The 57,274-nt window shown below is 69.9% G+C and carries 54 protein-coding genes (1 of these 54 cut by a window edge); 50 read left to right on the plus strand and 4 right to left on the minus strand.

The window, feature by feature from the left end; all coding sequences use genetic code 11:
* The 25 genes from RH864_RS13455 to RH864_RS13575 form a co-directional block, all read left to right on the plus strand.
* A partial coding sequence (locus tag RH864_RS13455) for a metallophosphoesterase family protein (RefSeq protein ID WP_310518072.1) occupies window positions 1-299 on the plus strand: 299 nt, incomplete at its 5' end.
* A 162-nt stretch (window positions 300-461) separates the two neighbouring features.
* Entirely contained in the window at window positions 462-1,340 is an 879-nt protein-coding gene (locus tag RH864_RS13460; RefSeq protein ID WP_310518073.1) for an IclR family transcriptional regulator, read from the plus strand.
* Window positions 1,337-2,080 (plus strand): SDR family NAD(P)-dependent oxidoreductase, encoded by a 744-nt coding sequence (locus RH864_RS13465; RefSeq protein ID WP_310518074.1) that lies wholly within the window; start codon window positions 1,337-1,339, stop codon window positions 2,078-2,080. Before RH864_RS13460 ends, RH864_RS13465 begins: the two co-directional genes overlap by 4 nt.
* 40 nt (window positions 2,081-2,120) lie before the next feature.
* Window positions 2,121-2,954 (plus strand): amidohydrolase family protein, encoded by an 834-nt coding sequence (locus RH864_RS13470; RefSeq protein ID WP_310518075.1) that lies wholly within the window; start codon window positions 2,121-2,123, stop codon window positions 2,952-2,954.
* Window positions 2,951-3,736, plus strand: coding sequence for an amidohydrolase family protein (locus tag RH864_RS13475; RefSeq protein ID WP_310518076.1), 786 nt, complete (start codon window positions 2,951-2,953; stop codon window positions 3,734-3,736). The genes RH864_RS13470 and RH864_RS13475 overlap by 4 nt, the downstream gene beginning before the upstream one ends.
* Window positions 3,733-4,692: a nickel transporter permease gene (gene nikC / locus RH864_RS13480; protein ID WP_310518077.1), complete on the plus strand. Its 960-nt coding sequence runs from the start codon at window positions 3,733-3,735 to the stop codon at window positions 4,690-4,692. Before RH864_RS13475 ends, nikC begins: the two co-directional genes overlap by 4 nt.
* On the plus strand, window positions 4,670-6,244 hold the full coding sequence (locus RH864_RS13485) for an ABC transporter substrate-binding protein (RefSeq protein ID WP_310518078.1): 1,575 nt from the start codon (window positions 4,670-4,672) through the stop codon (window positions 6,242-6,244). Before nikC ends, RH864_RS13485 begins: the two co-directional genes overlap by 23 nt.
* Before the next feature lie 60 nt (window positions 6,245-6,304).
* A complete protein-coding gene (locus tag RH864_RS13490) occupies window positions 6,305-7,312 on the plus strand; it encodes an ABC transporter permease (protein ID WP_310518079.1) in 1,008 nt (335 codons plus the stop codon).
* Window positions 7,313-7,342: 30 nt separating this feature from the next.
* Window positions 7,343-8,080, plus strand: a complete 738-nt coding sequence (locus RH864_RS13495; RefSeq protein ID WP_310518080.1) for a PIG-L deacetylase family protein — start codon at window positions 7,343-7,345, stop codon at window positions 8,078-8,080.
* The gene (locus tag RH864_RS13500; protein ID WP_310518081.1) at window positions 8,077-8,916 is read left to right on the plus strand and encodes a sugar phosphate isomerase/epimerase family protein; all 840 of its coding nucleotides are present in this window, start codon (window positions 8,077-8,079) and stop codon (window positions 8,914-8,916) included. Before RH864_RS13495 ends, RH864_RS13500 begins: the two co-directional genes overlap by 4 nt.
* Window positions 8,916-9,563, plus strand: a complete 648-nt coding sequence (locus RH864_RS13505; protein WP_310518082.1) for a PIG-L deacetylase family protein — start codon at window positions 8,916-8,918, stop codon at window positions 9,561-9,563. The genes RH864_RS13500 and RH864_RS13505 overlap by 1 nt, the downstream gene beginning before the upstream one ends.
* Before the next feature lie 65 nt (window positions 9,564-9,628).
* Window positions 9,629-10,855, plus strand: a complete 1,227-nt coding sequence (locus RH864_RS13510) for a DegT/DnrJ/EryC1/StrS family aminotransferase (RefSeq protein ID WP_310518083.1) — start codon at window positions 9,629-9,631, stop codon at window positions 10,853-10,855.
* 6 nt (window positions 10,856-10,861) lie between these two features.
* Window positions 10,862-11,725, plus strand: coding sequence for a sugar phosphate isomerase/epimerase family protein (locus RH864_RS13515; protein ID WP_310518084.1), 864 nt, complete (start codon window positions 10,862-10,864; stop codon window positions 11,723-11,725).
* Window positions 11,712-13,415, plus strand: a complete 1,704-nt coding sequence (locus RH864_RS13520; protein WP_310518085.1) for a thiamine pyrophosphate-binding protein — start codon at window positions 11,712-11,714, stop codon at window positions 13,413-13,415. Before RH864_RS13515 ends, RH864_RS13520 begins: the two co-directional genes overlap by 14 nt.
* Window positions 13,412-15,157, plus strand: a complete 1,746-nt coding sequence (locus RH864_RS13525; protein ID WP_310518086.1) for a thiamine pyrophosphate-binding protein — start codon at window positions 13,412-13,414, stop codon at window positions 15,155-15,157. Before RH864_RS13520 ends, RH864_RS13525 begins: the two co-directional genes overlap by 4 nt.
* A complete protein-coding gene (locus RH864_RS13530; protein ID WP_310518087.1) occupies window positions 15,154-15,975 on the plus strand; it encodes an ABC transporter ATP-binding protein in 822 nt (273 codons plus the stop codon). Before RH864_RS13525 ends, RH864_RS13530 begins: the two co-directional genes overlap by 4 nt.
* On the plus strand, window positions 15,972-16,979 hold the full coding sequence (locus RH864_RS13535) for an ABC transporter ATP-binding protein (protein WP_310518088.1): 1,008 nt from the start codon (window positions 15,972-15,974) through the stop codon (window positions 16,977-16,979). The genes RH864_RS13530 and RH864_RS13535 overlap by 4 nt, the downstream gene beginning before the upstream one ends.
* Window positions 16,976-17,527 carry a carboxymuconolactone decarboxylase family protein gene (locus RH864_RS13540; protein ID WP_310518089.1) on the plus strand — a complete coding sequence of 184 codons (552 nt, stop codon included), beginning with the start codon at window positions 16,976-16,978 and terminating at the stop codon, window positions 17,525-17,527. Before RH864_RS13535 ends, RH864_RS13540 begins: the two co-directional genes overlap by 4 nt.
* A gap of 259 nt (window positions 17,528-17,786) precedes the next feature.
* Window positions 17,787-20,129, plus strand: coding sequence for a choice-of-anchor M domain-containing protein (locus tag RH864_RS13545; RefSeq protein WP_310518090.1), 2,343 nt, complete (start codon window positions 17,787-17,789; stop codon window positions 20,127-20,129).
* A 67-nt stretch (window positions 20,130-20,196) separates the two neighbouring features.
* Window positions 20,197-21,786: an anchored repeat ABC transporter, substrate-binding protein gene (locus tag RH864_RS13550; protein ID WP_310518091.1), complete on the plus strand. Its 1,590-nt coding sequence runs from the start codon at window positions 20,197-20,199 to the stop codon at window positions 21,784-21,786.
* Window positions 21,783-22,763: a choice-of-anchor M domain-containing protein gene (locus RH864_RS13555; protein WP_310518092.1), complete on the plus strand. Its 981-nt coding sequence runs from the start codon at window positions 21,783-21,785 to the stop codon at window positions 22,761-22,763. The genes RH864_RS13550 and RH864_RS13555 overlap by 4 nt, the downstream gene beginning before the upstream one ends.
* Entirely contained in the window at window positions 22,760-23,506 is a 747-nt protein-coding gene (locus RH864_RS13560) for an anchored repeat-type ABC transporter ATP-binding subunit (RefSeq protein WP_310518093.1), read from the plus strand. Before RH864_RS13555 ends, RH864_RS13560 begins: the two co-directional genes overlap by 4 nt.
* Entirely contained in the window at window positions 23,506-24,384 is an 879-nt protein-coding gene (locus tag RH864_RS13565; RefSeq protein ID WP_310518094.1) for an anchored repeat-type ABC transporter permease subunit, read from the plus strand. The genes RH864_RS13560 and RH864_RS13565 overlap by 1 nt, the downstream gene beginning before the upstream one ends.
* Window positions 24,381-26,726: a choice-of-anchor M domain-containing protein gene (locus RH864_RS13570; protein WP_310518095.1), complete on the plus strand. Its 2,346-nt coding sequence runs from the start codon at window positions 24,381-24,383 to the stop codon at window positions 26,724-26,726. Before RH864_RS13565 ends, RH864_RS13570 begins: the two co-directional genes overlap by 4 nt.
* Entirely contained in the window at window positions 26,723-27,562 is an 840-nt protein-coding gene (locus tag RH864_RS13575; RefSeq protein ID WP_310518096.1) for a lytic murein transglycosylase, read from the plus strand. The genes RH864_RS13570 and RH864_RS13575 overlap by 4 nt, the downstream gene beginning before the upstream one ends.
* A 10-nt stretch (window positions 27,563-27,572) precedes the next feature.
* Here the strand turns inward: RH864_RS13575 and RH864_RS13580 are convergent, their stop codons facing one another.
* A complete protein-coding gene (locus tag RH864_RS13580; RefSeq protein ID WP_310518097.1) occupies window positions 27,573-28,061 on the minus strand; it encodes an Lrp/AsnC family transcriptional regulator in 489 nt (162 codons plus the stop codon).
* A gap of 161 nt (window positions 28,062-28,222) precedes the next feature.
* Between RH864_RS13580 and RH864_RS13585 the strand changes: the two genes are divergently transcribed.
* From RH864_RS13585 to RH864_RS13605, 5 genes are all read left to right on the plus strand, one after another.
* Window positions 28,223-29,413 (plus strand): acyl-CoA dehydrogenase family protein, encoded by a 1,191-nt coding sequence (locus RH864_RS13585; protein ID WP_449224134.1) that lies wholly within the window; start codon window positions 28,223-28,225, stop codon window positions 29,411-29,413.
* A 93-nt stretch (window positions 29,414-29,506) separates the two neighbouring features.
* Window positions 29,507-30,493, plus strand: a complete 987-nt coding sequence (locus RH864_RS13590) for a siderophore ABC transporter substrate-binding protein (RefSeq protein ID WP_310518098.1) — start codon at window positions 29,507-29,509, stop codon at window positions 30,491-30,493.
* A 4-nt stretch (window positions 30,494-30,497) separates the two neighbouring features.
* Complete coding sequence (locus tag RH864_RS13595) at window positions 30,498-31,496, plus strand: ABC transporter permease (protein ID WP_396129978.1); 999 nt, start codon at window positions 30,498-30,500, stop codon at window positions 31,494-31,496.
* On the plus strand, window positions 31,489-32,598 hold the full coding sequence (locus RH864_RS13600; protein WP_310518099.1) for an iron chelate uptake ABC transporter family permease subunit: 1,110 nt from the start codon (window positions 31,489-31,491) through the stop codon (window positions 32,596-32,598). Before RH864_RS13595 ends, RH864_RS13600 begins: the two co-directional genes overlap by 8 nt.
* Window positions 32,595-33,356 carry an iron ABC transporter ATP-binding protein gene (locus RH864_RS13605; RefSeq protein WP_310518100.1) on the plus strand — a complete coding sequence of 254 codons (762 nt, stop codon included), beginning with the start codon at window positions 32,595-32,597 and terminating at the stop codon, window positions 33,354-33,356. The genes RH864_RS13600 and RH864_RS13605 overlap by 4 nt, the downstream gene beginning before the upstream one ends.
* A gap of 13 nt (window positions 33,357-33,369) precedes the next feature.
* On the opposite strand, the gene RH864_RS13610 is transcribed toward RH864_RS13605, so the two are convergent.
* Both RH864_RS13610 and RH864_RS13615 read right to left on the minus strand, forming a co-directional pair.
* The gene (locus tag RH864_RS13610) at window positions 33,370-34,611 is read right to left on the minus strand and encodes a CocE/NonD family hydrolase (protein ID WP_310518101.1); all 1,242 of its coding nucleotides are present in this window, start codon (window positions 34,609-34,611) and stop codon (window positions 33,370-33,372) included.
* Complete coding sequence (locus tag RH864_RS13615; protein ID WP_310518102.1) at window positions 34,580-34,837, minus strand: CocE/NonD family hydrolase; 258 nt, start codon at window positions 34,835-34,837, stop codon at window positions 34,580-34,582. The genes RH864_RS13610 and RH864_RS13615 overlap by 32 nt, the downstream gene beginning before the upstream one ends.
* A 196-nt stretch (window positions 34,838-35,033) precedes the next feature.
* Between RH864_RS13615 and RH864_RS13620 the strand changes: the two genes are divergently transcribed.
* From RH864_RS13620 to RH864_RS13700, 17 genes are all read left to right on the plus strand, one after another.
* Window positions 35,034-36,413, plus strand: a complete 1,380-nt coding sequence (locus RH864_RS13620; protein WP_310518103.1) for a hypothetical protein — start codon at window positions 35,034-35,036, stop codon at window positions 36,411-36,413.
* A gap of 121 nt (window positions 36,414-36,534) precedes the next feature.
* Window positions 36,535-37,620: an autoinducer 2 ABC transporter substrate-binding protein gene (locus RH864_RS13625; RefSeq protein WP_310518104.1), complete on the plus strand. Its 1,086-nt coding sequence runs from the start codon at window positions 36,535-36,537 to the stop codon at window positions 37,618-37,620.
* A 52-nt stretch (window positions 37,621-37,672) separates the two neighbouring features.
* On the plus strand, window positions 37,673-39,169 hold the full coding sequence (locus tag RH864_RS13630; protein ID WP_310518105.1) for a sugar ABC transporter ATP-binding protein: 1,497 nt from the start codon (window positions 37,673-37,675) through the stop codon (window positions 39,167-39,169).
* Entirely contained in the window at window positions 39,166-40,176 is a 1,011-nt protein-coding gene (locus RH864_RS13635) for an ABC transporter permease (RefSeq protein WP_310518106.1), read from the plus strand. The genes RH864_RS13630 and RH864_RS13635 overlap by 4 nt, the downstream gene beginning before the upstream one ends.
* On the plus strand, window positions 40,173-41,192 hold the full coding sequence (locus tag RH864_RS13640) for an ABC transporter permease (protein WP_310518107.1): 1,020 nt from the start codon (window positions 40,173-40,175) through the stop codon (window positions 41,190-41,192). The genes RH864_RS13635 and RH864_RS13640 overlap by 4 nt, the downstream gene beginning before the upstream one ends.
* Complete coding sequence (locus RH864_RS13645; RefSeq protein ID WP_310518108.1) at window positions 41,182-42,150, plus strand: carbohydrate kinase family protein; 969 nt, start codon at window positions 41,182-41,184, stop codon at window positions 42,148-42,150. The genes RH864_RS13640 and RH864_RS13645 overlap by 11 nt, the downstream gene beginning before the upstream one ends.
* Entirely contained in the window at window positions 42,137-43,165 is a 1,029-nt protein-coding gene (locus RH864_RS13650) for an ADP-ribosylglycohydrolase family protein (protein WP_310518109.1), read from the plus strand. The genes RH864_RS13645 and RH864_RS13650 overlap by 14 nt, the downstream gene beginning before the upstream one ends.
* Window positions 43,166-43,327: 162 nt before the next feature.
* Complete coding sequence (locus RH864_RS13655; protein ID WP_310518110.1) at window positions 43,328-44,320, plus strand: LacI family DNA-binding transcriptional regulator; 993 nt, start codon at window positions 43,328-43,330, stop codon at window positions 44,318-44,320.
* Window positions 44,321-44,347: 27 nt separating this feature from the next.
* Window positions 44,348-44,812 (plus strand): urease accessory protein UreE, encoded by a 465-nt coding sequence (locus RH864_RS13660; RefSeq protein ID WP_310518111.1) that lies wholly within the window; start codon window positions 44,348-44,350, stop codon window positions 44,810-44,812.
* 6 nt (window positions 44,813-44,818) lie between these two features.
* Window positions 44,819-45,481: an urease accessory protein UreF gene (locus RH864_RS13665; protein ID WP_310518112.1), complete on the plus strand. Its 663-nt coding sequence runs from the start codon at window positions 44,819-44,821 to the stop codon at window positions 45,479-45,481.
* An 8-nt stretch (window positions 45,482-45,489) separates the two neighbouring features.
* Complete coding sequence (ureB, locus tag RH864_RS13670) at window positions 45,490-46,200, plus strand: urease subunit beta (protein ID WP_310518113.1); 711 nt, start codon at window positions 45,490-45,492, stop codon at window positions 46,198-46,200.
* Window positions 46,187-47,893, plus strand: coding sequence for an urease subunit alpha (ureC, locus tag RH864_RS13675; protein ID WP_310518114.1), 1,707 nt, complete (start codon window positions 46,187-46,189; stop codon window positions 47,891-47,893). The genes ureB and ureC overlap by 14 nt, the downstream gene beginning before the upstream one ends.
* Window positions 47,894-47,903: 10 nt before the next feature.
* The gene (gene ureG / locus RH864_RS13680; RefSeq protein ID WP_310518115.1) at window positions 47,904-48,518 is read left to right on the plus strand and encodes an urease accessory protein UreG; all 615 of its coding nucleotides are present in this window, start codon (window positions 47,904-47,906) and stop codon (window positions 48,516-48,518) included.
* Between the two features lies 1 nt (window position 48,519).
* On the plus strand, window positions 48,520-49,284 hold the full coding sequence (locus RH864_RS13685) for an urease accessory protein UreD (protein WP_310518116.1): 765 nt from the start codon (window positions 48,520-48,522) through the stop codon (window positions 49,282-49,284).
* A 133-nt stretch (window positions 49,285-49,417) separates the two neighbouring features.
* A complete protein-coding gene (locus RH864_RS13690) occupies window positions 49,418-50,581 on the plus strand; it encodes an acyl-CoA dehydrogenase family protein (protein ID WP_310518117.1) in 1,164 nt (387 codons plus the stop codon).
* 116 nt (window positions 50,582-50,697) lie between these two features.
* On the plus strand, window positions 50,698-52,041 hold the full coding sequence (locus RH864_RS13695; protein WP_310518118.1) for an FGGY-family carbohydrate kinase: 1,344 nt from the start codon (window positions 50,698-50,700) through the stop codon (window positions 52,039-52,041).
* Window positions 52,038-52,841 carry a DeoR/GlpR family DNA-binding transcription regulator gene (locus RH864_RS13700; RefSeq protein ID WP_310518119.1) on the plus strand — a complete coding sequence of 268 codons (804 nt, stop codon included), beginning with the start codon at window positions 52,038-52,040 and terminating at the stop codon, window positions 52,839-52,841. Before RH864_RS13695 ends, RH864_RS13700 begins: the two co-directional genes overlap by 4 nt.
* 10 nt (window positions 52,842-52,851) lie before the next feature.
* Here the strand turns inward: RH864_RS13700 and RH864_RS13705 are convergent, their stop codons facing one another.
* Complete coding sequence (locus RH864_RS13705; protein WP_310518120.1) at window positions 52,852-53,784, minus strand: 1-phosphofructokinase family hexose kinase; 933 nt, start codon at window positions 53,782-53,784, stop codon at window positions 52,852-52,854.
* Window positions 53,785-53,856: 72 nt separating this feature from the next.
* Here RH864_RS13705 and RH864_RS13710 point away from each other — a divergent pair, with 72 nt between their 5' ends.
* From RH864_RS13710 to RH864_RS13720, 3 genes are all read left to right on the plus strand, one after another.
* The gene (locus tag RH864_RS13710) at window positions 53,857-54,714 is read left to right on the plus strand and encodes a class II fructose-bisphosphate aldolase (RefSeq protein WP_310518121.1); all 858 of its coding nucleotides are present in this window, start codon (window positions 53,857-53,859) and stop codon (window positions 54,712-54,714) included.
* Window positions 54,715-54,881: 167 nt separating this feature from the next.
* Complete coding sequence (locus tag RH864_RS13715) at window positions 54,882-55,916, plus strand: LacI family DNA-binding transcriptional regulator (RefSeq protein ID WP_310518122.1); 1,035 nt, start codon at window positions 54,882-54,884, stop codon at window positions 55,914-55,916.
* A 323-nt stretch (window positions 55,917-56,239) separates the two neighbouring features.
* Window positions 56,240-57,274, plus strand: partial view of an extracellular solute-binding protein gene (locus tag RH864_RS13720; RefSeq protein WP_310518123.1) — the 5' portion only. Its footprint extends 246 nt past the window's final position; 1,035 of the gene's 1,281 nt are visible here — the first part of the coding sequence; its start codon is at window positions 56,240-56,242; its stop codon lies off the right edge, out of view.

The raw sequence follows: 57,274 nt of genomic DNA on the forward strand, positions 1-57,274 counted from the left end.
CGAGCGGTGGGCTCGGCCCGGTTCCGCAGCGGATCCAGGACGAGGTCGTCGCGCCCAACCCGAACGTGAAGATGGTGCTGTCGGGTCACCACCACGACGCGGCCACGCGCCGACACGTTCGAAGACGACGGGGACGGGTCGCCGACCGCAAGGTGTACTCGATGCTGTTCGACTACCAGGGTCTCCCGGAGGGCGGCCAGGGCGCGGGGCCGCCCGAGGACCCGTACGCGGACCAGGAGTTCGAGATCTCGTACGCCCGGCTCGGCATTCGCGGCGACGAGACGCAGCCGGTCGCGTAACCGGAACGCACGACGGAAGGCCGTCGCGGGGTGGCTCAGGCCCGCCCCGCGGCGGCCTTCGTGGTGCCCGGAAACGGGGTCTTTCGAACTTTTCCTGGCTTAATCCTTCGCGCTGCCATAGCCTCTCTTTCATACACAGCAAGTGACTTTCAAGGAGTGAAAGTGCCGGAACGTCGTTACGCGAACCAGTCGGTCACGCGGGCCTTCGACGTCTTACGTTGCTTCGACCAGGCCCGGAAGCCGCTCACCGTCACCGCGATCGCGGAGATGACCGGCTTTCCCCTGCCCACGGCGTTCCGGTTCGTCCGGGCGTTGGAGTCGGAGGGGATTCTCGACCGGCTCGACTCGGGCGCATACCGCCCAAGCCTCGCGCTGCTGCGTCTGGGTTTCGCGACGCTCGATTCGATGGATCTCGTCCGGTTCGCTGACCCGCGGTTGCGGGCGCTCGCCGACGCGACGATGGAGACCGTGAACCTGGGCGTGCTCGATCGCGCCGATGTCCGCTACCTCATCCGGGTCCGGAACGCGGACCTCGTCACGGCCGACATCCGCGTCGGGTCGTTGCTCCCCTCCGCCAGCACCTCGATGGGCAAGCTGCTGCTCGCCTACCTCGATGAGTCGGACCTCCAGGATCGGCTCGCGCGGCTGGACTTCGAGACCGCGCGCGGACGGAAGGCGATCCGAAGCGGCGCCGACCTGCTGGTCGAACTCCAACGGATCCGCGAGCGCGGCTGGGCGTATCAGGATGAGGAGCTCGAGTACGGCCTCCGATCCATCGCCGCGCCCGTCCTGAACCACCACGGCAAGGTGATCGCGGCCATCAACGTCGCGGTGCCGGCGGCCCGCTGGACGATCGACGAGCTCGCCGAGCGCTTCCTCTCGAGGCTGCTCGAGTGCGGCGCTCAGATATCCCGCGACGTCGGCTACAACGGCCCCATCGACCACGACACGCTGCTTCGCAGCCGCGTGGGCGGGCAGCACACCACGGAAGAGAAGGGCGACACGCACGTGCGAGACGGCATCGGGGGTACCGGCGAATGAACGACTGGTTGCGATTGAGCGGAAAGCGAGTACTGGTCGCGGGCGGTGGCGGGCTGGGGGCGGCGATCTCCGCGGGCTTCGTCGACGTCGGAGCGCAGGTGTTCGTCGTCGACAAGGCGAGCGCCGTGGTCGAGCAGGCGCTGGCGACCGCGGGAGGGTCGTGCGAAGGCTCCATCGCGGATGTCTCGACTCGCGAGGGTTCTGAGCGCGCCGTCGAGGCCGCGCTCGACCACCTCGGTGGCATCGACGTGCTGGTTCACGCCGTGGGCATCAACCGGCGGGAGGCGATCGTCGACATCTCAGAGGAGAGCTGGCAGCTCACGCAGGACGTCAACACGGCAAGTCTGCTCTGGCTCGCGCAGGCGGCCAAACCGCACCTTCCGGAGGGCAGCCGGATCGTCGTCCTGTCCTCGGTGTCCGGATCTCTCGCACATCCCCATCACGGCTCCTACGCCGCAGGCAAGGGAGCGATCAATCAGCTCGTGCGCGTCATGGCGGTCGAATGGGCGAGCGAGCGGATCGCCGTCAACGCGGTGGCCCCCGCCTATACGGTCACCCCGCTGACGGCGCAGTACGTCTCGGTGCCCGGCCGAATGGAGGAGCTCGTCCGTGCCGTGCCGATGGGGCGCCTCGGCACCCCTGAGGACATCGTGGGGCCGGTGCTGCTCCTGGCCTCGGAACGTGCCGGATATGTCACCGGCCAGGTGTTGTACGTCGACGGCGGACGCACCCTCGACTGAGCCGCCGCCGGCCCCATAGGAACGCAGGAAGGAGTCCGCCATGACGTACGAACGCACTCGGCTTCATGAACGCGCCCTCGCGGGTGAGCCCATGGACTGTCTGGTCATCGACGCGCACGCACATCTCATGACCGCCTCGTCGGCGAACGCATACGTTCCCGCCGCCGACGCCGAAGGCATGCTCGACTCGATGGACGCGCTCGGCATCGACGTCGCGTGCCTGAGCATCCTGGGCGCGGGCGACCAGAACGGTCTCATGCTCGACGTGGTCGAGGAGCACCCCGAGCGGTTCGCGGGCTTCGTCCTCATCAACCCTCGGTACCCGGGTGACATGGTCGACGTGCTGGAGACGTGCTTCCGGCATCCGGCGGTTCGCGGAATCGGCGAGGTGCATCCGACCTCCTACAGCCACGACTATCCCGTGACCGGGCCGAACTATGTGCCGGCGTGGGAGTTCGCGGAACAACGCCGGCTGCCGGTGCTCATCCACGCCGGGCCGACGAGCGAGCTCGACCGCTGCAGGCCGGCCGATCTCGGCAAGGTTGCGGCCGCTCATCCCGGCATGAACGTGCTCATCGGGCACGCCGGCGGGTACGACTCGTGGGACATGCTCGAGGAGGCGATCGACACGGCCAGGCGCCATGACAACGTCTTCCTCGAACTCTGCGCCATGGGACGATACCCGGGCATCGTCGAGTACATCGTCGACCGACTCGATGACGAGAAGGTCGTCTTCGGAACCGACGCGCCTTTCCACGACTGGACCGCCGAGATCGCGCACGTCGCGTTCGCCCGGCTGCCCGACTCGTCGAAGGAGCGGATCTTCGGCGGCACCATGCAGTCGCTCATGAACGAATCGCGGGTGCCGGCATGACCGACCTCGAATTCTTCGACGCGAACGTCGTCGTGGGGCGGGTCAGCCGTCCGTCGCCGACGATGCGGTGCGAGCCGGAGGAGATCGTGAGCGAGCTGGCTCGACACGACATCACCGAGGCTCTCGTCACGCATGCGCACGCACTCGAACGCTCGCACGAGGACAACGTTGAGGTGCTCGACCTCGTCCGCGCTCACCCCGGGCTTCGGCCGGCGTGGGTCGTCCCCGAGCACAGCACGCTCGACTTCCCCGACCCGGATGCAGCGATCTCGCAGATGCTCGCCGACGACGTCGGCGCGGTGCGGGTACCGGCCTCACGCTACAACGGCTACACGGTCGACCCGTGGGCCCTCGGGCCGATCTGGAGCCGATTCGACGCCGTGCGCATGCCGGTCCTGCTCGCGGGATCCGATCTCGGACGCTACCCGGACGGCCCAGCTCTCGGGTTCAGCGCGCGCAACATCTTCGACATGGCGACCTCCTTCCCCGGCATCCCGCTGATCATCCTGCGGGTGAACTTCTCGGCGCTGCGGGTGCTCGTCCCACTCATGCGTGCGTGTCCGAACGTGTTCGCCGAGCTCTCCTTCTTCACCGCGCACCACGGGGTCGAGACACTCGTCCGGGAGCTCGGGGCCGACCGGCTCCTCTTCGGGAGCGGACTCCCGTGGGGCCCACCTGGGCCGTCCCTGGTCGCGACCCGGTACGCCCGCGTCGCCGACGCCGACAAGCGCCTGATCGCCGGGGACAATCTGCGTCGGCTTCTGGGGGACATCCGCTCATGAGCCGGGTGGACGTGGGCGGCTTCGATGAGCCGCGGGTAGGCGATACGCAGGAGGACATCCGTGCGAGGACGTCCCGGTTCGCACTCTCCGCGTTCTTCGGCCCGATCGCGAAGCTGCCCGGGGCGGGCATCGCGAGCTTCATCGTGGTCGGCCTGTTGTTGCTGCTCGCCGCCATCGGACCACTGATCGCGCCATACGATCCGATCGCCCAGAACTTCTCCGTGCTGCTGGCGCCACCCTCGCTCGAGCACCTGTTCGGCACGGACCAACTCGGCCGGGACGTGTTCTCGCGGGTGCTCGCGGGAGCGCGCATCTCATTGTTCATCGGGTTGGCCGCCGTGATCATCGCCGTCGCTCTGGGCACCCTGCTCGGGCTGCTCGCCGGCTTCCTCGGCGGTTGGGTGGACACGACGATCATGCGGATCACCGACCTCTTCCTCGCATTTCCGGCGCTCATCCTCGCCATGGCGGTCTCGGCGGCGCTCGGGCCCAGCCTGATGAACGTGCTGATCGCGGTCAGCGTGACGTGGTGGCCAGAGTACGCGCGCCTTGCTCGAAGCGTGGGCATGGTCGAGCGCAAGGTCCAGTACGTCGACGCGGCCCGCGTCCTCGGCATGCGGACCGGCCCGATCCTCGGGTCGCACGTCTTCCCGGCGGCCGTTCCGCCGCTGCTGGTGAAGGCGACGATGGACGTCGGCATCGCCATCGTCTACGTCGCGGGCCTCAGCTTCATCGGACTGGGAGTCCAGCCGCCGACGCCCGAATGGGGCGTGATGATCTCCGAAGGCCGGATCTACATGCAGTCCGCGTGGTGGATCGCGACCTACCCGAGCCTGGCCATCCTCATCACCGGCTTCGCATTCAACCTCGCGGGCGAGTCGCTCCGCGATGCCCTCGATCCACGGCAGCACACCAAGAGAAGGAGAACGCGACATGCATCAACGAAGCGCATCTAAAGCAGCAGCGATCGCAGCGATCGCGGTTGTGTCCGTCGGGCTCACGTCCTGTGTCCAGCCTTCATCGCCCGAACCCGACGCGCCGACGACGCTCACGATCGGATGGTCGGCCCAGGTGCTGACGCTGGACCCGCCGAACGAGTCGGCCTCCGCGGGCATCGCCGTCCTGCACAACGTCTACGAGACGCTCGTCAGCTACGACTTCGAGACGGCCGAGCTCACCGGCGAGCTGGCCACGGACTGGACGGTGTCCGAGGACGGCCTCACGTACACCTTCGAACTCGCCGAGGATGCCACCTTCGCAACCGGGGACCCGGTGACCTCGGCCGACGTCCTGTACTCCTTCCAGCGGGTGATCGACTGGGAGGAGGCGGTACAGGGCGCACAGATCCGCCCCGCGCTGAGCACCGCGACGATGTCCGCACCCGACGAGCACACCGTCGAGATCGTGCTCGCGACGCCCAGCGCGAGCTTCCTGCCCTCGCTGAGCGGCACGACGGCGAGCATCATCTCCGAGGCGCAGGTCACCGCGGCCGCGGGCGACGACGTCGAGGCGCAGCGGGCGTGGCTCAACGAGAACACGGCTGGATCGGGGCTCTATCAAGTGACCGAGTGGGTGCCGAACAGCTACGTCATGTTGGGTGCCAACGAGCACCCGTGGGCTGATGAGCCGATGTACCGGACCGTCGAGATCGAGGTGATCGCCGAATCCTCGCAGCAGCTCGCCGCGCTCCAGCAGGGCGACATCAACGTCGCGCTGGACCTGCTTCCGCAGCAGGTCCAGACCCTGGGCGACGGGTTCGAGGTACTCGAGGGCGTCGACCTGTCGACCTACTACGTCGGCATGAACTTCGCCATCGCGCCATTCGATCAGCCGCAGGTGCGTGAAGCCGTCAAGTACGCCATCAATTACGACGACATCGTCGGCGGGCTGCTCAACGGCAAAGCCGAGAAGGTGGGCGGCGTGGTCCCAGAGGGACTCGCCGGTCATGACGCCTCCCTCGCCTCCGACTACGAGTTCGACCCGGACCGCGCGCGTGAGCTGCTCGCCGAGGCCGGCTACCCGGACGGATTCACCTTCGACCTGTACTACGTGTCGGGCGACACGGTGCGTGGCCTCGGCGTCCCGCTCTCGACGGTCGCGGAGAAGATCCAGGCGGACCTCGCTGAGGTCGGCATCAGCGTGAACGTGGTCGCCCAGGACCTCTCCACGCTGTTCACGGCATATCGCGAGGGCAACCTTCCGGCTCTGCTCTGGTACTTCGGGTCGACGATCCCCGACGCCGACCAGATCGTCAGCGCCCACGGCGACTGGAACACCCAGGCGACGACTCGGCTCGGGTACCAGGACGACGAGCTGACCGCCATGATCCTCGAAGCCCGAACGCTCGCCGACGGCGATGCCCGCGGGGCGCTCTACGAGGAGATCGGTCAGCGGCTCAGTGCGGACGGCCCGTACGCCTTCATGTTCCGCCCGGTCGCGACGGTCGTCACGACCGAGGGCGTCGAAGGGTTCAGCTGGACGCCCATCTGGGTGTTCGACCTGTCCTGAGCTCACCGCCCGGCGTCGTCCGCCGGGTCGACGAGACCGACCTGAAAGGAGGTGAGCGGAATGTACGTGGCGCAGATGATCGTTCGCCGGGTGCTGCTCATGGTGCCGATCCTGCTGGGCGTGACGCTGGTGACCTTCCTGCTCACGCAGGTGATCCCGTCCGACCCGGCGGTCGCGCTGGCCGGTGACACGGCGTCGGACGAGGCGATCGAGGCGATCCGCGAACGGCTCGGACTCGACGAGCCGATCTGGATGCAATACCTCAACTATCTCGGCCGACTGCTGAGCGGCGACCTGGGCACCTCGATCTACTCCCAGCGAGCCGTGGCGTCCGAGATCGCGCTGTTCCTCCCCGCCACCATCGAGCTCGCCACCACCGGCATCATCATCGCGCTGGCGCTCGGCGGCACGCTCGGCATCCTCGCCGCGGTGCACCGCGGCCGGTTCCCCGACCAGTTCGGCCGGTTGTTCGCGATCTTCGGCGCCTCCGTCCCGGTCTTCTGGCTCGGACTGCTGCTCGTGCTCGTCTTCTACAGCGTGCTCGGGTGGTTCCCCGGAGGCGGCAGGTCCGACAACGCGGTCCCTCAGCCCGAACGATGGACCGGATTCCTCCTGACGGACAGCCTGCTGCAGGGCAACCTGGCAGCGTTCGGCGACGGCCTGATGCACTTGGCGCTCCCCGCGATCACGCTCGGCATCATGGGGGCCGGCTCCATCGCCCGTGTGATGCGGGCGGGAATGCTCGATGTGCTCTCGCAGGAGTACATCCGTGCGGCGAAGGCCAAGGGGCTCGGTCGGCGGCGGGTGCTGTACGTGCACGGCGTGCGCAACGCGCTGCTGCCCACCATCACCGTCGCCGGCATCGTCTACGGTGCGCTGCTCGGCGGCGCGGTGCTCACGGAGTCCATCTTCAGCTGGCCAGGACTCGGCAGATACGCCGTGGACGCGATGTTCCGGCAGGACTTCCCGGCGCTCATGGCCGTCGTGATCGTCATCGCGATCGCCTACGCGATCGTGAACCTGATCGTCGACATCCTCTACACCATCCTCAATCCCACGCTCCGCTGACGAGCACCCCGACGAACGGAGGCCCAGCCTATGAGTACGTCCACCACCGCGGAGTCCCGGCACGGGCCGCCGTCGAAGGTCCTGGTGATCGCGGCACACCCCGACGATGTCGAGCTGTGCTGCGCCGGCACCATGGCCCGACTCGCCCACGCCGGGCACGAGGTCGTCCTGGTGCACATGACCTACGGCGACAAGGGGGGCAAAGACGCTCCGGAGGTGCTCGCGCGCACCCGCCACGACGAGGCCACCGAATCCGCGTCGCTCATCGGAGCGAGCGTCGACGGACGCTTCTGCGGCGACCTCGAGCTGTATCCGGACGAGGAGACGATCGATCGCCTCGGCACGCTCTGGCGGGCGCACGCCCCCGATGTCGTGTTCACGCATCGTCCCGACGACTACCACCCGGATCACCGGATCACCGGCGAGCTCGCGCTGGCGGCCGGCGCCGCCGTCGCGCCGGACACGCCGATCTGGTTCATGGACACGGTCGGCGCGGTCGAGTTCGCCCCGACCGAGGTCGTGGACATCGCCCAGACGCTCGAGCTCAAGGTACAGATGCTGGAGTGCCACCGGTCGCAGATGACCTGGATGTCGGCCGCCCGGCACGCGCACATGCCCTACATGGTCCGTACGGCTGCGGGATGGCGCGGTCTCCAGGCGGGAATCGGACTCGCCGAGGGCTTCCAGCCCGCGACCCCCGGGGTGTCCTGGCCGTTCGCCGATGTGCCGAGCGTGCCCATGAAGCGAGTCGAGGAGGAGGTCAAATGAGCGTCGGAATCGCGGTCTTCGAGTACGCCCAGCCGATCGGGGAGGCGCTCGAGCGGGCAGCCGCGCTGGGCGTGAGCCAGTGCGAGCTGGCCGTGCCGAACAACCTGACGTCGGCCACGCGCGAGGAGGCCGCCCGAGCGGTCCGCGAACGCGGATTCACCGTCACGTCGGTGGCGAGCCTCAGCAAACCCAACTCGGTCGACTCGGATGAGGACACTGCGCGCATGATCGCGTTGCTCGATGAGAGCCTCACCGCCGCGGAGGCGGTCGGCGCACCGTTCGCCATCGCATACTTCGGTGGACACCCCACACGGCCGATCGACGAGGGCATCGAGCGTTACGCGAAGCTCGTCGAGCGCAGCGTCCGTCGTGCGGAGGACCTCGGGGTGACCATCCTGATCGAGAACCACTTCAGCCATGCGCCGGGCGAGGCGACGAACACCGCCCAGGGCTGCGTGGATCTCATCCACGCGGTGGGGTCGCCCGCGTTCGCGCTGAACTTCGACCTCTGCAACTTCGCCATCGGCGGGCAGCCGTTCGAGGACTCCTACCGAACGCTGAAGCCCTACATCCGGAACGTCCACGTCAAGGATGCGCGGCCGTACGACCCGGTGACCGACGCGGACTACGACGGCCGGATCGTGCACGACCTCGTGCACGGCGCGTTCATGTTCGTCCCCGTCGGGCAGGGCATCACCCCCAACGGTGAGCTGCTCGACCGGATCGCCGACGACGGACTCGACCTGCCGATCACGATCGAGGGCCACGTGCCCGACGACCGCATCGACGACTGTTTCCGTGCCGGTCTGGACTTCGTCAAGGGAAGGGGACTCTGATGCAGGTGCTTGCGGTCGGAGCCGACGCGGCGGGCCTCGTGATCGCCGCGGGCGGGACGCTGCGGATGTGGGCGGACGCCGGGAACGACGTGCACGCGGTGCTGGTGCGAGACGTGAGCTCTCCCCCGGAGGACACCCGACGCGCGCGCGAGGCGTTCGCGGGACTCGACGTCCGCTTGCACGACGCCGTCGAGCTCGAGCGCATCGCGGACGAGCGCGCCGCCCGCGATGCGCTCATGGACGTCATCCGCGGCGTCTCACCGGACGTGATCCTGGCGCCGTCGGGCAACTCGATCCACGCGAAGGAGCGCGAACTCTCCCGCCTGGTGTTCGGCGCGGCGTATTGCGCGTGCGTGCCCAACTACCCATCGCCATCGGGAGTCTCCGCGGCGTCCGTGAGGGCGATGATCCTGCACACCGATCCGACGCTCGGATTCGCTTCCGGGACGCCGGAGTACGTCGACATCGACTCCGCCTGGGCGGCCAAGCGTGCCGCGATCAAGTGCTTCGAGGAGGCCGAGGCGCACCTGGTCGCAGCTGAGGCGCTCAGCGGAGCGCGCGGAGTCCAGGTCCAGCGGGAGCGCGCCGAGGCGTTCGGGATGGAGCCCGCCTGGGGAAGGCTGCGTCCCTACCGGGTGCTGCCATGACCCCGCGATTCCCCGCGTCCAGTCAGACGACCAGTGAGCCGAAGACCAATGAGGAGGAACCATCGATGACGAGAGTTCAGCACAGCATCTACCGCACCCTGTACACGCCGCCGGAGGACGTCGAGGTCCGCGTGCCCTACAGCTTCCTGGGAGCCCCGTACGGCGATGAGGAGCTCGACGCGGTCAAACGGGTCATGGAGAGCGGCTGGCTCACGACCGGGCTCGAGACGCATCTCTTCGAGGAGGAGTGGCGGCAGGCGCACGGGGTGGACTACGCGTACACCGCATCCAACTGCACCACTGCGCTGCACATGGCGGCACAGCTGTGCCGCCTCGAGCCCGGTGACGAGGTCGTCACGACGCCCATCACCTTCGTCTCGACGAACCAGGCCGTGCTTGCCCAGGGCGCGGTCCCCGTCTTCGTCGACGTCGACGCGCGCACGTTCAACATCGACCCGGCGAAGATACGGGAGGCGATCACGCCGCGCACGAAAGCCCTCTTCGTCACGCACGTCGCCGGGCAGATGTGCGACATGGACGAGATCATGGCCATCGCTCGCGAGCATGACCTCCTCGTGGTCGAGGACTGCGCGCACACGCAGGGAGCGAGCTACAAGGGCGCGTCGGCCGGATCGTTCGGCGACGTGGGATGTTTCAGCTTCCACGCCATCAAGAACATGACGACCCTCGGCGAGGGCGGGATGATCACGACCAACCGCGACGATTTCGCGGTGAAGATCCCGTGGCTGCGCTCGATGGGGAGTCGCTATCCCGGCGATCCGCACGACGACGGCACCCCCGGTCCGCGCCCGTACGGCGTCGACGACGTGGACGGCTACATCCCGTCGAACCTGCGGATGACGGAGGCGCAGGCAGCGGTCGGCCGGGCTCAGCTCGACAAGTTGCCCGACTTCATCGCACGTCGTCGGGAGATCGCGCACCGGTTCAGCGACGCGCTCGCCGACCTGCCAGGCGTGACGCCGCCCTACGAGGCACCGGACCGTGTGCACACGTACCACATCTACGCGCTGATGATCGATCCCGAGCTGGCGGGGCGGACGAACCATGAGCTGCACCGGACGCTGCTGAACGAGTACGGGGTCCACACCGTTCCCGGCCTCTACCGGCCGAGCTACCTGTTCGACCTGTACCAGAAGCGGGGGTATCGTCCGACCAGCCCGATCGCCGAGTGGTCTGCGGAGAACTCGCTGCAGCTGCCGCTCTACCCGCACCTCACGGACGAGCAGGTCGACCTCGTGATCTCCTCGTTCCGGCGAGCGATGGAGTCCTGAGCACCCATGTCTCTCCGGCGTCGGCTCGGCCTCATCACCCTCGACTACCCCACTCCGCAGGAGTGCCTGGAGGCGGTGCGGGACCGTGGGCTGGGGTGCATGGAGCTGTACATCGACCGGTCCGATGACGCAGAGGTGCGTTCGCTGGCCCGGTGGGCGGCTCGCCGCGACGTGGAGATCACGGCGCTGTCGACGCTCTCGAAGCTCGGCAGCGCTGAGGTCGACCTGGCCGATCATGTCGCGGCGGTCAGCCGCTCCATCCGGCTCGCCGGCGAGCTCGGAATCCGTCGAGCCGGGTTCATGTTCGGCGGATCGAGCGATCTCGGGGGCCGAGCGGCGCGGAGGCGCTTCGCCGAGCGGGTCCTCGCGCTCGCCGAGCAAGCGGCGCGCTGCGAGGTCCAGCTCGTCGTGGAGAACGTGTTCACCCGCAGTGCGGGCGTCGATCTCGAGTCGGTCGAGGACATCGAGGATCTGATGGGTGCGTTGCCGCCGCACACGGTCGCGCTCACCTTCGACCCGGCCAACCTCGCCATCGCCGGAGAGGACGCGTACCCGTACGCGTACACGCGGCTGCGGCCGCATATCTCCGCCGTGCACCTGAAGGACGTCACCAGGCACGTCCAGCAGGTGCACGGCGCCGACCCGGAGTGCCGTCCGCTCATCGAGGCCCGTCGTGGGCGGTCCATCACCGTGCCGTTGGGCGAGGGCTCGCTCAACATGCGCGGGCTCGTCCAGGCCCTGCGCACCGAGATGCCCGAGGTTCCGCTGCTCCTGGAGCCGTTCCGCTCGGGCCGGTCGCGCGAACGATGGCTCGACCGCTCGCTCGCGTTCCTGAGCGCGGAGGAGGAGATGATCGATGCCCTCACCTGATGTGGCCGAGATCGTCGCGCGGTTCGTGCGCGCGTATGACGTCGACACGGTGTTCGGCCTTCTCGGCGAAGCGAACCTCGCCCTCATGCTCGCCCTGGAGCGCGAAGGGGTGACGTGGGTCGCGATGCGCCGCGAGGACGGCGTCGTCGCTGCGGCCGACGGCTACGCACAAGCCACCGAGCGGCTCGCCGTGGCCGTCGTGTCGCAGGGGCCCGCGCTCGCCAACGCACTGAATCCGCTGATCGGCGCCGCAAAAGGCGGCACTCCGCTCGTGCTGCTCACGGGCGGGATCGCGCCCGATCGCAGGAATGAGCCGCAGTGGATCGATCAGCGGGAGCTGGTGGAGGGCACCGGACACGTCCGGTACCGGCGGGTCGACGATGCCGCCTCTGCGGCCGACACGATCGCGGAGGCGTTCTCGCTCGCGCAGACCGAGCGGGCGCCGGTGGTGCTCGAGATCCCCACCGAGACGCAGGTGCAGCCGGTCACAGCCGACACGCGTGCGCTCTTCGCGGCGGCATCGGTGCATGCCAGGGACCGGATGACGTCGGCCGGCGGCCCGCGCGCCGACCCCGATGCATCCGCTGCCGCCATCGCCGCGCTCGCCGCGGCCGAGCGCCCCCTCCTGCTCGCGGGTCGCGGGGCCCGCGGAGCCCGCGCTGAGCTTCTCGCGCTCGCGCGACGCGTGGGTGCGCTCGTCGGAACGACGCTGCCGATGAAGGGGTACTTCGACGGCGACCCGACATCGCTCGGGGTGATCGGCGGGTTCTCGACCGAGCGCGCACGTGACCTGGCCGCGGCCAGTGATGTCATCGTCGTGTTCGGCGCGAGCCTGAACCAGTTCACCACCTCGAGCGGTCGCCTGCTCCGCGGGAAGACGCTGATCCGGGTCGACACGCGGCAGCAGAAGCCCGACCTGCGCGGCGCCGGCGCGGCGCGCATCCTCGAGCTGACCGGCGACAGCGCGGTGACCGCCCGCGCGCTGACTGACGGGCTTCGCGGCGATCGGACCGCCTGGCACGCGCGACCCGCTGCGCCCGACGTCATCGACGACCAATCCGATCCGAGCGGGCTGGATCTTCGCGTCGTCTCCCAGTGGCTCGACCGGGTGCTGCCCGCCGATCGCGCGCTCGCACTCGATCTCGGATACTTCACGTCCGAGCCATCCGTCCACATCGGCGTACGCGCGCCCGACCGGCACGCGTTCACGCTCCACTTCGGCTCGATCGGGCTCGGCCTAGCGACCGCGATCGGCGTGAGCAGCGCTCATCGCGATCTCCCCACGGTCTGCGCGATCGGCGACGGCGGGCTGATGTCGAGCCTGCAGGAGCTCGAGACCGTCGCCAGGAGCGGACTGCCCGTCGTCGTCGCCGTCTACGACGACGACGCCTACGGCGTGGAGGTGTACGAGCTCCAGCACCGGGGCGAAGACGAGCAGCTCGCGGTCTTCCCGCGAGTGGCCTTCGCGCCGATCGCGCAGGCCATGGGCCTGTCCGCCCTGACCATCGAGGACGACACCGGGCTGGAGGCGGCGCAGCGCCATCTCGAGAGCCATCCCGGCCGACCGGTCCTGCTCGACTTCCGGCTCCGGCGCGGCGTGATGACCCGATGGTATCTCGACAGCGTCCACGCCGATTTCCTCGCCCGTACCGGGACCCACCACCACGACGACACGGAGAGACCGCAATGAGCACGACAACCGAGACGGCCGCGCAAGCACTCGTGCGAGCCATGCTGGAGCAGGGGATCACGACGGTCTTCGGAACCGTCGGGCACGGCAATCTTCCGCTGATCGACGCGATCGCGGGCGAACCGCGAATGCGGTTCGTGAGCGCGTATCACGAGCAGGTCGCGATCCACGCCGCCGACGCGTACTTCCGGTCCAGCGGACGCGTCGCGGCCGTGGTGACCACGGTCGGCCCCGGCGCCACGAACCTCGCGACCGGGCTCGGTGATGCGCTCCTCGACTCATCCGCTGTGCTCGTGATCACGGGCGGCGTGCCGTCCGAGTACGTGCAACGCGATCCGCTGCAGGCGCTCTCCGTCATCGCCGACAACACCCAGGCGGAGATCTTCCGGCCGCTCACGAAACGGGTGATCGAGGTAGGGAGCGCCGGCGATCTGGTCCGCGAGTTCTCGCGCGCCTACGCGGAAGCGGTCAACGGGCGCCCGGGCCCCGTCCTGCTCCACGTGCCACTCGACTATTTCTCCGCGCCGGTGGAGCATGCTCCGGCACCCGCGCGCAGGATGCGGTTCAGTCCGCACGCCGATCCTCAGGCGATCTCGGAAGCCGCCGAGCTCGTCCGGGACGCGGCGCGCCCGGTGCTGTACTGCGGCGGCGGCGCGCTCGCACCCGGTGCGCCCGAGGCGGTGCTCGCGCTCGTGAACGAGACCGGCATCCCCGTGGTCACGACCATGTCGGGCCAGGGGGTCATCGACGAAGACCACGACCTCGCACTCGGCACCACGGGCGTCGTCGGCACCCGCACCGGCAACGCCGCGATTCGCGAGGCGGACGTCATCATCGCCGTCGGCACGCGGTTCCCTGAGATGGACTCCAGCTCGTGGAGGCCCGAGTACTTCGCGGGTTTTCCTCCGGCGCGACTCGTGCACATCGATATCGATCCGGCCACCATCGACCGCGTGTTCCCCGCGACGGTCGGCGTGTGCGCGGACGCCGGGCCCGCGGTGTCGGACCTCGCACGTGCGCTGGACGGCTTCCGAGTGCCCGGGTCCTGGACGGACCGCCTCGCCACGGCGAAGCGGGAATGGCACGCCGAGTTGGCCGAGACCCGAACCGTCGCCTCCGTGCCGTTCGAACCGGCGTACCTGCTCACCCGGCTTCGCCGGCTCATCTCCGACGACACGGTCCTCGTCAGCGGCGTCGGCGTGCGTCACGCCGTCGCCCAGCATTTCCCGGTCAGGCGCCCGCGCACGCTCGTCGTCGCGAGCGGCTTCGGGACGATGGGGCAGGAGGTCGCCGCGCCCCTCGGTGTGGCCGAGGCCGGCATCCCGGTCGTCGCGGTGATCGGCGATGGCGCGCTCCTCGCGTGCCTCGCCGCACTGCCGACGGCAGTGGCTGCCGACGAGGACCTGACCTGGATCGTGCTCGACAACGGCGGCTACGCCTCGATCGCGATCTACCAGTCGAAGCACTTCGGGCGCCGGCTCGGCACGGACTTCATCGACGACGACGGGGATCCGTACTCCATCGACTACGCGGCCCTCGCCTCCTCGTTCGGCGCCTGGACGGCGACGGTCACGTCGGCCGACGAGCTCGACGGCGCCGTCGAGGCGGCGCTCGCGCATCGTGGGCCGGCCGTCGTGGTCGTTCCGGTCACCGGTCAGCCGCGCATTCAGGGCACCGGTCACTGGGATGTGAACGACATCTTCGCCGCGGGAGCGGCCATCGCGCGCGAGGCGACCTCGTGAACGCCGTGGCCTCGACCGGGCCGCTCCTCGACGTGGCGGATCTCGCGGTCCGATTCGACACCGACCACGGGGAGGTCGAGGCGGTGCGCGGCGTGAGCTTCCAGCTCGACGCCGGCGGCTCGCTCGCGTTGCTCGGCGAATCGGGCTCCGGGAAGACCGCGATCGCGCGTGCGCTCATGGGCATCCTCGACGACAACGCCACGACACTCGGATCTGCGGTCTACGACGGCACTCAGCTCGTCGGACTCGGCGAGACCGCGTTCCAGCGACTCCGCGGCACGGAGATCGCGATGGTCTTCCAGGACGCGCAATCCGCGCTGAACCCGGCGTACACGGTCGGCTGGCAGATCGCCGAGGTCTTCCGCAAGCGAGCGGGCCTTCGGCGGTCGGCAGCCAAGAAACGGGCGGTCGAGGCCCTCGAGAGCGTCGGCATCCCGGATGCCGCGCGCCGCGCCGGCCAGTATCCGCATCAGTTCTCCGGTGGAATGCGTCAACGAGTGCTGATCGCCATCGCCCTGGCGCTCGAGCCGCGGATCCTCATCGCGGACGAGCCGACGACCGCGCTGGATGCGACGATCCAGTCGCAGATCCTCGCCCTCATCAGGCGAGTGCACCAGGAGACCGGGTCGGCGCTCATCCTCATCAGTCACGACCTCGGGGTCGTCGCCGAGATGGCCGACCAGGTGCTCGTGCTGAAGGACGGCGCGGTCGTCGAGGCCGGCGCGACCGAGGATATCTACCTGCGACCCGAGCACGAGTACACGAAGACGCTGCTCGCGGCCTCGCCGGCGTTCCAGGCGGCGGGGGTGGAGTCGTGACCGCGCTCCTCGAGGTGCAGGACCTGCGCAAGCATTTCCCGCTCCCGTATCTCGAACGGATGCGCACGGGTGCGAAGACGATCGGAGCGCTCGACGGGGTGAGCTTCTCCGTCCAACGGGGCGAGACCGTGGGCATCGTGGGGGAGTCCGGGTGCGGGAAGAGCACGCTGGCGCGCACCCTCGTCGGGCTCGAGCACCCGACTGGTGGGAACATCCAGTTCGACGGCGTGGACACGGACCGGATGAGTCGGACGGAGCGCCGGGCCTTCCGTGCGAAGGTGCAGATGGTCTTCCAGGATCCCTTCGCCTCGCTGGATCCGCGCATGCGGGTTCGGCGCATCATCGGCGAGGGCTGGCGGGCGCAGCCCTCCGTCGTCCCGCCCGCACGGCGGGGCGAGCACGCCGCGCGGTTGATGGAAGCCGTCAGTCTGCCCGTCGCGGCCCTCGAGCGCTTCCCGCACCAGTTCTCGGGCGGCCAGCGCCAACGCATCGGGATCGCTCGTGCGCTCGCCGTCCAACCCGAGCTCCTGGTCTGCGACGAGCCCACCTCCGGTCTCGACGTGTCGGTGCAGGCGCAGGTGCTCGAACTGCTGCGCGAGCTCACGCGGGAGCGCTCGCTGACCATGCTCTTCATCGGGCACGACCTGCCCGTGATCCGGTCGATCGCCGACCGGGTCATCGTCATGTATCTCGGCAAGATCGTGGAGATCGGACCGGCGGAGCAGATATTCACCGCTCCGCGCCATCCCTACACGAAGGCCCTGCTCTCGGCCACGCCGAATCCGTTGCGCGCGCTCCGGAAGGAGCACAGCGAGCGGATCGAGCTGCGCGGTGACGTCCCCAGTCCGATGAAGCCCCCGAGCGGGTGCCGCTTCCGGACCCGGTGCTGGAAGGCCCAGGATGTCTGCGCGTCGGTCGAGCCCCGGCTCGACGACCAGGTGGACTCCGTCGCGTGCCACTTCCCCGAACCTGCGCCTGCGCCCCGGCGGCAGGGCGTGGCATGAGCGGCCTGGAGATCACGCCGGTCGACGAGCTCGACGAGATCCGCGCGGCCGTGCACCGGGCGATCGCGACGGGCCGGCGCGCGGACTTCTTCCGCTCGATGGGCGTGGTCGATCCGGATTCGGGTCTTCCGGGGCCGTTCAACGCCATGGTCAGAGCACCCGCCGTCGGGATGCCGCTTCATCGACTCGGCGAGGCGCTCCGGTACGGGGGAACCTTGCCGCCGCTCGTCCGGGAGGTGGTCATCCTGTGCGTGGCGACCGCTCGTCGGTCACCGTTCGAGTGGCGAGCACACCTCGACCTGGCCACGAAACACGGGGCCGATGAGGCGATGATCGACGCGCTGCGACACGGAGAGACCCCGGCGGACCCGGCCGTCGCCGACGCGGTGACCATCGCCCGCGCCCTGCTCGAGCGCACCCCGGTGTCCGATGCGCTCCTCGGCAGGGTGCTCGCATCGTACGGGGAGGAGGGCGCGGTCGAACTCGTGGTGCTCGTCGGCTACTACGACCTGTTGGCCACGCTCATGCGTACCTTCGCCGTCGAGTGACGTGCCGGGGCCCGAGACCGTGGCCCGACGAGCACTCGCCTCGTTGATCGTCGCTGGTCACTCCCAGCCGAGATCCTCTGCGCGAACACATCTCGCGCCGTCGGCTCGATGTACCCGAATTGCACGTCAGTCCTCCGTCCCCATATGGTGAGCATGATAATCGTTTTCAATAACGGCCCCGCGAGGGTCGTGTGGAAAGGCAGTCATGCACGTCAAGACTCGTTCGAGGGTCGCTACCGGTCTGGCCGGGCTCCTTGCCGTGACGGGAGCATTGCTCGCCCCGTCGCCGGCATTCGCCGCCGAGCCGATCGACGATCCCATCCGCTTCGACCATGGGCACATCGACGCGTTCGCGCTCTCGCTCAACGACGACGGCTCGGTCCGGCTCGCCCTGAAGGAGGACGTCACGGGCTCGCACGTCGAGCGCACGCCCGAGTCCGTCGAGCTCTTCGTCAAGAGCCAGGCCATCGTCGACGGGGTCCCCGCGCAGTACAGGCCGGCCGGCCTCCAGGGTGCCGCATACCAGCTGCCCCTCACCCAGGACCCGAACCTGCTGTGGCCCGGGTGGGACAGCCAGGGCATCGCATCGGCGTACGGCTCGAACGCCAGAATCGAGATCGAGATCACGGATGTCTCCGGGCCCGGCGAGGTGTTCCTCTGGTCGCAGGGGCCGTTCGGCGACCCGCGTCAGATCCTGACCGGCACGTGGAAGCTGCCCGCGACGATCACCCAGACGGCGCCCGCCCACGTGCACAGCAACTGGGCGTTCACCGAGGCCGGCAGGTACGAGCTCACCGCACAGGCCACGGTCACGAGCGGAGACGGCACGCGCACGTCGACGACGAACTCGGCGGACTACACGTTCATCGTGGCGCCGGCGCCGACCGCGCTCACGATCGAGGGCGCGGCATCGACGGTCGAGCCGGGAGCAGAGCTCACCCTGACGGCCGCCCAGACCCCGGCCGACGCGACGTTCAGCGACTTCGCCTGGTACACCCGCGCGAACACGGACGCCGAATGGCAGCGGATCACCGGCGCCAGCGGGAGCGAGTTGACCATCACCGCCGCCGACGGCGCGCAGGTCCGCGCGACGGTCTCGGGCGGGCAGGATGTCTCGGCGAGCAGCCCGTTCGTCGTCGAATCCCCGCCCGTCACCATCAGCGCAGCCACCGAGCCCGCCGAGCCGACCGTCAGCATCGCGCCGCTCGCCCACCACTACCACAGCGGATCGCCGATCGACCTGATCGCGAACACCGAGCCCGAGCTCGCCGACGCGACGTACCGGTGGACGGTGCAGCGCACCGACCAGACGGCGCCGGTCGCGCTCGCAGAGACGGGTGCGACCGCGCGGCTCACCGCTGAACAGGCCCTCACCGAGGCATCCGTTCGCGTCGCCGTGCTCGACGCCGACGCCAACGTCCTGGCCGAGTCCGACCCGGTGACCATCGACGTCGACGACCACGGCGCCGCGCCCCTCCAGAAGGTCTCCATCACCGGGCTCGCCGGCCACTACCACTCCGGCGACACCGTGTCGCTGACCGCGGCCGTCGACCCGGCCTCCGTGCTCGGCCGGTTCGAGTGGACCGTGCAGCCGCAGGGCGAGACCGAACCCCGGCTCATCGCGGGCGAACACGACCCGGCCTACGAGTTCGAGGCCACCGAGGAGCTCGCGGGTGCCGCGATCGTCGCCAGGCTCACCTACGACGACGGCCGCCCGTACGCCGAATCGGCACCCGCCATCGTGCACCTCGACGACCACGGCCACGTCATCCCCGACACCGACCTCGCCATCGGCACCGACCGTGCCGCCGACGACTACTGGGTCGGACAGACCGCGAGGCTGACCGCGACGCAGTCCACCCCGACGGGGCTCACCGAGCACCGCTGGTCGGTCAAGCAGCCCGGCGCCGACACGTTCACGGTCGTGGACGGGCTGACGGCCGCGGAGTACTCGTTCAAGCCGACGCTCGAGAACAGCGGCGTGCAGGTGAAGGTCGAGCTCCTCCACGACGGTGAGGTGCACGCCGCATCCGAGCCGGTCACGATCACGGCGCAGCAGCGGCCGGTGGTCACCGAGCTGCTCGTCGAGGCCGACCAGCCGTCCTACGTGGCCGGCGAGACCGCGCACCTCACGTCCACGCAGAACCCGGACAGCGGCATCCACCACTACCACTGGTACGTCAAGCGGGCCGGAGCCTCCGACTTCGTGTGGGTCGACCAGTCGCGGGACGCCGACCTGGCGTACCCGGTCACCCTCGAGGACGACGGCGCCCAGCTCGTGCTCCGCCTCTTCGACGAGACCCACGCCGTGATCGCCGAGTCGTTGCCGCACACGCTGTCGGTGACGGCGGCCGGGACCACGCCGGACCCGGGCGATCCCGCACAGCTCGAGCCCACGCCGGCCCCGGGTGGCGACGGCGAGACGCCCCCGGCCGGTGACGGCGCGGCAGCGCCCGCGGGCGACGGCTCCCGAGCGGGCAGCACCGCGCTCGCCTCGACGGGTGCCGAGATCAGCGGGATCGTCGTCGGCGGGGCGTTGCTCCTGCTGCTCGGCGCCGCATCCGTGCTCGCGGCCCGGCGTCGCGGGGCTGCGCAGGACTGACCGACCGCAGCCGGGTGGCCGCCGCAGCACGTTGCGGCGGCCACCCGGCCGAGCCTGGAGACCCCCAGTGAACCGACTCGCCCTCCGCACCGCGGTCGCAGCCATGGTGCCGCTCGCCGTGCTGAGCGGATGCGCCGCCGCTGCACCGACGGCCGCAGCCGACCCCGGCACCGTCAACGTCGTGACGACCACCGCGGTCCTCGCCGACCTGGCCGCGAACGTGGCCGGCGACCGGGCCGACGTGATCTCGCTCGTCCCGGAGGGCGGCGACCCGCACAGCTACGAACCGTCTCTCAGAGACATCCGCAATGTCGTCTACGCCGACGTCGCGTTCTCCAACTATCTGATGCTCGAGGAGCAGAACCTGATCAAGGCCCTCGACACCAACCTGCCGCCCGGCGTCCCGAACATCTCGCTCGCCGAGGAGGCCGTCAAGTACGCCGCCGAGATCATCCCGCTCGTCGAGGACCTGTCGCTCGACACGATCTGGCTCGGGCTGCGGGTGCAGGGCGACGGGGCTGCGCACGGCGCCGACCGCACCGCCGACGTGAGGTTCTCGGCCACCGGGGTGGACGGGCCCGGGAACCTCGTCGCCTACCTGACCGGCAGCTTCGGCGACGTCGACCGGTACTTCGACTCGAGCGACGGGTTCGACCCGTCGACCGGGTTCCGCGACGACACCGTCACCCTGCCGCCCGACGCGCACACGCACCTCAGCTGGGCGTTCACCGAACCCGGCTACTACACGCTCGACCTGCAGGCGAAGCTCCAGGTCGCCGCCGACCAGCGCCCGATCGACATCGCCGCGGACGAGGTCGTCTTCGCCGTCGGCGTCGACCCGTACGACGCCCCCGGCCGGGCCGGGGCGACCGTCCTCGACGCCGGCCACTCCGACCTCACGCTCGACCTCGACACCGAACGGTTCGAGCTGCTGCTCGACCACGAGCACGGCTCGGGCGACGTGCACCAGGAGACGTTCGACCTCGACGACGTCGTCGTCGAGGTGCCGAACAAGGCACTGCACGAGATCCCGGGAGACCCGGCGTACCGGTTCCTCGGCCGGCCAGGGGAGCCCGTCTACCAGCTGCCGCAGGCCGTGCTCGGCAAGCACGTGCACGGTGAGATCGACCCGCACCTCTGGCAGAACGTCCGGAACGCGATGGCCTACGTCGAGATCATGCGGGACACCCTGATCGAGACCGACCCTGAGGGCGCCGTCGAGTACTCCCGGAACGCCGCCGCGTATCTCGCCGAGCTCGCTGCGCTCGACGCCGAGATCCGCGACACGATCGGCCGGATCCCCCGGGAGCGTCGCACGCTGGTCACGACCCACGACGCGTTCGGATACCTCGGGCAGGCGTACGACGTCACCATCGCGGGGTTCGTCACGCCGAACCCCGCCGTCGAACCGTCGCTGGCTGAACGGAAGCGACTCACCCAGACGATCCGGAACCTCGACGTGCCCGCCGTGTTCCTCGAGCCGAACCTCGCCGCGCGGTCCTCGACGCTCGTCGAGGTGGCCACCGAGCAGCACGTCGCGGTGTGCCCGATCTACGGCGACGCCTTCACCGAAGAGGTCACGTCCTACGTCGACATGATGCGCTTCAACGCCCACTCCCTCCACGACTGCCTTTCCGAACCCGAGGAAGACCGATGACCTCCACCCGCCCAGTCCGGCGAGCCGCCGCGCTGACCGCCTCGCTCACCGCCCTGCTCCTCGCCGGCGCCGGCGTGCTCCCGGCCGCCCCGTCGGCCGCCGAGACCGCTGACGAGCAGCTGCTGCAGACGATCGACCCCGACCAGGCGCAGGGCACCGGCCAGGTCGTCGTCGACCGCGGGCACGTCGACTTCGGGCCGACGCTGAGCACCGGCGAATGGATCGTCCAGATCCACGACGACACCGGGACGCCGAAGTACTGGCGGAACCCGGAGGACGTGGTCATGAAGGTCGGCGATGCCGGCACGCTCACGGTGCCGGAGGGCGAGGCCTACGCCTTCCTGCACCAGGCCCCGGGCACCGAGGTCTGGGTGGTCCCGCAGACCAGGAACGCGGACGTCGTCTGGACCGGGTGGAACACGCAGGAGCCGACGGTGCTCGAGTCGCTCAACCTCGGGACGACCCTGCGGATCCACGGCGTCGACGGGCCGGGCGACGTGTCGGTGTTCCTGCAGAGCGGGAACTTCGGCGACCCGCAGCCGCTCTGGTCCACGTTCGACGCGTTCCCGCAGGAGACGTGGATCGAGGTGAACACGCACACGCACGCCAACTGGGTCTTCACGGAGCCGGGCGTCTACCTCGTCGAGATCGAGTTCGAAGCCGATCTGATCGACGGCAGCACGGTCTCCGCACGCGATGTGCTCCGCTACGCGGTCGGCGACGAGACCGACGCCGAGGCGGCGTTCGCGGCGGTCTACGCCGGCGAGTCGACGGCATCTCGCATCGATTCGTCTCCGGAACCAGCCGCCGAACCCAGTACACCGGATGATCTCGAACTCGGTACCGTCATGGCCATCGTGCTCGCCGCGGTCGCGGCGGCGCTGGTCGCCGCGGTCGTCGTCGTCATGGCCGCCACACGCCGGGCGAAGGCCCGGGCCAGAGCCCGCAGCGCGGGGTCAGCGAGCACAGACCGATGATCGCACTCGACGTCAGCGGCCTCAGCGTCCAGCTCGGTGGCCGGCGCGTGCTCCGGAACGTCGAGCTGGCCGTGCGCACGGGCGAGTTCGTGGGGCTCATCGGACCGAACGGTGCGGGCAAGACCACCCTGCTGCGCACCATCCTCGGCATGATCCGCCCGGAACGCGGATCGGTGCGGGTCGACGGACACCCGCCCGCGCGCGCTCGGAGTGCGATCGGCTACGTTCCGCAACGGCACGAGTTCGCCTGGGACTTCCCGATCAGCGTCGAAGACACCGTCATGACCGGTCGCGTCCGCCGGATCGGCTGGCTCCGGAGGCCGGGTCAGCGCGACTTCGAGGCGGTCGCCGACGCGCTCGACCGCGTCCACATGTCGCACCTCGCGGCCCGACCGGTCGGCGAGCTGTCCGGCGGGCAACGGCAGCGCGTGCTCGTCGCGCGCGCGCTCGCGCTCGAGCCCAGGCTGCTCCTGCTGGACGAGCCGTTCACCGGGCTCGACATGCCCACGCAGGAGCTGCTGATCGAGCTGTTCCGCGGCCTCGCGGCCGAGGACCGGGCGGTGCTCATGACGACCCACGACCTGATCGGTGCGATGCACGAGTGCTCGCGGCTGTGCCTGGTCAACCGGACGGTGATCGCGGACGGCCCGCCCAGTGACCTGAAGAGCCCCGAGGTGTGGATCCGCACGTTCGACGTCGCACCCGGCAACCCGCTGCTCGCCTCGCTGGGGGTGACCGCCTGATGCTCTCCCCGATCGACTTCATCACCGACCTGCTCAACCCCGACCTGCGGTTCCTGCCGAAGGCGCTCGTCATCGCGATGATGTCCAGCGTCGTCTGCGGCGTCATCGGATGCTACGTGGTGCTGCGCGGCATGGCGTTCATCGGCGATGCCGTGGCGCACGCCGTGTTCCCCGGGCTCGCCGTCGCGTTCGTGATCCAGGGCAATCTCGTGCTCGGCGGGGCGGTCGCCGGCGTGCTCACCGCGATCCTCGTCGCGGTGTTCTCGCAGAACCGCCGGATCAAAGAGGACAGCATCATCGGGGTCTTCTTCGTCGCCGCGTTCGCGCTCGGGATCGTGATCATCTCGCAGGCGCCCGGCTACGCGGGGTCCCTGCAGCAGTTCCTGTTCGGATCGATCACCGGGATCCCCGACGAAGACCTCTTCGTCGTCGCCGTCACGGGGCTCGTGCTCATGCTCGTGGCGTTCCTGTTCCACAAGGAGTTCGTCTCGGTCACCCTCGACCGCGAAATGGCCCGCTCCACCGGGATCCCGGTGTTCACGCTCGACCTGGTGCTGTACGTGATGGTGGCGATCGCGATCGTCATCTCCATTCAGACGATCGGGAACATCCTCGTGCTGGCGCTGCTCATCACCCCGGCCGCCTCGGCGCGGCTGCTCACCGACCGGCTCGGCGTCATGATGCTGCTCGCCCCGGTCATCGGGGGAGTCTCGGCGCTCATCGGGCTGTACGTCTCGTGGAGCTTCGACTTCCCGGTCGGCGGCATGATCGTCCTGGTCGCCACGGCGGTCTTCCTCCTCGCGTGGTGCTTCGCGCCGCGGCACGGCCTGATCGCCAAGACCAGGCGGCGTCGCGCACGCGGGAGCGTGAGCTCATGAGCTGGGCGGTGCGTCGCCGCGTGGCGACCGGAGCGGTGCTGGCGCTGGTCGCCGGGGTGTTCGGCGTTCCCGGATCGGCCGTCGGGACGCCCGCGCAATCCGCCCAATCCGACCAGCCCGCACCGCCCAGCATCAGCAAGCAGGTCGTGGGCGCCGTGCACACCGACACCGTCTCCGCGTACCTCGACTCGGGGAGCCTCGTCCTGGCCAGCCGCGCCGACCTCGATGTGGACGGCGACGGCGTCGCCGAGGTCGGCACACGACTCGATCCCGCGGACGTCCTGTTCCACCTCGCCGAGCACGGTCGCGCTGCAGTCCCCGAATCCGCGGACTACCGCTTCCTCGGGGCATCCGGTGCGCCGATCTGGCTCGCTCCGCAGATTCAAGACCACAGCCTGATCTGGCCCGGATTCAGCACAGAGGACCCCGCCCTCAGCGGTCAGGTCGATCAGCGTCAGCTCTCCGTGCGCATGCTCAGCGCGACCGGGCCAGGCGAGGTCGAGATCTTCCTTCAGGACGGCGGGAACGTCCGCCGCGTGTTCAGTTCGACCGCCGACCTGCCCGGCTGGCAGACCGGCGTGCCGCAGCACACGCACATGAACTGGGCGTTCACCCAGGCGGGAACCTACGAGCTCGAGTTCGAGATGAGCGGAGTCGTCGCCGGCCGGCAGCAGTCCGCCAGCAACCGGTACACGTTCGTGGTCGGCGACCTCGCCGCGCACACCAGGGCGACGACCACCGAGCTGACCGGGGACCGGAGCGCCGCAGCAGCCGGCGAGCCGATCACGTTCACGGCCGAGGTCAGCCCAGCGGTCGCCGGCGCCGTCCAGTACCGCGACCTCACCGCCAATGCCGTGCTCGGGCACGCGCCGGTCGACCAGGGGATTGCGACGTTCCGGGCGGACGCCCTCGCGCCCGGGCCGCACCGGATCCAGGCGGAGTTCGTGCCCACGTACGCGGACGACGCCACGCCCTCGACCTCCGCGCCGCTCGACGTCACGGTGTCCGGCGTCGTGCAGCCCAGACCCGGGTTCGACGACACCGAACCCGTGCCGGGCGACCGGCTCGATCCGGCCCTCGCCGGGACCACCGTCGCGGTCACCACTCCCCAGAAGCGGATCGTCGCCGGCGCGACCCTCACCGCCAAGTCCGCCGAAGCGCACGGCGGGAAGTGGGTCTCGGCGTGGCTGCACGCCCCCGGCCCGGACTGGTACGGCTGGGTGCAGACCGACCTCGCGGGCGCCTTCAGCATCGACCTCCCCGCCGACGCGAAGGCGGGCGACGCCTCCCTCGTGCTGAAGGACCTCGACGGCGCGCTCATCGGCTGGGACCGGTTCACGGTGGTCGCCGCAGACGGCGGGAGCGGCGGCGGCACACCCCCTCCGGCCGAGCCGCCGGTCGACCCGAACCCGGCCCCGGTGCCGCCCGTGCAGGCGGCCCCCCAGGAGTGCGCTCCCTCGCTCGTGCTCGACCGAGGTCATATCGACCTGTTCTTCGTGTCGGCGGCCGACGGGAAAGCCGTCCTCCAGCTCGTCGAGGACGTCACGGGGCTCCGCGTGGTCCACGAGGCGGAGACCGTGCTGCTGCGCGTCGCGGAACACGCGTACCGCACGGACATCCCGCCTGGGACGCCCGGTGCGCCGGCCGGCTACGTCCTCCCGCTCACGCAGGCGCCGGACCTGATCTGGCCGGGATGGGACACGAACCGCACCGCAGCCGGCGGGCACTCCGACGTCACCATCCACGTCACGGCCGTCGACGGACCCGGGCGGGTGCACCTGTACAGCCAAGGGTCCTTCGGAGACATCCGCCCGCTCTTGCAGGGTGGTGCGACCAGCCTGCCCGGCAGCATCCGCGAGCCCGCACCCGCGCACACCCACGCCCAGTGGGTCTTCAGCGAGCCGGGCATCTACCAGCTCACCGCGCATGCCACCGCGACCCATCCGCAGACCGGCGCCACCCTGACCACGGCGGCCCATACCTACGTGTTCCAGGTCGGCGACGTCCCCCTCGGGGACGTGTTCTGCCGCATGACCACACGTGGCGTCGCGGACGCCGCAGCGGTGAACGCCGCGGTCGACCGCGCGGCCGCCGAGGCCATCGCCGCCGACCAGGCCGCGAATCCCGAGCTCGGCGCGGAGCCTTCCCGGAAGGCCCGGACGCGGGTGACCGTCGACGCGGCTGACGACGGCGAACGCCGCGCGGGCACGACCGGCCAGCCGGTGCTGGCCGCGATCGTCGGCGGCGGAGTCCTGGTGATCCTCGGGCTCGCGGGCGGGACCTGGTGGACCCTCCGGCGCCTGCGCGAGCCCGCGGGCGTGCAGCCGGACCGGCAGTCATGAGCGATCCCCGTGTGGAGACGTTCGACGACCTGCTCGGTGAGCAGCCGGTGGACGACGAGCTCGCGGAGGACGCGCGGAGATCGCCGCGCCGGAGTCCGTGGATGCTCGCCGCGTCGATCGGCTGCGTCCTCCTCGGGACCGCGGGCGTCCTCGGTGCGTGGCTCGTCGTGCCGTTTGATCAGGGGGCGCGGTCCGCGGCGCCGGCTGCGACTGCGCCGGCTGCGACGTGGCCGGTTGCGCCGTCGCGGGCGGCATCGGCCGAGTCGGGCGACCGGGTCGATACCGGATGGCTCGCGCGCACGGCCGAACGGACCGCGATCCCGGAGGCCGCGCTCGCCGCGTATGCCGAAGCCGCGCACCGCATGCGCACCGAGCAGCCCGGATGCCGCCTCGGATGGAACACGCTCGCGGGCATCGGGTTCGTCGAGTCCGGGCACGGCACGATCGGCGGATCCCGTATCGAGCCCGACGGCATCGCCCGACCGGAGATCATCGGAATCCCGCTCGACGGCACCCGCTCGGACGCCATCCCGGACACCGACGGCGGTGCGCTCGACGGCGACGTCGTCTGGGATCGCGCGGTCGGCCCGATGCAGTTCATCCCATCCACCTGGGCGGACTGGGGATCCGACGGCGACGGGGACGGCATCGCCGACCCCCACCACATCGACGACGCGGCCTACTCTGCCGCCAGGTACCTGTGCCACACGGGGAACCTGACCGACCCCGACTCCTGGATCGCCGCGATCGCCTCGTACAACGACTCGCTCGACTACAACCACCGCGTCGTCGAAGCCGCCACCCGATACGCCGCAGGCTCCGCGGCCGGCGTTTGACGCGGGGCGGTCAGGCGCGCCCACCCGGGCGCGCGCCGTCGGCGTTGCCGTCGCCGTCGCCGTGCGCGCCGGCGTGGTGACGGTCCCACGAGGCCATCACGATCATGGTTCGGGTGGTCGTGACGATCCCCGTCGTACGGATCGCGTTGACGACCTGCTGGAGATGGTCGACCGATCGCACGCGGAAGCGCAGCAACGCGTCCGGCATCCCGGCGATCGTGTGGTATTCCTGCACCTCGGGGACGCGCCGCGCGATCTCGGCGATCTCCGCCGTGTCGACGCCGGCGCTCAAGGTCACCTCGGTGAACGCCTCGAGGTCGCCCGAGGCGGCGTCCTCGATCACGGCCACATAGCCGCGGATGATGCCCTCGCGCTCGAGCCGGTCGATGCGGCGGCCCACGGGCGCCGAGGTCAGCCCGACGGCCCGCGCGATCTCCGACACGGGCATCCGCGCGTCACGGCGCAGGCACTCCAGGATCCGGCGGTCGATCTCGTCCATCGGGTCAGCTCCCCTCGCGCACGGTTCGCGCGTCACTCGCTCACATCATGCCGGAATCTGCGACGAACGCGCTCGATCAGCGCAGATGAAGCCGACACCATGCGTATATCTTGGCGCGGCGCCACGGAATTGCGATGCTGTCGCCACACAGAGAAGTGGGAGTGAGCGAGAACCGCATGCCTGCACGCCGCATCATCGCCGTCGAGGAGCACGCCGAGCTGATCGCGCTCGTGCGCTCGGTCGCCACGAACGAGCTGGCCGCGCGGGCCGCGGCGGCCGAGGAGGAGTCGCGATTCCCGCGTGAGACGTTCGCGCTCCTCGGCGAGCTGGGCCTGCTCGGGCTCCCCTACGCCGAGGCGCACGGTGGCGGCGGGCTGCCGTACGAGGTGTACCTCCAGGTGCTCGAGGAGCTCGGCGCCGTCTGGGCGTCGGTCGCGGTCGGGCTCTCCGTGCACACGCTGTCCTGCTTCGCGCTCGCCGCCCACGGCAGCGACGAGCTGAAAGCCGAATGGCTGCCGCGGATGTTGGACGGCACGTACCTCGGGGCCTACAGCCTCTCCGAGTCCGATGCCGGCTCCGACCCCGCGGCCATGCGCACGTTCGCACACCGCGAGGGCGAGGCGTACGTGCTGCGCGGCGCGAAGGCGTGGGTCACGCACGGCGGCCAGGCCGACTTCTACACGGTCATGGCCCGGACCTCCGGCGCGCCCGGCGACCGCCACGGCATCTCCTGCTTCCTCGTGCCCGCGGACACCCCCGGGCTCACCGCGGGGCCGCCCGAGCGCAAGATGGGACTGACCGCGTCGGCCACCACCGCGCTCTTCTTCGACGACGTCGTCGTCCCGGCGACGCACCGCATCGGCGCCGAGGGCGACGGGCTCTCGATCGCGCTCTCGGCGCTCGACGCCGGACGCCTGGGCATCGCGGCGGTCGCCACCGGGCTCGCGCAGGGCGCGACCGACGCAGCGATCGCGTACTCCAGGCAGCGGGAGACGTTCGGCCGGCGGATCATCGAGCATCAAGGGCTGGCGTTCGTGCTCGCCGACATGGAGACCGCGGTCCACACCGCACGGTGCACCACGCTGGCGGCGGGACGGCTCAAGGATCTCGGCCTGGACTATCGCCGCGAGGCATCCATCGCGAAGCTCGTCGCGACCGACAACGCGATGAAGGTGACAACCGACGCGGTGCAGGTGCTCGGCGGTGCCGGCTACACCAAGGAGTTCCCGGTCGAGCGCTACATGCGCGAGGCGAAGGTCATGCAGATCTTCGAGGGGACCAACCAGATCCAGCGGCTCATCATCAGCCGCACCGTCGACCGGGAGTCGAAGGGACTTATCCTCACCTCCTGAAATCCTCCGGGGTCCGCGCAAGATTAGGTTAGCCTTTCCTAAGTTGGTGCGTTTCTGCACCGAGATCCAGCGAAGGAACGGAGTACCTCCACCATGCCCAGACGCCGTCACGTCATGGCGCTCGCCGCGCTCGCCGCCGTCTCGCTCGCACTCACCGGATGCGCCGCCTCCGCGGGCGAATCCGAGGAGACCGGCGCCGCGACCGCGGAGGCGGGAACCATCACGATCGAGGACAACCACGGCGAGGTCGAGGTGCCGGTGAACCCCGAGCGGGTCGTCGCGCTCGACAACCACGTGTTCGAGACGCTGTCCGCCTGGGACGTGCCGCTCGTCGCAGCACCCAAGCAGATCATGGGCACGATCTGGCCGGAGTACACCGACGACGACGCCGTGCTCGACGCGGGCGCCCACTTCGAGCCGAAGCTCGAGTCGATCGTCGCCGCTCAGCCCGACCTCATCATCGCCGGCTACCGGTTCGCGGAGTCGTACGACGCGATCGTCGAGCAGAACCCCGAAGCCGCCGTCATCGAGATCGCCCCGCGCGAGGGCGAGGACCCGGGCGGCGAGCTCATCCGGCAGATCGAGATCCTCGGCCAGATCTTCGATCGCGAAGACGACGCGGCCGACCTCGCCGCGGCGTTCGAGGCGGCGATCGACGACGCGAAGGCGGCCTACGACGGCGAGTCGACGGTCACGACGCTGCTCACCTCCGGCGGCGAGATCGCGTACGTCGCGCCGGTCACCGGTCGCAGCCTGGGCGTGCTGTACCCGACGCTCGACCTCGTGCCCGCCATCGAGCAGGCCGCCGAAGACACCTCGCACGGCGACGACATCAGCGTCGAGGCGATCGCGGCCGCGAACCCCGACTGGCTCATCGTGATGGACCGCGACGGCGCCCTCACCAACGCCGAAGGGTACGTGCCCGCGAAGGAGCTCATCGAGGGTTCCGAGGCGCTCGCGAACGTCCCCGCGGTGAAGGACGGGCAGATCGTCTACGTCGATCCGGACTTCTACCTCACCGAGGACATCCAGTCGTACACGGCGCTCTACGAGCAGATCGCCGAGGCGTTCGGCGCCTGAGCTCGTGACCGGCTCGCGAACGGCATCCGCCGTGGGGCCCGAGGTGCGCACGCCCGTCCGTGCGCGCCTCGGGCGGTTCGCGCTGCCCGCGGCGTTCCTGCTCACGGCCGGTGTGCTCACCGTGTCCCTGTTCGTCGGGGTCTACGACGTCGTGGGCGGTGAGCAGGGCGGCGAGATGTTCGCGATCACGCGCGTCCCGCGCACCATCGCGCTGGTGCTGGCCGGGTGTGCGATGGCGGTCAGCGGCCTCGTCATGCAGATGCTCACCCAGAATCGATTCGTGGATGCCACGACGGCAGGCACCACGGAATGGGCGGCGCTCGGGCTGCTGCTGACGGTGCTCATCGTGCCGGGCGCCGGGCTCACGACACAGATGGTCCTCGCGAGCCTCGCGGCGTTCGCCGGCACGCTCGTCTTCATGGCGGTCCTCCGCCGCGTCGCCGTGCGGACCACGCTGGTCGTGCCGCTCATCGGCCTCATGCTGGGCGCCGTGGTCAGTGCGTTCACGACGTTCCTCGCGGCGTCGACGAACTCGCTGCAGATGCTCGGCACCTGGTTCATGGGCAGCTTCACGAGCGTCGTGCGCGGCCGCTACGAGGTGCTCTGGGTCGTCGCGATCGTGACCTTCCTGGTCTTCCTCGCCGCCGACCGGTTCACGGTCGCCGGACTCGGGCGCGACGTCGCGACAGCGGTCGGCCTGCTATACGAGGCCGTGCTCTTCACGGGCACCGCACTCGTCGCGGTCGCGACGGGTGTCACGACCGTGGTCGTCGGCTTTCTGCCGTTCCTCGGCCTCGTCGTGCCCAACATCGTGTCGATGATCCGCGGCGACGACCTGCGCAGCAACCTGCCGTGGGTGTGCCTGGGCGGTGTGCTGCTCGTGACCGTCTGCGATCTCATCGGGCGCACCGTGCGCTGGCCGTTCGAGGTGCCCGTGTCGATGGTGCTCGGCATCGTCGGCAGCGTGGTCTTCGTCACGCTTCTGGTGCGCCGCCGTGGCTGAGGCGACGGTGCGGGCGGAGCAGACCGAGCAGGGTGCGGGCCGAGGCATCCGCCCCGGCCGAGGCATCCGCCCGGGCCGAGGCATCCGCCCGGGCCGAGGCATCCGTCCCGGCCCGCGGGGCGCGAGGCCGACGCGACCCGGCCGCACTCTGGTGATCCCGCTACTCATCGCCGGCGGCCTCGCGATCGTGTTCGCCGTGCTGCTGCTCACCTGGGCGAACCCGCTACCCGTCGGCGAGCCCGGGTTCTGGATCATCGTGCAGTCGCGGGCGACCGCGGTCGCCACGATCGCGCTCGTCGCGACCTGTCAGGCGCTCGCGACCGTGCTGTTCCACACCGCGACCGGCAACCGCATCCTGACACCGTCGATCCTCGGCTTCGATGCGCTGTACACGCTCATGCAGACCGCGCTCGTCTTCGTCTTCGGCGTGGCCGCGACGCAGGTCGAGGGCGTGGGCAAGATCGTCGTGCAGAGCCTCGCGATGATCGCGTTCGCGAGCGTGCTGTACGGCTGGCTGTTCTCCGGCAGGCGGCAGAACCTGCACGTGCTGCTGCTGGTCGGCGTCGTGCTCGGCGTCGGGTTCGCCTCGGTGTCGACGTTCCTGCAGCGCATGCTGACCCCGAGCGAGTTCGACATCCTCGCCGCGCGCCTGTTCGGCAGCATCGGGCGCGGCAACCCCGACGTGCTGCCGTGGGCGGGCCTGATCGTGGCGGGCCTCGCGGCCCTCGCCTGGACGCGACGTCGCAGCCTCGACGTGCTGGCCCTCGGCCGCGACGCCGCGACCGACCTGGGGCTGCGCTACCGGCGCGAGGTCGTCGCGCTCCTCGTCGTCGTGGCCGCGCTCATCTCGATCTCGACGACGATGGTCGGTCCGATGACCTTCTTCGGATTCCTCGTCGCGACCATGACCTATCAGTTCGTCCGCGTCGACGACCACGGCCGGACCCTTCCGCTGGCCGTGCTCGTCGCGATGGCGACACTGCTCGGCGCGTACTTCGTGCTGCAGCACCTCTTCTACGCGGCCGGTCTCGTGACGATCATCATCGAGTTCGTCGGCGGCCTCGCCTTCCTCGTCGTCATCCTGAAGAAGGGGCTCCGATGATCACACTGCACCAGGTCGCCAAGAAGTACGGCTCGACCGACGCGCTCGGGCCGATCGACCTCGAGATCGCGCCCGGCGGCATCACCGCGCTCGTCGGACCCAACGGCGCGGGCAAGTCCACGATGCTCACCATCATCGGGCGCCTCCTCGGCGCCGACAGCGGTACCGTGCGGATCGGCGACTTCGACGTCGTCACGAGCCGGCCGCGCGAGCTCGCGAAGGTCGTGTCGATCCTCAAGCAGGAGAACCACTTCGTCGCCCGGCTCACCGTGCGGCAGCTCGTGGGGTTCGGGCGGTTCCCGCACTCGCGGGGGCGGCTCACCGCCGAGGATCACGACGCGGTCGAGCGCGCGATCGGGTTCCTCGACCTCGGCGGTCTCGAGGAGCGCTTCCTCGACGAGCTCTCGGGCGGGCAGCGGCAGCGCGCGTTCGTCGCGATGGTGCTCGCCCAGGACACCGACTACGTGCTGCTCGACGAACCGCTCGCGAGCCTCGACATGCGGCACGCGTCGGCCATGATGCAGCGGCTGCGCGACGCCGCCGACTCGCTCGGCCGCACCATCGTGCTCGTCGTGCACGACCTGAACTTCGCCGCGGCCTACGCCGACCGCATCGTCGCGCTCTCGGGCGGCCGGATCGCCGCGGCCGGCACGCCCGAGGAGATCATGCGACCCGAGGTGCTGAGCGAGGTCTTCGAGACGCCCGTCGAGGTGATCGAGCATCGCGGGCGGCGGCTCGCGGTGTACTACCGGGTGTGATGGCGGGTGGTGATCACGGCTCCCGTGCCGGTCGCGGGATGACCGGCAGGGTCACGCGTGAGGCCCCGAATGCGACACGATGGATGAATCGGGCGTGCGCGGCGGGTTCGGGACCGTCGGCGCCGGGCCCGCCGGCATCGGACCCGTCGGAACCGCCGCGATTCGGAAGCCAGCGGGGGAACGAGCTCGAGGACACCTGCAGGCGGATGCGATGGCCGGCCTTGAAGACCCAGGCCGTCGGCAACAACTCGATCTCATGCTGCGCCGGTGCCCCGGGAGCCCGGACGATGCCGTCGGTCACCAGCACCGAGTTCCCCTGGCCGTCGACATCGCAGAGGCGGACGATCCAGTCGGCCGATGACGCGTCGGACCGCGCGTCGAGCACGACTGACGGATGCCCCGTGACCTCGACGTCCTCGTCGAGCACCTCGGTCGTGTACGTCAGCACGTCCGGTCGTTCCTCGATGCGGTTCTGACGCAGGGGGCCCGCGGCGTAGGCGTCCATCAGCGTCGCGCCGCCGAGCGTGGGAACGGGCCGCGACGGGTCGTGGATGAAGTGCTCCTCACCGACCGATGGCGCGGCGGCGGTCAGCGACCCGCCTGCGGCGACGTGGAGGGTCATCGAGGTCGCCCGAGCGAGCGGCCACTCGTGTTCGGCGCGCCAGACGTTGTCGCCCATGATGAAGAGCATGACCGGCGCATCCAGGAACACGCTGCGGTCGTCGGGTTCCCGGCGGTCGCCGGCCTCCGGGAGATGCGACCGGAACCAGTCGCGTTGGAGCTCCCAGATGTCGGTCGCCAAGCCCAACCGGTACATGTCGGCGGCGACGCCGAACGACACGTCGCCGACGTGCGGCGACTGGTTCACGTGCGTCCACGGCCCGACCAGCAGCTTCGACGGGACTCCTCTGGCCCGTTGATCGACGAACGACTCGAGTGTGCCGTCGATGAAGAGGTCGAACCAGCCGCCGATGTTCAGCGCCGGCGTGACCGGAGCCGAGTTGAGCTGCAGCGAGCGACGCGGAGGCAGCGCATGACGCTCGAGCGCACTCGGGCGCCCATCGGCGTCCTCTGGGTAGAGCTCGGTATGCAGGTCGCTGAGATCGTCGACCAGCGCCGACAGGGTGCGGTGCAGCACCCGCGGGTCATCCTCATGGCGTCGGCGCAGCTCTTCGATGCCCTGCCCGAGATCCCACGGCGACCAGTGGTGGGTCGGGACGGTCTCAGGCGGGAAGAGCGTCTCGGTGGTGAACATCGGCGCGATCGCCTTGCCGGGCGAAGTACGTCGGCATCAACATCGAGAGCTCATAGCTGCGGTGCTTCCCATAGGGCAGCCGCGACAGCAGCACGGGATGCGGGCCGGGGGCGTCGGGGCGGTAGACGTCGGCAGCCAGAATCACGCCGTCCCGCATGGGGACCGGAACATCGTGGTCCACGATGATGCGTGGGAACGCCATTGTTGCCTCCACTGGATGAAACATTTACGCAACATTGCAGAACATACAGCATCGATGGTGGCGCGTGTGGATGTGGCGGCTTTGACCCGGTGTCGCGAAGCGCTGGAGTCGCACGTCGTACGACCGACGGAGATTTGCGACCGATTTCTGCGCAACGTATTGACTGTGTTGCGCAACGCCCCCTACAGTCAGTGCGTACTCAGCACCGAAGGAAGAGAACATGGCCCACATCGCAGAGATCCCCGAGCCGAACATCGCCCTGCCCACCACCCGACCCGAGGTGCCGATCGCTCGGTTCATCGAGCGCAACTCGGCCGCCATCGAGGCGATGGCGCGCGCCGGCCTCGATGCGCTCGTCGTCTACGGTGACCGGGAGCGCGGCGGAGATCTGCACTACCTCACGGGTGTCGACCCGCGTTTCGAAGAGGGCGTCTACGTCCTCACCCGCGGCGGCGACGCCACGATCCTGCTCGGCAACGAGAACCTCGGCTACGCGCCGCACCCGGATCTCGGCATTCGTGTCGAGCTCTACCAGGAGCTGAGCCCGCAGGGGCAGTTCCGGCACAACCCGGTCCAGCTCGACGTGCTGCTGCAGTCGGCGGGGCTCGAGCGCGGTGTGAAGGCCGGCGTCGCCGGCGGGAAGACGCTCCGGTCGGGTTTCATCGCCGACCCGGCGAAGGCGTTCGGTGTGCCGTCCTACCTCATCGACACGCTCCGGGCGCTCCTCGGCGAGGAGCACGTCGTCAACGCGCAAGAGCTGTTCGTCCACCCCGAGACGGGGCTCCGGAGCATCAACACGGTGCACGAGATCGCCGACGCCGAGTACGCGTCGAGCTTCAACAGCGCAAGCGTCAACGCCGTGACGAAGGGGCTCGCGGTCGGGGTTCGCGCGGACGAGCTCGCCGCCGCGCTGTTCGACGGAGGGATCGCGCACTCGGTGCACTTCATGGTCAACTTCGGCCTGAAGACGGCTCGCGGCCTCTCCTCTCCCTCGGACCAGCGGGCCGAACTCGGTGACGCGTACCAGGTCGCCCAGGGGCTGCGCGGCTCGCTGACCTGCCGCTCGGGCATGATCGCGCGCTCGCGCGCGGACCTGCCCGCCGACATCGGCCCGTTCTACGAGGCGGTCGTGCAGAACTACTTCGACACGATGCTCGCCTGGTACGGCGCGGTCCGGATCGGCACCACGGGTGGCGCGGTGTTCGCCGCTGCCGACCGTGCCCGCGACGGCGAGCTCTTCGACTTCGCGCTCAACCCCGGCCACACGCTCGGGTTCGAAGAGTGGCTGAACTCGCCCTTCGACGAGGGCAACACCGACACGCTGCGCAGCGGCCTCCTGCTGCAGGGGGACATCATCCCCGCTGCGAAGGGCCCGCACATCGGCGTGAACGTCGAGGACGGCATCGCGCTCGCGGACGATGCGCTGCAGCAGCAGCTCGCGGAGCTCTACCCGGAAGCGCGTGCGCGCATGGAACAGCGCCGCGACTACGTGCGCCAGGTCATCGGCATCGAGGTGGATCCCTCCGTATTGCTGCTCAGCAACACCCCCCTCTGGCACGCGCCCTACGCGCTCGACCGATCCCGCGCCCTCACGGCGTAGGATCGCCCGTCGCGCCATCACGACCTGTACCGACCGAAACCTGCACCGACCGAGACCTGCACCACCGAACCTGCACCACCTGCAATCCGTCACCTGATCACCACATGCAATGGAGGAACCAATGAACGCGACACCGCACCGTCCCACCTCTGTTCTCCCGGCCGGCAAGAGGCGGCGGAGGTCCCGCGGGCTGGCGCTCGTCCCGATCGCCGTCGCGCTCGTCGCGGGCCTCGCGGCCTGTTCGGCGACGACGCCCGAGGGCGGCGGTGACGCGAGCGCGCCGGCCGACGGCGAGGGCACGCGCGTGGCGTTCGTCTCGCAGATCGAGGGCATCCCGGTCTTCGACGCCTTCAACCGCGGCGCGACCGCCGAGGCCGAGCGGCTGGGCATCACCTACACGCAGGGCGGCCCGGCAACGGTCGACGCGACCGAGCAGCTGAGGATCTTCGACAGCTTCGTGCAGCAGGGCTACGACGCGGTCTCCGTCTCGGCGCTCGACCCGGCCTCGCTCGACCCGGCGATCTCGGCCGCGCGTGCGAAGGGCACCGTCGTCATCACCTCCGACAGCGACGCCCCCAGCAGCGAACGTCAGGTCATGGTGCAGCCGGCGAGCTTCGATCAGGTCGCGAAGGCGCTCGTCGACCAGATGGTCGAGGCGATCGGAGCCGAGGAGGGCACCTACGCGATCATCTCGGGCGCACCCGACTCGCCCAACATGAACGGCTGGATCGACGCGATCGAGGCCTACAGCGCGGAGGCCTACCCCGGCCTCGAGCTGGTCGGCGGGGTCCGGTACACGTCCGACACCGCGACCGCGCTCAAGGAGACCCAGGACCTGCTCACGGCGTTCCCGGACCTGAACGGGGTGTTCTCGATCCCGTCGAGTGCGCTCCCGGGCGTGGCTCAGGCGGTCGAGACATCCGGGAAGTCCGGTGTCGTGCAGGTCGTGGCCTCCACCAGCCCGGCGACGGCCCGAAAGTTCCTCGAGAGCGGAACCGTCTACTCGACCGTGCTCTGGGACATGCTCGACCTCGGCGCCCTCACGGTGTGGGCCATGAACGAGCTCGTCGAGGGGCGGACCTTCGAAGCCGAGCAGACGGTTCCCGGCCTCGAGAACCCCGTCACCTACGACGCCGAGACCGGCGAGCTCTTCCTCGGTGAGGCGAAGGTGTTCACGACCGAGAACATGGACGACTACGACTTCTAGCATCCGCTGAAGTCCGAGTCGGCAACCCAGGATCGAAAACCGGAGGACGAGAATGACCCCCATTCGTCTGGAGGTCCAGGACATCTCCAAGCGCTTCGGCGTGACCACCGCTCTGGACGGCGTCTCCTTCACCCTGAAGGCGGGCGAGCGTCTGGCCGTACTCGGTGAGAACGGTGCAGGGAAGTCCACCCTCATCAAGGCGATCGCCGGTGTGCACGCGCCGGACGTCGGCAGCTTCCGGCTGAACGGCGCGGATTACGCGCCGAAGTCGCCCGCGGAAGCGCTCGCGTCGGGGGTGAGCATCGTCTATCAGGAGCCGTCGTTCTTCCCGAGACTGAGCGTCCTGGAGAACCTCTTCGTCGGCCGGGAGCTGTCCAACTCGCTCGGCGTGCTCAGCTGGCGGCAGGTGCGCAACCGTGCCGAGCAGCTGTTCGAGCGGCTGGGATTCTCGATCGACCTCCTGGATCGCGAGATGGGCGAGCTGCGGCTCGCGGAGCAGCAGCTCGTCCTGATCGCGCGCGCGGTGGATGTCGAGGCGAAGGTCCTCATCCTCGACGAGCCCACCTCGATCCTGACCAACTCGGAGGCGCTGCGGCTCTTCGAGGTCGTCCGGACCCTCGCGGATCAGGGCGTGAGCGTCCTCTACATCACGCACCGGTTCGATGAGCTTCCTCAGGTCGCCGACCGGCTCATCGTCCTCCGAGACGGCCGCTTCGTCGGTGAGCTGCCGGTGTCCGCGCATCACGACGAGATCGTGACCCTCATGATGGGCAGGGCGATCGACAGCTCCGTGGAGCGGTCCCCTGCCGATCCGGGGGACGAGGTGCTCAGCGTGCACGGGTACTCCGTGAGCGACGTCGTCCGCGACGTCGACCTGCACGTGCGAAAGGGCGAGACCGTGGGCCTCTACGGCCTCGTCGGGGCGGGGCGGTCCGAGCTGGCGATGGGCCTGCTCGGACAGCTCCCGTCGTCGGGAGGAACCGTGCAGCTGAACGGAGCCGCGTTCACCCCGAAGTCGCCGGCGCACGCGATCGCCAACGGCATCGCGTACCTGCCGGAAGACCGCAAGACCCAGGGCATCTTCCCGTTCATGAGCGTCGCGACGAATCTCAGCGCCTCGATCCTTCCGCGTCTCACGACGCTGTTCGACCTCGTGCGGCGTAAGGGCGAGCGGGAGCTCGTGCGCGGGTGGATCGATCGGCTGCGGATCAAGGCCGCGCGTCCGTCCGCCCCGATCACCTCGCTCTCGGGCGGGCATCAGCAGAAGGTCCTCCTCGCGCGGCAGCTGTCGGTCGAGCCCACGCTGCTGATCCTGGACGAGCCGACCCGGGGCATCGACGTCGCCACGAAGGTCGACGTCCAGCGCATGATCATCGACCTCGCTCGCGGGGGGATGGGCGTGCTCGTGATCTCGAGCGAGCTGCCCGAGCTGCTCGCCGTCTCCGACCGTATCCAGGTGATGCGCGAGGGGCGGGTGGTCGCCCATCTGACCGGAGACGACATGACGGAGGAACGCGTGCTGCGTGCCGCAGTGGGAGTGGCATCATGACATCCGAGCAGACCATGCTGGCGGTGAAGCGTGGGCCGTCCACCACCGGCCTCGCGCTCACCCGCTTCCTCCGGCAGGGGCTCGTGCCGATCCTCCTGCTCGCGGAGGTCATCTTCTTCGCGGTCGCTGCGCCCGGATTCGTCGCGCCGTCCAACCTCGCGAACATCCTCGTCAACGCGGCCGACATCGGCCTCGTCGCGGCGGGGGTCACGCTCGTCGTGCTGGTCGGCGGGATCGACGTATCGGTCGGCAACATGGTCGGCGTCGTCGCGTGGGTCGCCGTGAGTCTCACCACGAGCGGGATGCCGCTCGTCGTCGTCGTGCCGGCGGCCCTCCTCCTCGGCGCCTTCCTCGGCGCCATCAACGGATGGCTCGTCGCGATCGGCAAGGTCCCCGCGATCATCGCGACACTCGGCATGGCGGCCATCTACCGGATGGTGCTGTTCCTCCTGTGGGACAAGACCGATCTCTTCACGGGCCCGCTCATCGACTGGCTCGGCCCGCTGTCGCGAGTCGGTCCCGTCCCGAACGTCGCGCTGCTGACGCTCACGGTCTTCCTCGCGCTCGCCTGGATGCTCCGGTACACCGTGTTCGGCCGGCGGCTCTACGCGATCGGCAACGACCCGGAGAGCGCACGACTCCTCGGCGTCCCGGTCGCCAGGACGATCCTCATCGCCTACGTCATCGTCGGGGTGCTCGTGGCGTTGGCCGCGATCGTGTACTCGGGGCGGCTCGGCGTCATCCAGTCCAATGCCGGCAACGACCTCACCCTGCCGGCGATCGCGGCCGTGCTGCTCGGGGGGACGAGCATCCTCGGCGGCTCGGGCGGCGTGCTCAAGACCCTCACGGGTCTCGCCTTCATCGTCGTGCTGCAGAACGGCATCGTGCTGCTGGGCGTGCCGTCGCTGCTCAGCGGCGTGATGGTCGGCTCGGCCCTCATCATCGCGGTTGCCACGGACGTCCTCACCCGGCGAGTGCTGGACGCGAAGCGAAGGAACTCACTATGACGACGTCAGCCACGCTCACCTCCAAGCTGCAGAAGGTCTCCTGGTCGGATCGGCGGGTCGTCCTGGCCCTGCTGCTGGTGATCGTCGGGGCCGTGATGAGCCTGATGTCGCCGTACTTCCTCCGCATCGACAACCTGCTCTCGATGACGCAGTTCGGCGCGGTCGTGGGCCTCCTCGCGCTGGGGCAGGCCATGGTGATCCTCGGCGGCGCGGGCGGGATCGACCTGTCGGTCGGCTCGACCATGAGCCTGTCCGGGGTGCTCATGGGACTCGTCGCGCAGAACACGGGCGTGAGCCCCTGGATCGCCGCGCTCGTCGCGCTGGCCGCCGGGCTCGTCCTCGGCGTCGTGAACGGGTTCCTCGTGACGGTGATCCGGATCCCGGCCCTCATCGCCACCCTGGGCACGCTCTTCCTGTACAGCTCGGTCGCACTCGTCCTCACGGGCGGAGGCCAGACCGGCGGAATGGACCGGGACGGCTTCCGATTCCTCGGGAACAGCACGGTCCTGGGCATCCCGACGCAGGTGCTGCTCGTGGTCGTTCCGTGCTATCTCATCGTCGGCGCGATCTTCGCGTGGACTCGGTACGGCCGCCGGATCTACCAGGTCGGCAACAACGAGCTGGCCGCGGCGCTCGTCGGCACGAACGTCACGCTCCTGCGGTTCTCGCTCTACTGCTGGAGCGGCGTGCTCGCGGCGATCGCCGCGATCGTGAGCAACTCGTGGCTGCTCACCGCGCGTCCGTCGGCCGGGCTCAACCTCGAGCTGCAGGCCGTCACGATCGCGGTGCTCGGGGGCATCCACATCTTCGGCGGACGGGGGAACCTCGGCGGCGTGGCCTTGGCCGTGCTCCTGGTCGTGGTGCTGAACTCCGGGCTGCAGCTCGCGGGCTTCTCGCAGACGGTCCAGGCCGGCGTGCTCGGGGCGCTGCTCGTGATCTCCGCCCTGCTGTCCGGCGTGACCGGGTTCCGCCCGTGGCGGAAGGGTGCACGAGCGAGGCCGGGCCATGCGGAGTGATCGGCGGACCCTCGACGTGCTCAGCGTGGGCGACGCCAGCGTGGACTACTTCGTGCAGGTCCCGCACATCGCCCGCGCTGACGACAAGGCGATCGGGCGCCTGCTCGGCGTGCATGGCGGCGGGATGAGCGCGAACCTCGCGGTCGCCGCGGCGTACTGCGGAGCGAGAACCGGCCTGATCACGGCCTACGGCTCCGACGATCGAGGGGCCAGGCAGATCGAGGAGCTCCAGTCGCTCGGCGTGGACACGTCCCAGAGCATCGGGCTCCCGGACGCCGAGGGCTGGTTCTGCGTCGTCCAGCTCGATGCCACGGGTGAGAAGGCCCTCGTGGGCGTGGAGACCGACGTGAAGATCCCGCGGGCCGCCGAGGTCCACGACGACGCCCTGCGCTCGTCGAGGGTCGTGGTCCCGCTCGCGGACGACGTCCCGTGGGCGCTCGACCTCGCCCGCCGCGCCCGCGAGGCCGGCGCGCTCGTCGCGGTCGACCTCGAACCCTCGACCGTCGACGGGGACTGGCGCGACCTCGAGGCACTGCTCGGCCTCACCGAGGTCGTGTTCGCCAATCGTGCGACGATCGAGCGGGTGGCGGGCGGTGACTTCGAACGCGCCGCCGAGACGTTCCGCCGCTTCGGCGCGCGCATCGTCGTGCTGACCGATGGCCGTCGCGGCGCGACCTGCTCCACGTCGGACGGCTCGTGGTCGGCGAGCACACGGGTGGAGACGGTCGCCGACACCACCGGAGCCGGGGATGCCCTCGCCGGTGCCTTCATCGGCTCGTGGATCCGGGGCGCCGACCTGCCCTCGAGCCTGCGCGCCGGGGTGGCGGTCTCGTCCCTGTGCGTGGAGCACGTCGGAGCGCGATCCTATGCACCCTCGGTCCCCGCGGACAGTCCCATCCATATCCGACGCCTGGAGGGCGTCCGACTCTCACAGGAGGCCAGTGATGACACTGCTTGACAAGATCCATGGAAGCCTCGCGGCCGCCTGTGTCGCCGACGCCCTCGGCGCACCCACGGAGGAGTGGTCGATCGCCGAGATCCCGCGGCTGTTCGGCGGCCGGGTCGAGAGCTTCCACGCACCGCTGCCCACGGCCCCGTATGCGAAGGGGCGGTCGGCGGCGCAGATCACCGACGACTCCAGCCAGATGCTCATGCTCGCCGAGGCGTTCGCCGCCAACGACGGCGAGGTGAGCCCCGAGACGATGGCCGAGCTGCTCATCCGCTGGTCGGGGAATCCCGACTATTACCCGCACTTCGCCGGCCCCACGACACGCGCCGCGATCGACCGGTTGAAGGCCGGCGACGATCCGTGGATCGTGGGCAAGGAGGGCGCGACGATGAGCGTCGGCGCGAGCAACGGCGGGGCCATGCGGGTGGCGCCGGCCGGACTCGTCCACCCCGGCGACGTCGAGGGGGCTGTGCGTGCCGCGCAGCTCACGTGCGTGCCGAGCCACAACACCAGCATCGGCGTCGCGGGGGCTGCGGCGATCGCCGCAGCGGTGGCCTGGGCCTGCGTCGACGGCGTGACGGTGCTCGACGTCGTCCGCGCTGCGCGGCACGGCGCGGAGCTCGGCGAAGAGCTCGGTGCGCGCGAGGGACGGCTCGTGCCCGGGCCGTCGGTGTCGGAGCGCATCGACCTCGCCGTCTCGCTTGCGATCCGTTCGCGCGACGTCGACGACGCCGTGCAGAAGATCTCGGACCTCGTGGGCACGGGTCTGCCGGCCGCCGAGGCGTGTCCCGCCGCCATCGGCTTCTTCGTCGCCGCACAGGGCGATCCGTTCGTGACGGCCGTCCTGGCGGCCAACGCCGGCGGCGACTCGGACACGATCGGCTGCATGGCCGCGTCGATCTCGGGTGCGCTGACGGGCCGGGGCGGTGTCCCGGACGATCTCGTCTCGCAGGTGGAGGAGGCCAACGACCTCCACCTCCTCGACGTCGCAGAGCGGCTCCACGCCGTCGTCCGGGGGCGGTGACGTGGGCGGGTTCCCGGCGCAGTCCGGCGTCGGCCGTCTTCTAGAGTCGGGTGTGCGGTCCGCCATCGCTCACGTGAACCCGCGCGACAACCGCATCCCCAGCACCTGAGACGAAGAGATCCGGAGGACTCAATGGCGTCACGAGAGGCACCCAGAGGACGCGTGAGCTATCACACGATCGCGGCCGCCGCCGGGGTCTCCGTCTCGACGATCTCGCGCTATCTGAACGGACACATGCGGCTGCGACCCGATACGGAAGCGCGGGTGCGGGCCGCGATCGAGGAGACCGGGTTCATCCCCGACCCTCCGGCGAAGCCGGCTCCGGATGAACGGCAGACCGTCGGCATCGTCGTCCCCCACCTCGGGAACTCGTACTACGGCCGCCTGGCTCAGGGCCTCGTCCGCGCGGCCGAGGACCAGAACTATGCCGCCGTCGTCACGAGCACCCTGGACAACCCGCTCAAGCAGCTCGACTACGTCTACCTCCTCGAGGCGGCGCAGGTGAAGGGCATCCTGTACGCGGGAAACTACCGGACGAACACCGCGCTCGCCGAGGTCATCGAGCAGGGGATCCCCGTCGTCGTGGTCGACGAGGAGGTCAGCGGGCTTCCGCCGGTCGACGCCGTGCTGGTGGACGACTATGCCGGCGCCTTCCAAGCGACGACCTACCTGTGCGCGCAGGGCCACCGCGACATCGCCTTCGTCGGCGGGCCAGCGAGTCTTCGGTCGACGCAAGAGCGCAAGCGCGCATTCGAGGACGCCCTCCGTCGATTCGACGTCGACCCAGGTGAGCAGATCACGCTGTTGGGATCGTTCACCGAGGAGTTCGGCGCCGCGGCGATCTCCCGCATCTTCTCGTCGCCGACGCGCACGACCGCCGTGTTCGCTGCGAGCGACATCATCGCGCTCGGGGCGTTGAGCGCGGTGCGGAGCCTGGGGATGTCCGTGCCCGAGGACCTGTCGATCGTCGGTTTCGACGACATCCCCGAGTCGCGTCACGTGGCGCTCACGACGATCCGCACACCACTCGACCTCATGGCGAAGGCCGCCGTCACCGCGCTGGCCGAACGGATCGACGGCCTGGGGAGCCAAGCCCGCACGGTGCACGTCCCCGTGACGCTGCAGATCCGGGAATCCACGCGCCCAGCGGCCTGACCCACGACCTGGACACAAGGAGAAACGATGGAGACGATCTCGAGCTCGGTCGGCCACGAGAGCGACGAGGCGCTCGCGAAGGAGCTGCACCGTCTGGACCACGACGGTCTCGTCGAACGGATCTACCTCGGTGAGACGCTCATCGGCCGGCGACGGTTCCGGGCGACGGGCGATCGCGGCAACGAGTACGGCATCATCCTCGACGTCGATCCCGCCCAGATCGAGGGGCGGGTGCTCATCCTCGAAGCGGATCGCGCGGTCGTGCTCTACCAGGGCGAGCCCGACACCCTGACGCTGCGGGCCACCGACATCGCTGGAGGAGTGCAGCTCGGCTGGCACGCCGGCCACCTGCACTGGCGCGTGCGCTTCGACGGCGAGGTCATGGTGGTCCTGCTGGACGGTGAGCGCGAGGAGTATCTCGCCCGGATCGCGCCGTTCCTGGAGTCGGGGCAGATCGCGGTGGTGAACGCACCCGCCGACGCGGACGGATGACGCCCGATGCGCACTCCGCTGCTCGCCGCCCTCCTGCACTCCGACAGTGCGCTGCCGTCCGGCTCCTTCGCGTTCTCGTGGGGGCTCGAGGAACTGTACGAAGACGAGCTCATCGGCGAGGACGTGCCGTTCGAGTCCATCCTGGAGTGGTACCTGACGACGCGCTGGGCCCCGTTCGACCGCTACTTCGTGCACCACAGCTGTCTCGCCTCGGCCGATGAGCGGGTCGCGCTGGACCGCCGCTGCACGGCAGCGAGCACGGCGGCCGCGGCGCGCATGAGCGGAGTGAGCGCCGGACGGGCGATGTTGCTCTCGTGGTCGCGGATGGGGATGCCGCCGGCCGAGGAGTTCAGCCGCCGGATCCGTTCGGGCGCGGCCGATGGGAACCTCCCGGTCGTGCAAGGGCTGGTCTATGCCGAAAGCGGCATGGATCAGGATCTCGCGTCGGCGGTGAGCGGCTGGACGTGCGTCAGCAGCCTCGCCTCCGCGGCCGTCCGGATGGGCCGCGTGGGCGCGCTCGCCTCGCAGCTGGCGCTGAGCCGGACGCTCGACGTCCTGGCCGCTCTGCTCGACACCCCCGTCCCCCCACGGCCGACGTCGTGGGCCGTCCTGCAGGACGTGGCCATGGAACGCCACGCCCTGCGCAACTCCCGACTCTTCGCCTCCTAGGACACGCAGTGAATCTGACACCCACAGAGATCGACCGGCTCATCCTCTTCTCCGCGGCCGAGTTCGCACGCCGCAACCGAAGCCTCGGCATCCGGCTGAGCCATCCCGAGGCCGTCGCGCTCCTCACCGACGAGGCCATGACGATGGCACGGCAGGGCCTCACCTACGACGAGATCCGAGATCGCGCCCACGCACTCCTGACTGACGACGACGTGCTCAGCGGTGTTCGGTCGATGGTCACGAAGGTGCTCATCGAACTGCCCATGGCCGAGGGGACGAAGCTCCTCGCGCTGTTCGACCCCATCCTGCCGACCGCCGAGGACGACGGGATGCGGCCGGGCGAGGTGATCCCGCACGCCCCCGACGTCGAGGTCGTCGGCGAGGAGCCGGCGGTCGAGCTCGAGGTGACCAACCTCGGGGATCGGGACATCCAGGTGCGCAGCCACACCCATTTCTTCGAGGTCAACCGGGCGCTCTCATTCGACCGCAGCGCCGCCTTCGGGCGCCGGCTCGCCCTGCCGGCCGGCTCCGGAGTCCGCTTCGAGCCGGGCGTGCCGAAGCGGGTCTCGCTCATCGAGATCCGCGGCACCCGCGACGTGCGCGGGTTCGCGGACCTCACCAACGGGTCGGTGGACGATCCCGCCGTCGCCCGCGAGGCGATGGCCCGCGCGGAGGCGCGCGGATACCTGAGGACGGAGCAGACCAATGACTTCGATTGATTCCGCGCAGTACATCTCGATGTACGGCCCCACCAAGGGGGACCTCATCCGTCTGGCGGACACGTCGTTGTTCGCGGAGATCGAGCATGACTACTCGGCGCGCGGCGACGAGATCATCCTCGGCGGGGGGAAGACGCTCCGCGATGGCGAGGGGATCGCGGGCGAGTCCACCTACGACGACGGATGCCTCGATGCGGTCATCGCGGGCGCGACCGTGATCGACGCCGTCCTCGGCGTCGTCAAGGGCGACATCGGCATCCGGGACGGGCTCATCGTCGGGGTCGGCCGCGCGGGCAACCCCCGCGTGATGCCGGGCGTGGACCCGCGACTCGTCATCGGCAACGCCACCTCGATCATCGCTGGTGACGGCGTCATCGTGACGGCGGGGGCCATCGAGGCGCATGCGCACATCCAGTCGCAGGAGCAGGCCGCCCAGGCCATGTCGGGCGGCATGACGACCCTGATCGGCTCGGGCTCACCCGCCTATGTCCTGGACACCGGTAGCGGAACGGTGCCGAACATGGCGATGTTCCTGCGTTCCACGAGCGGCACGCCCGTCAACTTCGGCGTGCTCGGACGCGGGAGCTCCGACCCGCGAGCGGTCGTGGCCTCCGTCGCAGGAGGCGCCCTGTCGGTCAAGGTGCACGAAGACTTCGGCGCTTCCCCCGCGGTCATCGACGGCTCGCTGCGCGCGGCCGACGCTCACGACTTCTCGGTCCACTTGCACACCGACTCGATCAACGAGTTCGGCTTCGCCGAGGACACCATGGACGCCATCGCCGGGCGGACCATCCACATGTACCACGTGGAGGGCGCGGGCGGCGGCCATGCGCCCGACCTCCTCCGCGTGTGCTCGTACCCGAACGTCATCCCTTCCTCGACGAACCCGACGAACCCCTACACCCCGGCCACACTCGATGAGGGCCTGCCCATGGCCATGCTCGGCCACAACCTGCGCTTCGACTCGGCGGTCGACCTCGCGTTCGGCGAGGCCAGGATCCGTGCGCAGTCGATGGCGGCGGAGGACTATCTGCACGACATCGGCGCGATCTCGATCTTCGCGACGGACACGCAGGGCATGGGCCGGCTGGCCGAGAACGTCGCGAAGTGCTGGCAGCTCGCGAGCGTGATGAAAGATCGGCACGGGCGCCTGCCGGAGGAGCGGGGGGCGGGCGACAACGAGCGGATCAAGCGCTACGTCGCGAAGCTCACCATCAATCCGGCCATCGCGGCGGGGATCCAGGACTACGTGGGTTCGATCGAACCGGGCAAGTTCGCCGACCTCGTCCTCTGGCCGCGCGCGTCGTTCGGGATCAAGCCCATCGCGGTGATGAAGCGCGGATTCGTCGCGTGGGCCGCGCTGGGCGACGCGAACGGGAGCTTGCCGCTCTCCGAGCCGGTCGTCCAGCGGCCGAACTTCGGTGCATTCGGTGACGCCGCGGCTCGGCTGGGTGCGATCTTCGCGTCCCAGGTCGCGTTCGACGACGGGGTCGTCGAACGGCTGCAGACCGACAAGCCGGTGCTGCCCATCCGGTCCACGAGGGCGCTGACGAAGCACGACATGGTGCACAACGATGCCTTGCCCGAGATCGAGGTGGATCCACGGAGCTTCCTGGTGCGGGTCGACGGCGAGGAGATCCCGCCGACGCCCGTGCACGAGGTCCCGCTCGCACGACGTCACCTGTTGCGATAGGAGGAGAGAGATGAATCAGCTGCCCGCAGCGAGAGTCGGCATCGGGGGACCGGTGGGCTCTGGGAAGACGGCGCTCGTCGAGGGATTGATCCCGGTGCTCACGAGCCGCGGCCTCTCGGTCTCGGTCGTGACCAACGACCTGGTCACCGATGAGGACGCGCGGCGAGTCCGCGCGTCGGGCCTGATCGACCCGGAGCGGGTCGTCGCGGTCGAGGCCGGCGCGTGTCCGCACACCGTGATCCGCGAGGACCCGACCCTCAACATGGCCGCGATGGACCGGCTCACCGAGCAGTTCCCCGACACCGAGATCGTGCTCTTGGAGAGCGGCGGAGACAACCTCGCCTCGACCTTCTCGGCCGACCTCGTGGACTTCTGGCTCTTCGTGATCGACGTCGCCGGGGGAGGAGACATCCCCCGCAAGCGCGGGCCGGGTGTGCAGCGGTGCGATCTCCTCGTCGTCAACAAGGCGGATCTCGCCCCGCACGTCGGCGTCGATCTGGAGCAGATGGAGCGCGAGGCGCGTGAGGTGCGTCGTGGCAAGCCCGTCATCGTGACGTCCTGCCGAGAGTCGCTCGGGATCGAGCAGATCGCCGACCACCTCTGCGAGAACGTGCTGTTCCGCTGAGATGCGGCAGCACGTCCACCTGGAGTTCTCGACCCTCGGGGGCCGGACCGAGCTCGTCCGCCGGCGGTTCGGCTGGCCGTTCTTCGTGGGTCGGCAGCTGCGCTCGCCCGATGCGCCGACCGCCTCCGTCGTCACCCTTCAGAGTGCCTCCGGGACGTTGAACGCCGGCGACGAGACCGCGACGACCGTCGTCGTCGAGAGCGACGCGCACGCCGTGCTGCGTTCGCAGGGTGCTCCCTCGGTCCATCGCTCGCGTGCCGGCGGGAAGGCGGTCGAGCACACCGAGGTCCGGGTGGCGGAGGGTGGGCTCGCGGAGCTCGTCGCCGAGCCGCGCATCCTGTTCCCCGGGTCCCACTACGAGCAGACCACGGATCTCCACGTACAGGGCGCTGGGCGGATCCTGTTCGGCGAGGGCATCGTCGCGCTCCGCGGCGAGTCCGGTGCCACGTTCAGTCGTTACGAAGCCGCGTTGCGCATCTTCCGAGACGACGCGCTGCTCGTCGACGACGCGAGCTCGACCGGCGGGTGGGGCTCGATGCCCGGGCGCATCGGGGACTTCCTCGCGTTCGGTCACCTCGTCGCGGTCGCGGACGGCGAGCTCCCGTCGATCGGCCGGGACTGGAACGACTCGCAGCGGTACCTCGCGTCCACGGTCCTCCCGAACGGGGCCGGGGTGATGGTGCGCATCGCCGCCGTCGACGGCCGGCACCTACGCCGATCGCTCGACGACGCGGCGAGCGTCCTGCGGGCGGCGCTCCGGGCGTAGGGGCGCCTGAGCCTCTGCTGCCGCATGTGGACATTTCAGTTAGTGCACAGTAACTTAGTTTGAGTTAGTCACCACTAACTGAGTTCCGGCGCACCGTCGCCCGCGTACCCATCGTCGTTCGAGGAGACCCATCGTGAGCACCGAGACCGCGTCGTTCGATCTCACCGAGGACGAGCGAGAGCTTGCCGCCATGGTGCGGGAGTTCGCCGATGAGGTGGTCGCACCGCAGGCCTATCAGGCCGACCGGGACCACACCCTGTCGATGGACGTCGTCGGGCAGATGGGCGAGATGGGCCTGTTCGGTCTGCCCTTCCCCGAGGAGGTCGGCGGCCAGGGCGGAGACTACTTCGCGCTGGGGCTGGCGATCGAGGCGCTCGCCCGGGTCGACCAGTCCATCGCGATCACGCTCGAGGCCGGCGTCAGCCTGGGCGCGATGCCGGTGTACCGCTTCGGCACCGAGCAGCAGAAGCGCGACCTGCTTCCCGACCTGCTGGCCGGGCGCGCGCTCGCCGGGTTCGGTCTGACGGAACCGGAGGCGGGGTCCGACGCCGGCGCGACCCGCACGACCGCGGTGCTCGACGGCGACGAGTGGGTGATCAACGGCACCAAGCAGTTCATCACGAACTCGGGCACGCCGATCACGCGGTTCGTCACGGTGACCGCGGTGACCGGCGAACAGGACGGCCGCAAGGAGATCTCGACGATCATGGTGCCCAACGGGACGCCGGGGTTCACGGTCGAGCCCGCCTACGACAAGGTCGGCTGGCATGCGTCCGACACGCACCCGCTCACGTTCCAGGACGTGCGCGTGCCTCGCGAGAACCTGATCGGGGAGCAGGGGCGAGGCTTCGCCAACTTCCTCCACATCCTCGACGAGGGGCGGATCGCGATCGCGGCGCTCGCGACGGGGGCGGCCGAGGGATGTCTCGAGGCCGCCGTCGACTACGCGAGGCAGCGCACCGTCTTCGGTGAGCCGCTCGCCAGCCGTCAGAGCATGCAGTTCCTGCTCGCGCGCATGCAGATGCGCGTGCACAACGCGCGCCTGGCCTGGCATCACGCGGCCCGGCTGCGCGACGCGGGCAAGCCGTTCAAGACCGAGGCCGCGATGGCGAAGGTCACCTCGAGCGACGCGGCCATGAGCAACGCGCGCGACGCGACCCAGGTGTTCGGCGGGAACGGGTTCATGAACGAGTTCCCGGTGGCCCGGCACTACCGCGACTCGAAGATCCTCGAGATCGGCGAGGGCACGACCGAGGTGCAGCTGCTCGTGATCGCGCGCGCGCTCGGGGTCGCGTAACGGCTGAGCCCGCGGCGTGCACGGACGCCGGGGATCTGGCATTCTTTGGAAAGGCTTGGACGGATCTTTCTTCGACACCGTCCCAGGCGCACCGAAGACATGCGGGAGGATCCCTGATGCCGAGCGATCTGCTCATCGGACTCGATCTCGGGACGACCACCGCCAAGGCGTCGGTCTACGCCGTCGATGGGACCAAAGTCGCGGAGGGTCGGGCCGCGACCCCCTGGGGCACGCATGCCCGGGGCGTCGAGGCCGAGGCGACGGACATCCGGGACAGTGCGTTCCGGGCATTGGCGGCGGCGGCCGAGTCGGCGCCGGCGGGCACCATCCGGGCGGTCGGCGTCGCGAGCATCGCCGAGTCGGGCGTCTACCTCGACCGAGACGGCGAGTCGGTCGCCCCGGTGATCGCGTGGCATGACAAACGCGACCGCCTGGAGCTGGAAGACCTGGACCGCGACCTCGGCGCCCGGGAGTTCAGCGGTCGGACCGGGCTCCCGTTCCGCCAGCAGTGGTCGATCACGAAGAGCAGGTGGATCGATCGACACGTGCCGGGCTCCAGGCGCGCGGTGACCCGGATGAACATCGCCGAGTGGATCGTCCACTCGCTGGGCGGGCGCGCCACGTCAGAACCGTCGCTCTCCGCACGCACCGGATGGTTCGACGTGGAGGCGAACGCGTGGTGGGCCGAGGGCGTCGCGTTCGCAGGACTTCGCGCCGACGTGTTCCCGCCGCTCGCCGAATGCGGGGAACGGCTCGGCGAAGCGGGAGCCGGCGTTCATCCGCGGCTTCGGGGTGCGGCCCTCACCGTCGCGGGCCATGATCATCAGGCGGCGGCAGCGGGACTCGAGATGTGGAGCGACGGCGACGTCTTCGACTCGTGCGGCACCGCCGAGGCGTTGGTGCGCACCGCGTCGCGCGGCCTCGGCCGGGACGACCTGCTCCGGCTCACCGACGCGGGCATGACCGTCGGCCCGCACGCCCTGCCGGGGCGGCTGTGCGTGCTCGGTGGCACCGAGGGTGGCCTGCAGCTCGGTCGCGTGCTCCGTATTCTCGGCGTCGACGACCTCCGAGACGGGCTCGACGAGGCGGCGAGGGCGTCCTCCGGCTCGCTGAGCATCGAGTTCGACGGAGGCGGTCGCGCGGCCATCGCCGGGCTGGGCGACGATGCCTCCCCGGCGGCGCTCTGGCGGGCCGCGGTGGAGGCGGTGACCGACGACGCCGATCGCCTCGCACGATGCATGACCGAGGTCGTCGGCCCCAACCGCCGGGTCGTCGCCGCCGGGGGGTGGACCGCGAGCGCGACGCTCATGGACGCCAAGCGCCGACGCTGGGGTGACGTGCTGATGGTTCCCGACACCGAGGCGGGCTCGCGCGGCGCCGCGCTGTTCGCCGGGGTCGCAGGTGGGCTGTGGAGTTCGGTCGAGACCTCGTCCTTCGTCCCGATCGGAGCGGTCCGGTGAGCCCTGACGACGGAGCGCCGGCCCGCTCGAAGCACCCGGACGAACGGCACCGCGCCATCCTGACGACCCTCCGAGAGGCGGGGCGAGTCGACTCGGAGGAGATGGCGCGACAGCTCGGGGTGACCGGCGAGACGGTGCGCAAAGATCTCATCCGGCTGGAGTCACTGGGGCGGCTCCGGCGCGTTCGCGGCGGCGCCGCGCTCCCCGAGTCGATCAGCTACGAGGCGGAGGTGTCGCTGCGTCTCGAGTTCAGTCACGAGAAGTCCCGGATCGCGGTCGCGGCGCTCGACCGCATCCCGGTCGCCGGCGCGATCTACATCGATGCCGGATCGACGACGGAGCGCTTCGCGAGCCGCATCCCGCCACAGCGCGAGCTCACGGTCTACACGCACGCGCTCTCGGTCGCCAACGCGGTGATCGACCACCCTCGGCTCGAGGTGTACCTGCTGGGCGGCCGCCTGCGCCGCACGACGCTGGCCAATGTCGGCTCGGCGACGGAGCACGCGCTCGCGGAGGTCAACGTCGATGTCGCCTTCCTCGGCACGAACGGGATCAGCGCGACGCGCGGGCTGACGACCCCGGATCCCGAGGAGGCCTCCGTCAAGCGTGCCGTGCTGTCGTCGGCCCGCGAACGGGTGCTGCTCTGCGACCACAGCAAGTTCGGCGTCGTCAGCGGGATGCAGCACGCGACACTCGACGATCTCGACGTCCTCATCACCGACCGGGAGCCGCCTGCGGAACTGCAGCGGGCCCTGGATCGGTCAGGAGTGCGATGCGAGGTGGTCCAGGCGGCCGGGTGACCGGCCCCGATCACCTCGCGCCGAGGCGTTGGCCGCGGTCGGGATCGGCGACGAGCGTGACCGGCACCTCGGCGGCAGGCCGCGCGGTGAACAGCGTCGTCGGATGCTCGACCGCCGAGGTCGCCCACACGACCGCACGGGTCAGCGCGGCGACACGATCCGAGGGGTCCGCCACGAACCCGGCGAGGAGGGCGTCGCCGGCGCCGACCGCGTTGCGCACGGCGTGCGGCCGGGCATGAGCCCAGAGCGGCACGCCGCCATCCACCAGGAGCGCGCCCTGGGCTCCGAGGCTCACGAGGACCGCGCCGACACCCCGGCGACGGAGGTCGTTCGCGCCGTCGACGACGTCGCCGAACGTAAGCGGCTCCGCGCCGAGCAGCTCAGCGAGCTCGGCGGCATTGGGTTTGACGAGCCAGGGGCGTGCCTCGATCGCGGCGGCGAGCGCCGCTCCAGATGTGTCCACGGCGCAGCGGACCCCGTGCCGGTACGTCGTCTCGACGATGCGCGCGTGCAGGTCGTCGGCGGTTCCGGGGGGCAGGCTCCCGGCTGAGACGACGACGGATGCCTCGTCGGCGAGCTGCTCCACGACTCGCAGCAGCTCGGCCGCCGCCGACGCGTCGAGGGTCTCGTTCGCCGTGTTGATCTTGGTGTCCTCGGTGTCGGTGACGAGCGTGATGTTCGTTCGGACGGGTCCGCCGTGCGTGACGGTCGCGCCGACCCGGTCACGGCCGAGTGCGTCGAGGATGTACGTCGCGCCAGTGCCGGATCCGGCGAACACCGCGTGGGCCTGGTACCCATGGCGAGCGACCGCCGTGGCCACGTTGATCCCCTTCCCGCTCGCCTCCCGCTCGGTGGATTCGGCGCGGTTGACGTCGCCGAGTGCGAATCCGGGGACGTGCACGGTCCAGTCGACGGCGGGGGATGGCGTGACGGTCAGGATCATGCGCTCAGAATAGCTGCGATTCTGTGTAGATTTGGAATCACTTGTAGAACGTTGCGAAATGGAGTGGTTCGGATGAGGGTTCCCACAGCTCGGTTGATCGGCGACGACCGTCGCCCGGGTGTGCTCGCCTTCAACGTGATCACGCTCGAGCACGCTCAGGGCGTGCTCCGCGGGGCGGAGGCGGCGGAGCAGGCCGTCATCCTGCAGCTCAGCCAGAACGCCATCCGGTATCACGGCGATCTGGCGGCGATCGCGGCGGCGATGGTCGTGCTCGCCGAGCGGAGCACGGTCGAGGTCGCGCTGCACCTGGACCACATCACCGAGCGCGAGATCGCCGTTCGCGCGCCCGAGATCGGCTTCGGTTCCGTGATGTTCGACGCGTCCACCCTGCCGTACGAGGAGAACGTCGCGCGCACGGCCGAGGTGGCCGCCCACCTGCACGCGGTCGCGGGCGCGGGCCTCTGGGTCGAGGGCGAGCTCGGCGAGATCGGCGGCAAGGGCGATGCGCACACGCCGGGCGTGCGAACGGATCCAGAGGAGGCGGCCGATTTCGTCGGGCGAACCGGCGTCGACGGGCTCGCCGTCGCGGTCGGCTCCCAGCACGCGATGGCGACCAGGGGTGCGACGCTGGATCTCGACCTCATCGGCGAGCTGGCGGCTCGCCTGGACGTCCCGCTCGTCCTGCATGGCTCCTCCGGAGTTCCGCATCCGACGATCCGGGCGGCGATCGCTGCCGGCATCCGCAAGGTCAACATCGGCACGGCGCTCAACAGCGCGTTCACGGGCGCGGTGCGCGAGCGGTTGTCCGACGCCGCGATCGTCGACCCTCGGCGGTACCTCAGCGCCGCACGTTCGGCGGTCCAGTCGGCGTCGGAGGCGGAGTTCGCGCGGATCCTCGGCGGCGGAGACGACGCGCCCAACCCCGAGTGATACCGTTAACATCGGCTGTGCGATGCAGGGCGGCGACGGAGTCTGCCCTCGGTTCGGCTGTTCTGCGCGGGAAATCACCGCCGTGTCCGGCTGTTCAAGGAGGAGGCCGTCTATGCAGACCTGGGCGCCGCCAGTCGAGTCGTTTCCCGCTGCGACGGAGCACTGCGGTGCCCGCTGACGGCGGCAGCGCGCCCGACGTCCGGCGCGTTGGTGTCCGCGCGAGCATGCACGACGTCGCCGCACGCGCGGGAGTCTCGCACATGACCGTCTCCCGGGTGCTGAACGGCCACCCGAGGATCCGGGACGAGACGCGCGCGCGTGTGCTCAAGGCCGTGGAAGAGACCGGGTACATCCGCAGCTCGATCGCTCGCGCGATGCGGACCAACCGTTCCATGCGGCTCGGCGTGCTCATCGACGGGCCATGGCAGCATGGGCCGAACAACACGCTCCGCGCGTTCGAGCGTGTCGCGCAGACCCGCGGCTATTCGGTCAACGCACTCTCGCTGGAGCCCGGAAAGGACATCCACGCAGACGTCCTCGAACTCGTGCTTCAGGGAGTCGATGGACTCTGCGTCATCGCTCCCCGCCCTTCCCTTCTCGAGCGCATCCGGAAATTCGCCGTCGGGCTCCCCGTGCTCGTCATCAAGGACGAGACCGACGAGGGCATGGTGATCGTCTCGTTCGACCAGTCCGCGGGAGCGACGAGTGCGGTCGAGCATCTGATCGGGCTCGGGCACCGCACCATCTTGCACCTCTCGGGCGCGCCGGACTCCTACGATTCGCTCATACGATCCCTCGCGTGGCGAGCGGCGCTCGAGCGTGCTGGACTGAGCGTCCGAGAGCCCCTCGCGGGGGACTGGTCGCCGGACTCCGGGTACACGTCCGCACGCGACTACGACCTCGGGGACGCGACGGCGATCTTCGTGAGCAACGACCACATGGCCATGGGGGCGATCCACGCGCTCCACGAGCGCGGCATCCGTGTTCCACAGGACATGAGCATCGTCGGCTTCGACGACATTCCCGAGTCGCGGCACTACCTCCCGGCGCTCACGACCGTCCGGCAGGACTTCCAGCTCCTCGGCGCGGCTGCGGCCGATGATCTGCTCCTCGCGGTCGAGGGTCGGTACGAGAGTGAGCGGCCGCGATTGAAGACCGAGTTGATCGTGCGCGATTCCACGGCACCGCCGCCGGGCCGGTGAGCGGATCAGGCGGCTGGCGCCGACAGCGTGTTGCCGACAGCGTGTTGCCGACAGCGTGTTGCCGACCGAGTGTTAACGTGAACGCGAATTCGTGATAACGTGAACACGACGCGATCCGGCCAGCACCCACGGCGCGGAGAGTGTCTGCAATCCACATAGCGGGCGATGCCCGCCATCACAGCCGGCACCCCACGGCCCGGCGGCCTCGCGGCCGCCGGAACCACAGCCGCTCACCGCAGGAGGGGCTCCTCGTCGTGCGCCCGGCGGCACGCGGTCACGCGCGTGCTCGATGCACCAATCCGATCAGAGCAGATGGGACAGAAATGAAGCGCAAGCACTTCAAGCTCGGCACGGCCGTCGCGATCGCGGCGGCGGGTGCTCTGGTACTCAGCGCGTGTGCCGGCGACTCGACGGGCGGCGACGCCGGCGACGGGCCGGTGACGCTCACCCTCTCGCAGTGGTGGCAGCCGGAAGCGGGCGGCATGCTCGAAGAGGTGGTCGCGGCGTTCGAGGAGGAGAACCCCGACATCACGATCGAGCTCCAGACCGGTCCGTACGGCACGACGAAGGACCAGTACGTCACGGGTGCGGCGTCGGGCAGCCTCCCCGACATCCTCGGACTCGACCCGAACTGGGTCTACGACCTCACGAAGCAGGGCGTGCTCGCCGACCTGGATGCGCTCGACGAGGAGGCCGGCTCCGGGCTGGTCGACTCGATCGAGGGCGTCGTCGTCGACGACGCGACGCGGGCGCTGAACGTCGCGTACGCGACGTACGTGCTGTTCGTGAACACCGAGGTGCTCGGTCAGGCCGGAGCCGAGGTGCCCGCCACCTGGGAGCAGTTCCGCGCCACCGCCGAGGCCATCAAGGCCGCCGCCCCGGACGTCTCGCCCACGGTGCTCCCGCTGTCGCTGGAGTCACCGGTCGGCATCAAGAACGACCTGCTGTCGTGGTTCTGGGCCGAGGAGGGGACCTTCCGGGACGGTGCCGGGGCCGACCTCGTCACGCCCGAGCTCGAAGAGGTCATGACCTATTTCGCGGACCTCAACGCGGCCGGCCTCATCGCTCCGGGCATCGCCAACATGAAGGAGCAGGACAAGGTCGAGGCGTTCAGCAACGGCCAGACGGCCATGATGGTGTCGGCGACGCCGCACATCAACCTGGTGCGCGACTCCGGCCAGGTGGACTTCACCGTCGCGCCGATCCCGACTCCCGAAGGCTTCGACGGAACGCCCGGTGCCACCTACGGGTCATGGGCCGTGGGCGTCGCCGAGTCCTCCCCGAACAAGGCTGCCGCATGGAAGTTCGTCGAGTTCGTGCTGAGCGCAGCGCAGAACGCCGACCTCGCGGGCGCCGCG

This window comes from Agromyces aerolatus (assembly GCF_031432255.1).
Taxonomy (GTDB): Bacteria; Actinomycetota; Actinomycetes; order Actinomycetales; family Microbacteriaceae; genus Agromyces.

Excerpts from the sequence above, each read along its gene's own strand:
- RH864_RS13465 (WP_310518074.1), top strand. The coding sequence starts at position 1,337 with ATGAACGACTGGTTGCGATTGAGCGGAAAGCGAGTACTGGTCGCGGGC.
- RH864_RS13470 (WP_310518075.1), top strand. The coding sequence starts at position 2,121 with ATGACGTACGAACGCACTCGGCTTCATGAACGCGCCCTCGCGGGTGAG.
- RH864_RS13475 (WP_310518076.1), top strand. The coding sequence starts at position 2,951 with ATGACCGACCTCGAATTCTTCGACGCGAACGTCGTCGTGGGGCGGGTC.
- nikC (WP_310518077.1), top strand. The coding sequence starts at position 3,733 with ATGAGCCGGGTGGACGTGGGCGGCTTCGATGAGCCGCGGGTAGGCGAT.
- RH864_RS13485 (WP_310518078.1), top strand. The coding sequence starts at position 4,670 with ATGCATCAACGAAGCGCATCTAAAGCAGCAGCGATCGCAGCGATCGCG.
- RH864_RS13490 (WP_310518079.1), top strand. The coding sequence starts at position 6,305 with ATGTACGTGGCGCAGATGATCGTTCGCCGGGTGCTGCTCATGGTGCCG.
- RH864_RS13495 (WP_310518080.1), top strand. The coding sequence starts at position 7,343 with ATGAGTACGTCCACCACCGCGGAGTCCCGGCACGGGCCGCCGTCGAAG.
- RH864_RS13500 (WP_310518081.1), top strand. The coding sequence starts at position 8,077 with ATGAGCGTCGGAATCGCGGTCTTCGAGTACGCCCAGCCGATCGGGGAG.
- RH864_RS13505 (WP_310518082.1), top strand. The coding sequence starts at position 8,916 with ATGCAGGTGCTTGCGGTCGGAGCCGACGCGGCGGGCCTCGTGATCGCC.
- RH864_RS13510 (WP_310518083.1), top strand. The coding sequence starts at position 9,629 with ATGACGAGAGTTCAGCACAGCATCTACCGCACCCTGTACACGCCGCCG.
- RH864_RS13515 (WP_310518084.1), top strand. The coding sequence starts at position 10,862 with ATGTCTCTCCGGCGTCGGCTCGGCCTCATCACCCTCGACTACCCCACT.
- RH864_RS13520 (WP_310518085.1), top strand. The coding sequence starts at position 11,712 with ATGCCCTCACCTGATGTGGCCGAGATCGTCGCGCGGTTCGTGCGCGCG.
- RH864_RS13525 (WP_310518086.1), top strand. The coding sequence starts at position 13,412 with ATGAGCACGACAACCGAGACGGCCGCGCAAGCACTCGTGCGAGCCATG.
- RH864_RS13540 (WP_310518089.1), top strand. The coding sequence starts at position 16,976 with ATGAGCGGCCTGGAGATCACGCCGGTCGACGAGCTCGACGAGATCCGC.
- RH864_RS13555 (WP_310518092.1), top strand. The coding sequence starts at position 21,783 with ATGACCTCCACCCGCCCAGTCCGGCGAGCCGCCGCGCTGACCGCCTCG.
- RH864_RS13560 (WP_310518093.1), top strand. The coding sequence starts at position 22,760 with ATGATCGCACTCGACGTCAGCGGCCTCAGCGTCCAGCTCGGTGGCCGG.
- RH864_RS13565 (WP_310518094.1), top strand. The coding sequence starts at position 23,506 with ATGCTCTCCCCGATCGACTTCATCACCGACCTGCTCAACCCCGACCTG.
- RH864_RS13570 (WP_310518095.1), top strand. The coding sequence starts at position 24,381 with ATGAGCTGGGCGGTGCGTCGCCGCGTGGCGACCGGAGCGGTGCTGGCG.
- RH864_RS13575 (WP_310518096.1), top strand. The coding sequence starts at position 26,723 with ATGAGCGATCCCCGTGTGGAGACGTTCGACGACCTGCTCGGTGAGCAG.
- RH864_RS13580 (WP_310518097.1), bottom strand. The coding sequence starts at position 28,061 with ATGGACGAGATCGACCGCCGGATCCTGGAGTGCCTGCGCCGTGACGCG.
- RH864_RS13590 (WP_310518098.1), top strand. The coding sequence starts at position 29,507 with ATGCCCAGACGCCGTCACGTCATGGCGCTCGCCGCGCTCGCCGCCGTC.
- RH864_RS13605 (WP_310518100.1), top strand. The coding sequence starts at position 32,595 with ATGATCACACTGCACCAGGTCGCCAAGAAGTACGGCTCGACCGACGCG.
- RH864_RS13610 (WP_310518101.1), bottom strand. The coding sequence starts at position 34,611 with ATGTTCACCACCGAGACGCTCTTCCCGCCTGAGACCGTCCCGACCCAC.
- RH864_RS13615 (WP_310518102.1), bottom strand. The coding sequence starts at position 34,837 with ATGTTTCATCCAGTGGAGGCAACAATGGCGTTCCCACGCATCATCGTG.
- RH864_RS13620 (WP_310518103.1), top strand. The coding sequence starts at position 35,034 with ATGGCCCACATCGCAGAGATCCCCGAGCCGAACATCGCCCTGCCCACC.
- RH864_RS13625 (WP_310518104.1), top strand. The coding sequence starts at position 36,535 with ATGAACGCGACACCGCACCGTCCCACCTCTGTTCTCCCGGCCGGCAAG.
- RH864_RS13630 (WP_310518105.1), top strand. The coding sequence starts at position 37,673 with ATGACCCCCATTCGTCTGGAGGTCCAGGACATCTCCAAGCGCTTCGGC.
- RH864_RS13635 (WP_310518106.1), top strand. The coding sequence starts at position 39,166 with ATGACATCCGAGCAGACCATGCTGGCGGTGAAGCGTGGGCCGTCCACC.
- RH864_RS13640 (WP_310518107.1), top strand. The coding sequence starts at position 40,173 with ATGACGACGTCAGCCACGCTCACCTCCAAGCTGCAGAAGGTCTCCTGG.
- RH864_RS13645 (WP_310518108.1), top strand. The coding sequence starts at position 41,182 with ATGCGGAGTGATCGGCGGACCCTCGACGTGCTCAGCGTGGGCGACGCC.
- RH864_RS13650 (WP_310518109.1), top strand. The coding sequence starts at position 42,137 with ATGACACTGCTTGACAAGATCCATGGAAGCCTCGCGGCCGCCTGTGTC.
- RH864_RS13660 (WP_310518111.1), top strand. The coding sequence starts at position 44,348 with ATGGAGACGATCTCGAGCTCGGTCGGCCACGAGAGCGACGAGGCGCTC.
- RH864_RS13665 (WP_310518112.1), top strand. The coding sequence starts at position 44,819 with ATGCGCACTCCGCTGCTCGCCGCCCTCCTGCACTCCGACAGTGCGCTG.
- ureC (WP_310518114.1), top strand. The coding sequence starts at position 46,187 with ATGACTTCGATTGATTCCGCGCAGTACATCTCGATGTACGGCCCCACC.
- ureG (WP_310518115.1), top strand. The coding sequence starts at position 47,904 with ATGAATCAGCTGCCCGCAGCGAGAGTCGGCATCGGGGGACCGGTGGGC.
- RH864_RS13685 (WP_310518116.1), top strand. The coding sequence starts at position 48,520 with ATGCGGCAGCACGTCCACCTGGAGTTCTCGACCCTCGGGGGCCGGACC.
- RH864_RS13695 (WP_310518118.1), top strand. The coding sequence starts at position 50,698 with ATGCCGAGCGATCTGCTCATCGGACTCGATCTCGGGACGACCACCGCC.
- RH864_RS13705 (WP_310518120.1), bottom strand. The coding sequence starts at position 53,784 with ATGATCCTGACCGTCACGCCATCCCCCGCCGTCGACTGGACCGTGCAC.
- RH864_RS13710 (WP_310518121.1), top strand. The coding sequence starts at position 53,857 with ATGAGGGTTCCCACAGCTCGGTTGATCGGCGACGACCGTCGCCCGGGT.